Here is a 54,161-nt window from a genome sequence, read left to right on the forward strand (position 1 = left end):
GAGCGGCTGTTCCTGAGTCCCCGTACGGTCGAATGGCATCTGCGCAAGGTCTTCGGCAAGCTCGGCATCGAGTCCCGCCGCCAGCTGCGCGACGTCCTGCCCCACACCGGTGACGAGGTCCCCGCATGATCAACCGGACCGCCGAGCGCGGCGCTCTCGACGACATGCTCTCCGCCGTGCGGGAGGGCGAAAGCCGCGTGCTCGTCCTGCGCGGAGCGGCGGGCATCGGCAAGACCGCGATTCTCCAGTACGCCGAGACGGCCGCGACCGGATTCCAGGTGCTCCGCGCCGTCGGCATCGAGTCGGAGATGGAGCTCGCCTTCGCCGCCCTGCACCAACTGCTGCTGCCCCTGCTCGACCGGCTCCCGCACCTGCCGGCGCCACGGCGCGAGGCCCTCGAGACCGTCTTCCGCATGCGCGACGGCGCCCCGCCCGACCCCTTCCTGGTCGGCCTGGCGACCCTCGACCTGCTCTCCGGCGCCTCCGAACAGCAGCCCCTGCTCGGCCTGGTAGACGACGCCCACTGGCTCGACCGCGCCTCGGCCCAAGTCCTCGGCTTCGTCGCCCGCCGGCTGCTGGCCGAGTCGATCGCCGTCCTGTTCGCGGCCCGGCGGCCGGTGGCGGAGCTGCGCGGCCTGCCCGAGCGGGAGGTGACCGGCCTGACCGACAGCGACGCCCACGAGCTGCTCGCCTCGGTCGCGCACGCGCCGCTCGACCGGGGCGTCCGTGAGCGGATCGTGGCCGAGACCCACGGCAACCCGCTCGCCCTGATCGAGCTGCCGCGCGGGCTGGACACGACCCGGACGGCCGGCGGTTTCGGCCTGCTCGATCCCGGGACGCTGCCCGGGCAGATCGAGGAAAGCTTCCTGGAACGGGTCCGTGCGCTCTCCGGCCCGGCCCGGACGCTGCTGCTGGTGGCCGCGGCCGAGCCGGCCGGCGACCCGGACCTGGTGCGGGCCGCGGCGGACCGGCTCGGCGCCGGGCTCGACGTCACCATCGACGGCACGGACGGGCTGCTGTCGGTCGATCACCGCGTGACCTTCCGGCATCCGCTGGTGCGCTCGGCGGTCTACCGGGCGGCGACCCCGGCCGAGCGCCGGGCCGTGCATCTGGCCCTGGCCGAGGTGACCGACCCGGCGACCGACCCCGACCGGCGCGCCTGGCACCGCGCGTCCGCCGCCGCCGGGCCCGACGAGGCCGTCGCGGCCGAGCTGGAGCGGTCCGCCGGCCGGGCGCAGGCCCGCGGCGGGATCGTGGCGGCGGCCGCCTTCCTCAAGCGCTCGGTGGCGCTGACCGCCGATCCGGCCCGCCGCACCGACCGAATGCTGGCCGCGGCCGAGGCGAGCTTGCAGGCCGGCGACCTCGAGGACGTCGGCCGGGTGCTGGGGGCGCTGCGCGGCCGGCCGCTCGACGGCCTCCAGCAGGGCCGGGCCGGTGTGCTGCACGGCCAGGTGGCTTTCGCGTCCGGTCAGGGCGGCGACGCCACCGCCAGAACCATGGAGGCGGCCCGGCAGCTGGAGCCGGTCGATCCGCGGCTCGCCCGGGAGACCTATCTGACCGCGTACGGCATCGCCGTCAGCGTCACCGATCCGGCGGCGCTGCTCGCGGTGTCACGGGCGGCCCGGCGCCTTCCGCCGCCGGCCGATCCGGGCCCGCTCGACCTGCTGCTGGACGGCTACACGCTGATCGTGACCGACGGCCGGGCGGCCGCGGCCGGCGTGCTGCGCCGGGCCGCGGCCGCGCTCACCGAGCTGCCACCGGCCGACGTGCTGCGCTGGGGCTGGGTCGCGACCGGGGTCAACGCGGCCGTCTGGGACGACGTAGCGATGCGGGAGACGTCCCAGCGCTGGACCGGGATCGTGCGGGACGCCTACGCGCTGCGGGAGCTGCCCTATCTGCTGACCGTCGTCGGCTACGCCAGCTCGTGGACGGGTGACTTCGAGGCCACGTCCGCCTTCATCGCCGAGGCGGCCGCCGTGGCCGCGGCCAGCGGGATCCCGCTGCCGCCGTACGCGGAGCTGCGCCTGCTGTCGCTGCGCGGCCGTGAGCCGGAGACCGCGGCGCTGGTCGCGGCCACCGTGGAGAGCTCGGCCGCGGCCGGCCTGGGCATGGGCGTCACCGCCGGGCAGTGGGCGGCCGCCGTCCTCTACAACGGCCTGGCCCGCTATCCGGAGGCGATGCGGGCCGCGCAGTCCACCACCTGGCTGGCCGAGCCGGGCCTGTCGACCTGGCTGCTGCCGGAGCTCGTCGAGGCGGCCTCCCGCTCCGGGGAGCCGGGTGTCGCCCTGGAGGCCCTCGACCGGCTGGTCGAGGCGACCGAGCCGTTCTCCACCGACTTCGCCGGCGGCGTCGAGGCCCGCAGCCGGGCGCTGGTGGCCGACGGGCCGGAGGCCGGGGCGCTCTACCGTGAGGCGGTCGAGCGGCTGAGCCGCACCCCGCTGCGCACCGAGCTGGCCCGCGCCCATCTGGTGTTCGGCGAGTGGCTGCGCCGGCGCCGGCAGCGACTGGAGGCCCGCGAACAGCTGCGCACCGCGTACGACATGTTCGTGGCCATCGGCATGGAGGCCTTCGCCGAGCGCGCCCGCCGCGAGCTGCTGGCCACCGGCGAGACCGTCCGCCGCCGGCCAGCCGAGGCCGCGGCCGGCGAGGAGCTGACCGCCCAGGAGCGCCAGATCGCCCTGTTGGCCCGCGACGGCTTCTCCAACCCGGAGGTCGGTGAACGGCTGTTCCTGAGTCCCCGTACGGTCGAATGGCATCTGCGCAAGGTCTTCGGCAAGCTCGGCATCGAGTCCCGCCGGCAGCTCCGCGACGTCCTGCCCACTGCGGATGAGACGGGCGCCGGGTGAGCGGGACGGGTCTGGTCAACCGGGTCGCCGAGCGCGCCGATCTCGACGACATGATGGCGGCCCTGCGCCGGGGCGAGAGCCGCGTGCTCGTGCTGCACGGCGCCGCCGGCATCGGCAAATCGGCGCTGATCGGGTACGCCGGCCGCGCCGCGTCCGGCATCCGGGTGCTGCGCGCCGCCGGCTACGAGTCGGAGATGGAGCTGGCGTTCGCGGCTCTGCACCAGCTGTGCCTGCCGCTGCTCGACCGTCTCCCCCTCGTCCCGGCGCCACGGCGCGAAGCGCTCGAGACCGTCTTCCGCATGCGCGACGGCGCCCCGCCCGACCCCTTCCTGGTCGGCCTGGCCACCCTCGACCTGCTCTCCGGCGCCTCCGAACAGCAGCCCCTGCTCGGCCTGGTCGACGACGCCCAGTGGCTCGACCGCGCCTCGGCCCAGGTCCTCGGCTTCGTCGCCCGCCGGCTGCTGGCCGAGTCGGTCGGCGTGCTGTTCGCGGCCCGCGAGCCGGTGCCGGAGCTGCGCGGCCTGCCCGAGCGGGAGGTCACCGGCCTCACCGGCGCCGACGCGCACCTGCTGCTCGGATCGGTCGCGCCGGGGCCGCTCGACCCGCACATCCGCGACCGGATCGTGGCCGAGACCCACGGCAACCCGCTCGCCCTGATCGAGCTGCCGCGCGGCCTGACCGCCCTGCAGATGGCCGGCGGGCTGGGCCTGCTGCACGCCGAGGCCCTGCCCGGCCGCCTCGATCGCAGCTTCGCCGAGCGGGTCCGTGACCTCACCGGGCCGGCCCGGCTCCTGCTGCTGGTGGCCGCGGCCGAGCCGGTCGGCGACCCCCATCTCGTGCGGCGGGCGGCCGAATCGCTCGGCGTCCCGTTCGACGCCGACGGCACCGGCGGCCTGCTCGTGATCGGCACCCGGGTCACCTTCCGGCACCCGCTGGCCCGGACGGCCGTCTACCGCTCGGCGAGCGCCGAGGACCGCCGAACCGTCCACCGGGCGCTGGCCGAGGTGACCGACCCGCACGACGCCGCCGACCGCCGCGCCTGGCATCTGTCCGCCGCCGCCGACTGGCCGGACGAGCCGGTCGCGGCCGAGCTCGAACGCTCGGCCGGCCGGGCCCGGGCCCGCGGCGGGCTGGCCGCGGCGGCCGCCTTCCTCCAGCGGTCGGTCGCGCTGACCGGCGACCGGTCGCGGCACGCGGACCGCGTGCTGGCGGCCGCGGAGACCAGCTTCCAGGCCGGCGAGGCCGAGCAGGCGAACGCGTTGCTGGGCGCGCTGGACGGCCCGCTCGACGATTTCCAGCGCGGCCGGTCCGGCGTCCTGTCCGGTCAGATCGCCTTCGCCGGCGGCGCCGGCACGGCGGCGATACCGATGCTGCTCGGTGCGGCCCGCTCGTTCGCCGCCGTCGATCCGCGGCGGGCCCGGGAGGCCTGTCTCCAGGCGTGGGTGATGGCCAACCTGGCCGCCGACCGCGACAGTTTCGTGGCGGTCGCCCGCACGGTACGGGCCATCCCGGTCGCCGGCCCGACCGGCCCGCTCGACCTGATCGTCGACGGCCTGGCCCTGCTGGTCACCGACGGCTGGGCCGCGGCCGCCACGACGTTGCGGGAGGCCGTCCGGGTCATCGGCGACATCCCGGCCGACGAGATGCTGCGGTGGGGCTGGCTGGCCACAGCCGCCTGCGGCGCCATCTGGGACGTCGAGGGCATCCGGGCCGAGGGTCTGCGGCAGGTCCGCGTGGCGCGCGAGGCGGGCGCGCTCCAGGTGCTGCCGTACTGCCTGGCGACGCTGGGCTACGCGCTGACCTGGACCGGCGAGTTCGACGCGGCGGGCGCCGCCATCGCCGAGAGCGAGCTCGTCTCGGCCGCGATCGGCTCGCCGGCGCCGCCCTTCACCGATCTGCGGCTGCTCTCGTTGCGCGGCCGCGAGACCGAGACCGCCGGCCTGATCGCCGCCACCCGGCAGAGCGCGGCCGCCTCGGGCTTCGGCTCGGGCGTGACCACGGCCGGGTGGGCCGGCGCCGTGCTCTACAACGGGCTGGCCCGCTATCCGGAGGCGATGCGGGCCGCGCTGGACGCCGAGCGCCACTGGGAGCCGTTCGGCTCGACCTGGCTGCTGCCCGACCTGGTCGAGGCGGCGTCCCGGTCCGGCGAGCCCGAGATCGCCCGCGACGCCCTCGGCCGCCTGGTGGCGGCCACCGAGCCGTTCGGCACCGACGTCGCCGCCGGCCTGCGGGCCCGCACCCGGGCGCTGCTCGCCGACGGCGACGAGGCGGAGAGTCTTTACCGGGAGGCGGTCGAACGGCTGGGCCGCACCCGGTTGCGGCCCGAGCTGGCCCGGGCCCATCTGCTGTACGGCGAGTGGCTGCGCCGCCGCCGGCAGCGGATGGAAGCCCGCGAGCAGCTGCGCCTCGCCTACGAGATGTTCACCGCGATCGGCATGGAGGCGTTCACCGAGCGCGCCCGCCGCGAGCTGCTCGCGACGGGCGAGAACGTCCAGCGGGCCGCGGCGTCCACGCCCGGTGCGACGCTGACGGCGCAGGAGCGCCAGATCGCGATCCTGGTGCGCGACGGATGCTCCAACGCTGAGGTGGGCGAGCGCCTGTTCATCTCGCCGCGCACCGTCGAATGGCATCTGCGCAAGGTGTTCGCGAAGCTGTCGATCGCCTCGCGCCGTCAGCTGCGCGACGTCCTGCCGGCCGGCGGCGTCACCGGATGAGCTGCTGGCCGCCGTCGACGTCGTAGGTGGCGCCGGTCAGGGCGTCGTTCGTCATCAGGTGCAGGATCAGCGCGGCCACGTCGCCCGGTCCGACGACCCGGCCGATCGGCAGGGTCGCCCGCAGCTCGGCCCGGCGCGCCTCGAGCTGGTCGCCGAGCAGGCGGGCCGAGAGCGGTGTGTCGACGAAACCGGCGGCGACCGCGTTGACCCGCAGCGGCGCCAGCTCGAGGGCGGCGTTGGCCGTGATGGCCGACAGCGCCGCCGTGCCGATCGCGGCCAGGATCAGGCCTTTGCCGGGGCGGCGGGCCCCCGTGCCGGTGATGAGGGTCAGGGAGCCGCCCGGCCGGGCCCGGGCCGCGGTCTCGCGGGCGACCCGCAGGGCGCCGACGAGGTGGTCGTCGATCTGCTCGCGGGCGACGTCGAAGTCCATGTCGGCGATCGGCGCGTAGGCCGGGCCGGGGCCGCTGAGCAGCACATGGTCGATCGGCGACGGCAGCCCGTCGAAGAACCCGTCCAGGTCGGCCAGATCGAGCCGGACCGCCGTCACGCCGAGCTCGTCCCCCACCTCCTTGAGGCGGCCCTCGTCGCGCCCGGTGACGATGACGTTCGCGCCGGCCGCGCGGGCCTGCCGGGCGGTCTCCAGGCCGATGCCGGAGGTGCCGCCGATGACGACGACGGTGCTCTGGTCGAGAGTGATCATTGAGTTCTCCTAGACGGTGCAGGCTTGCAGCCTGGGGTTGGGTGCCATCGGCGCCGGCGCGATCCGGCGGCTCGGCACGAAGACGGCGGTGATGACCGCGGCCGCGGCGGTCACCCCGGCCAGCACGAGCATCGCGAACTGGTAGTTGTCGGCCAACGGTTGCGTGAGGTCGGTGGCGCCGCGAGCGCCCAGCAGCAGCGGCACGAGCGCGACCAGCACGACCCCGCCGACCCGGGACGCGGCGTCGTTGACGGCCGAGGCCTCGCCCAGGTCGCTGTCGTCGACCGCGGCCAGCACCCCGGCCGTGAGCGGCGCGACGGCCAGCCCGAGGCCGAGGCCGAACAGCAGCGCGCCGGGCAGGATCGACCGCACGTAGGGCTCTCCGGGACTCGCGCCGGACAACCAGGCGAAGCCGGCCGCCACGATGAGGATGCCGCCGGCCATCGGCCATCGGGTGCCGACCCGGGCCACCAGGCCGCCGACGAACGGCGACACCAGCAGGAAGACGGCCGACTCCGGGATGAGGGCCGCGCCGGCCTCGGTCGCGCTGTAGCCGAGCTGGAGCTGGCACTGCAGGATCACCAGGTAGCTCACCGCGCCCAAGGCGCCGTAGAAGAGCACGGTGGCCGCGTTGATGGCGTCGAACGGCCGCGACCGGAACAGCTCGGGCCGCAGCATCGGCCGGCTCAGCCGCCGCTCGACCGGCACCAGGGCGGCCAGGCAGGCCACGCCGAGCACGGCCGAGGCCAGCACCGGCCCGCTCGCCCAGCCCTTGTCGGCGCCGGCGGTCAGGGCGTAGATGACGCCGCCGAGGCCCACCACCGCGAGCAGCGCGCCGGCGACGTCCACGCTGAGCGGCCGCCGCGCGGTGTCCACATCGGGCACGGAGCGCAGCAGCACGAGCGCGGCCAGGATGAGCGGCACGTTGAGCAGGAAGACGTAGCGCCACGACGCGTGGTCGACGAGCCAGCCACCGCCGTACGGCCCGAGGGTCGTGCCGAGGGTGGAGATGCCGGCCCAGATGCCGATGCCGCGGGCCCGGTCGGGGCCGCGCAGGGTGCCGTTGAGCAGGGCCAGGCTGCTCGGCACGACCAGCGCCCCGCCCGCGCCCTGCACGACCCGGGCCGCGATCAGCGTGCCCACGTCCGGGGCGGCGGCGCAGGCGAGCGAGGCGGCCAGCATCACGAGCAGCCCGGTCGCGAGCACCCGCCGCCGGCCGAAATGGTCGGCCAGCGCCCCGGACAGCAGCAGCAACGAGGCCACCGTGACCAGATAGCCGGTCAGGACCCATTGGAGCTCGCTCACGCCGGCGCCCAGGTCCTCGCCGATCGCCGGAACGGCGACATTGATCATGTACGCGTCGATGAAGCCGACCGCCGACGCGAGCACCGTCGCCGCGATCAGGGCCCGGCCGACCGGGCTGCGCAGCGCGATCATCGCGCCGCGGCCAGGGTCGCCGGGTCGCTCGGGTGCGGGGTGAGCGGCACCGTTTCGATGGTCAGCCGGCCCTCGATCGGCCGGTCGTCGCCGGTGGTCTGCCACAGTCCCACGCCCCGCCCACCGGGAACCGTCCAGAGCCGCACGAGCCGCCCCTCGTGCCCGAAGCGCTCCCCGGCCGCCTCACGGCGCGTACCCCCGGGAACCTCGACCTTGAATTTGACCAGGAACTCCTTGGCTCCCGGCTCGAACTCCACCCGGCCCGGTCCCGGATCGCCGGGGAAGGCGCCCAGCGGCGTCACCTCGTCCGTGCGCCACGCCCGCAGCGGCATCGTGGCCAGCACGGCCTCCAGCTCGTCCGGGTCACCGGCCGCGAACAGGCCGATCGAACGCCACTCCCCCGGGCCGAGCGGCGGCCGCCACAGCCGCAGCACCTTTCCCTGGTCCGCCAGCCTGCTGGTGTTCAGCGCCTCCCGGGCGCGCATGTCGGCCACCTCGTCCGCGGTCGTGCCGGCGGGCACCGTGGTGGTCATCGTGACCAGATATTCCATGTGTTCCACCCTCCGGCAGGCAAGCGGTCCGTGGGACCCGTGGCACTCCCTGGCCCGGGGTGCCCAGGGAGTCTCACCGGTGTGCGCCGGTGCCGGCGGGCGGGAGGCTCGGTGCAACCAACGCAGGAGGAGTGGGCCATGGACATGAAGCTGGAAGTCGTCGTGATCCCCGTGTCGGACGTCGACCGGGCCAAGGCGTTCTACACCGGCCTGGGCTGGCGTCTCGACGCCGACCTGGCCACGAGCGAGACCTTCCGGGTGATCCAGGTGACGCCGCCCGGCTCGCCGGCCTCGGTCATCTTCGGCACCTCGCTGACGGCTCAGGAGCCGGGCACCGCGCAGGGCCTGCACCTGATCGTCGACGACATCGCGGCCGCGCACGACGAGCTCAAGCGGGCCGGGGCCGATCCGAGCGAGGTGTTCCACGACGCCGGTGGCATCTTCCACCACGGCGGCACCGACGAGCGGGTGGCCGGCCCGGCCGAGGGAAACGCCAGCTACGGCTCGTTCCTGTCGTTCAGCGACCCGGACGGCAACGGCTGGCTCCTCCAGGAGATCACGACCCGGCTGCCGGGCCGCCTCGACCCGTCGGTCACCGCGTTCTCCTCCACCGCCGACCTGGCCGCCGCGCTGCGCCGGGCCGCCGCCGCGCACGGCGAGCACGAGGCCCGCACCGGCGCCGAGGACCCGGACTGGCCGTCCTGGTACGCCGACTACATCGTCAAGGAGCAGTCCGGGCAGGAGCTCCCCCGGTGAGCGACTCCTACCGCGCGGTCGTCGCCACCGGCCACCGCCGTTTCGAGCTGGTGGAGCGCGAGCGCCACGATCCGCCGCCGGGCCAGGTGCTCATCGAGGTGCAGGCGTGCGGGGTCTGCCACACCGACGCCCTCGCCGTCGAGGGCGACCGGGACCGCCCGATCGTGCCCGGCCACGAGATCATCGGCCGGATCGGCGCGGTCGGCGAGGGCGTGGACGCGTCGTGGAAGGTGGGCGACCGGGTCGGCGTCGGCTTCCTCGGCGGCACCGACACCACCTGCGAGGCCTGCCGCTGGGGCGACTTCCTCAATTGCGCGGACCAGCCGCTGACCGGCACGACGATCGACGGCGGCTACGCCGAGGTGACGTACGCCCGGTCGACCGGCCTGGTCCGGATCCCGCCCGGCACCGAGACGGTGAACGACGCGCCGCTGCTGTGCGCCGGCCTGACCATGTACAGCGCGCTGCTGGCGGGCCGGGCCCGTCCCGGCTCGCTGGTCGCGGTGCAAGGCATCGGCGGCCTGGGCCATCTGGGCATCCAGTACGCCCGGGCGCTCGGTCACCGGGTCGCCGCGATCGGCCGGGGCACGGCCAAGCGGGAGCTCGCGGCCGAGCTCGGCGCCGACGAGTACATCGACAGCCTGGCCGAGGACCCCGGCGAAGCACTGCGACGACTCGGCGGCGCCGCCGTCGTCGTCGCCACCGCGGCCGCCGGTGCGGCCATGTCGGGGCTGGTGTCCGGGCTCGGCCGCAACGGCGAACTGGTCGTGGTCGGTGCCGATCCGGAACCGATCCAGGTGCGGCCGGAGCAGCTGATCTTCGGCGGTCACCGGATCCGCGGCAGCCTGACCGGCACGGCCATCGAGAACGAGGACAACCTGCGGTTCACGCTGCGCCACGCGATCCGGTCGTACAACGAGGTGTTCCCGCTCAGCGAGGCGGCCAAGGCGTACGAGCGGATGATCTCCGGCGACGTGCGTTTCCGCGCCGTCCTCGATATGAGGGGATGACATGCAGGACCCACCCTTGAGCGGGACGGTCGCGCTGGTCACGGGGGCGAGCAGCGGCATCGGCGCCGCGACCGCGTGCCGTCTCGCCCTCCAGGGCGCGGCGGTGGCCGCCGTCGCCCGCCGCCCCGGCCGGCTCGGCGCCGTCGTCGAGGACGTGGCGGCGACGGGCGGTCACGCGGTCGCGGTGCGGGCCGACCTGACCGACCCGGCGCAGGCCGAGCGGGCCGTGCAGGACGTGCTCGACCGGTTCGGGCGCATCGACATCCTGGTCAACAACGCCGGCGTGATGCTGCTGGGCACGGCGCTGCACACCACGATCGAGGAGTGGGACCGGATGGTCGCGCTCAACGTGTCGGCGCTGCTGCACGTCACCCACGCCGCGGTGCCGCACCTGATCGACGCGGCGGCCACCTCGCCGCGGGAGGTGGCCGACATCGTCAACGTGAGCTCCACGGCCGGGCGGGTGGCCCGGCCGGGCAGCAGCGTCTACAACCTCACCAGATTCGGCCTGAACGGCTTCACCGAGTCGCTGCGGCAGGAACTGGTCGAGGAGCGGGTGCGGGTCGGCGTGGTCGAGCCCGGCATCGAGCCGCTGCCCGCCGACGACATCGCCGACGCGATCCTCTACATCGTGAGCCGCGACCGCCGGGTGGCCGTCAACGAGATGCTGGTCCGGGCGGCCGAGCGGACCTGGTAGCGGCCGCGTCTCAGGCGAACTCGGCCGCGACCTGGCGCAGGTTGGCGCCGGCGACCTCGAGCACGTCGTCGCCGGCGCCACCGAGGACCGAGCGGGTCGCCCACAGCGCGAAGCCGGAGGCCTGGGCCGCGCTGACCTTGGGCGGGACGGCCAGTTCGTGCCGCACGGTGCGGACGTCGACGACGGCGGGGCCGTCGTGCGCGAACGCCTTCCGCAGCGCGCCGTCGAGCTCGCCGGCGGTCTCGACCCGTACGCCGAAGAGACCGACCGACCGCGCGACCTCGGCGAAGTCGGGGTTGTCGAGATCGGTGCCGTAGTTGACGATGCCGTCGGCCTTCATCTCCAGCTCGACGAAGGCGAGCGCCGCGTTGTTGAGCACCACCACCTTGACCGGCAGTCGCTGCTGGCGCAGGGTGAGCAGCTCGCCGAGCAGCATGGCGAGCCCACCGTCGCCGGAGAACGTGACGACCTGCCGTCCCGGCTGCGCGGCCTGCACGCCGATGGCCTGCGGCAGCGCGTTGGCCATGGTGCCGTGGTTGAACGAGCCGATCAGCCGGCGCCGGCCGTTCATCCGCAGGTAGCGCGCCGACCAGAGCGTCGGCGTGCCCACGTCGGCCAGGAAGACGGCGTCGTCGGCGGCGATCCGGTCGACCGCGGCCACGAGGGCCTGCGGGTGCAGCGCGCGGCCGTCGCGGCCCTCGCGGGCGAGGGCGTCGAACCGGCGCCGGGTCCGCCGGTAGTGCTCGACCATCCGGTCCAGGTGGGCGCCGTCGCGGCCGTCCTTCAGGCGCGGCAGCAGCGCGGCCACGGTGTCCTTGACCGTGCCGGCCAGCGGCACGTCGACCGGCACCCGGCGGCCGATGCGCTCGCCACGCACGTCGACCTGCACGACCTTGGCGTGCGCCGGGTAGAAGGGCCGGTACGGGAAATCGGTGCCCAGCATGAGGAGCGCGTCGCAGTGCTCCATCGCGCGGTAGCCGGACGGGAAGCCGAGCAGGCCGGTCATGCCGACGTCGTACGGGTTGTCGTACTCGACGAACTCCTTGCCCCGCAACGCGTGCACGACGGGCGCCTGGAGCCGCCCGGCGATCGCGGTCAGCTCGTCGTGCGCGCCCTCGCAGCCGGCGCCGGCCAGGATGGTGACCCGCTCGGCGCCGTTGAGCAGCTCGGCCGCGGCGGCCAGGTCGTCCTCGGCCGGCCGGTGCACCGACCGGGTGGGCCGCACGGCGGTCGCCTCGGCCGTGACCGCCGCCCCGAAGACCTCGCCGGGCACCACGATCACGGCGACGCCGCGGCGCTCGATCGCCGCCCGCATGGCGATGCGCAGGACGCCCGGCAGCTGCTCGGGCACGCTGACCATCTCGCTGTAGACGCTGCACTCGCGGAACAGGTCCTGCGGGTGGGTCTCCTGGAAGTAGCCGGTGCCGATCTCCGCCCGCGGAATGTGTGCGGCGATGGCGAGCACCGGCACGCCGCTGCGCTGAGCGTCGAACAGCCCGTTGATCAGATGCAGGTTGCCGGGCCCGCAACTGGCCGCGCAGACCGCGAGCTCGCCGGTGACGGCCGCCTCGCCGGCCGCGGCGAACGCGGCGGCCTCCTCATGGCGTACATGCTGCCAGCTGATGCCGTCGTCGCGGCGCAGCGCGTCGGTCAGGCCGTTGAGCGAGTCGCCGGGCAGGCCGTAGATCCGGCGGACGCCGGACGCCTTCAGCGTGGCGACGATGTGGTCGGCGATGGTCATCGCGTCTCTCCTGTGGTGCGGTTGAAGATGCCCCGGGGGAAGGTCATGGAGACCAGCCAGTTCGGGAGGTCCACGGTTTCGCTGATCTTGAGATCGCCGACGACGCTGCACAGCGCGTACGCCTCGTGCAGGCTCAGCCCCTCGTCGGTGGCGAGCCAGTCGATCATGTCGCGGATGGCGGTCTTGGCGTTCTCCATCAGGTCGGGCCCGGTGCCGGTGGTGATGTAGTAGCCCTGCCCGCGCATCTCGGCGGTCATCGCGAGCTGGGTCGGGTCGGCGGCCGGGACGATGGCCCGCGGCCCGGCGATGGTCCGGTTCTTGACGACCGAGAAGCGCAGCGTGGCCGCCATCAGCGTCTCGATCGCGGTGCCGGTGATCTCGCCGTCGCCCTGGGCCATGTGCCCGTCGCCGGCCGAGAACTTGGCGCCCTCGGCGTAGACCGGCAGCTGCAGCCGGGTGCCCTTGATCATCTGCCGGACGTCGGTGTTGCCGCCGTTGCCGCCGCTCACGCTGGGCGGGAAGGTGCGGTACATGCCCTTGCGCATCGGGGCGTTGCCCATGATGCCGAGGAACGGCGAGATCGGGATGCGGGCCCGCGTGCCGGTGTCCTTGCCGACAAAGGTGGCGAACCCGGTGTTCTGGCCCCGCTCGAAGGTGAAGAGCTGGACGTACGGGGCTCCGGTCCCGTACGGCTGGTCCTGCGGAAGGGCCGACGGCACCCGGCCCGGCGCCGGGTCGCTGAGCTGAGAGGCCTCGGTGTACGGGGCGAAACCGGCCAGCGCCTCCGGGCGCAGGGTGCCGAAGATGCCCAGGGCCGGGCTGATCGTCACATAGCCGAAGTCGACGATCGGGGCCACATCGAGGATCTCGACCTCGAGGATGTCGCCCGGCTCGGCCCCCTCGACGAACACCGGCCCGGTGAGCGGGTGGATGTGGCCCAGGTCGATGGTCATCGTGCCGTCCGGCGTCATCGTGCGCGCCTGGTCGCCGATGTCGAGCGCGTCCCGGCAGAGCAGCTGGATCTCCTCGCCGGGTCGAACCACGACGGCGGCCTCGAGGTCGCGGTTCCAGCGGTTGTGGTTGACGGACGTGTAGCCGTCGAGGACCCGCTCGGGCGTTCCCTGACCCGGCAGACCGACGGGCACGTCGGCCTGCGCTCGGATACTGCGGAAAGCGGCGGCGGCATCGGTCGGGATCTCGGCTTGGACATGCAGGGCATCGCTCGCGGTGCCCGAGTGTGCGAAACACATGACTCCACCGTCGCCCGCCCGGCACTGGTCCGGCGCCCGTGTAAACCCCCGGGATGCGCGACACCAGGGTCTTCCACCGGTACCGGGGTCACGGGATGTCGGCCAAGGTGAAGGGCAGCACATCCATCTGGGGAGGCATCGGGGTATGAGCGATTACGACGTCATCGTGGTCGGCGGCGGATCGCCGGGCGAGCACTGCGCCGGGGCGCTGGCCGAGGGCGGGCTGCGCGTGGCGCTGGTCGAGCGGGAGCTGGTCGGCGGTGAGTGCTCGTACTACGCGTGCATCCCGTCGAAGACGCTGCTGCGGCCGGGCGAGGCGGTGCAGGCGGCCCGCGACGCCGAGTCGACCGCGGAGGTCGACGTGAAGCGGGCGCTGGCCTGGCGCGACTTCATGGTCTCCGATTATTCGGACGCGGGGCAGGAGCGCTGGCTGGCCGGAGCGGGCATCGCGCTGATCCGGGGCAGCGCACGGCTGGCCGGCCCGGGTGCGGTCGAGGTGTCCGGGGTCCGCTACACGGCCGAGCACGTCGTGCTGGCCAACGGGGCGTCGCCCATCATCCCGCCGATTCCGGGGCTGCGCGAGCTCGAGGGCGTGTGGACCAATCGCGAGGTGACGGGCATGAAGGAGGTGCCACGAAGGCTGGTGATTCTCGGCGCCGGGCCGGTGGGTGTGGAGATGGCCCAGGCCGTACGCCGTCTCGGCGGCTCCGTCGTTCTCACCTCTCACGGCGATCGCGTGCTGCCTCGTGAGCCTGCGCAGTTGGGCTCCGCCCTGACCGCCGCCTTGCGCTCCGACGGCATCGAGCTCGCCCTCGGGCCCCGCGCCGTGGCCGCCCGCCGGGACAATGCGGACTATGTCCTGACTCTGGATGACGGGCAGGAGCTGCGGGGTGATCGACTTCTGGTTGCCACCGGCCGGGCACCCCGGGTCGAGGGCATCGGACTGGAAACCGTGGGGGTCGTGGCCGACAAAAAGGGCATCCCCGTCGATGAGTACCTGCGGGCCGCACCGAACCTCTGGGTGGTCGGCGACGCCACCGGCCAGTTCATGCTCACGCATGTCGGGAAATATCAGGGTGAAGTGGTCGCGGACAACATCTACGGCCGCCCCCGCAAGGTCGACTACACCGCCGTACCCCGCGTGGTCTTCACCGATCCTCAAGCCGCCGCCGTCGGCGCCACCTCAGGCCCGATCAGCTCCACTGTGGCCCTCAAGGACGTCGCCAAGACCGCCGCCTACACCCGCCGGTACGCCGAGTCGCACGGTTTCCTGACCCTGTTCAGCGACGGCGACGTGCTCACCGGCGCCTGCGCGCTCGGCCCCGAGGCCGGCGAGTGGCTCCAGCAGGCCACCTTGGCCATCCGGGCCAAGGTGCCGCTCGACATCCTGCGCGACACCATCCAGCCGTTCCCCACCTTCTCGGAGATCTACGTGCAGGCCCTGCACGGCCTCCGCAAATGACCGTCTGCTGTTCATCGGCACGTCACCGCGGGTTGGGCGCCACGTGCGGTCGCGACCGGCAGGCTGTGCCGATGTTCGGCTTCGTTCTCGGCGCACTGGCCGTCTCGTGGGGCGTGCTGGCGGCCTTCCTCGACCAGCCCGGCGCCACCGACCACCGGCGCGCCAAGCAGCTGTGCACGGCCCTGCTGACCGCCTGCACGGCCGCGACCGCCGTCGGCGGTGTCGCCGCGCTGTCCGGCGCCTGGTAGGCGGTAACGTTCGCCCATGGCGATGACGTTGGAGCAGGCGTGGGAGCTCAGCCGGGCCGAGAGCGGCCTGGCGGTGGTCTCCACGCTGCGGGCCGACCAGACCATTCAGAGCTCGCTGGTCAACACCGGGATCATCCAGCGGGGTGGTCCGGTCCTGGCTTTCGTGACGTACGGGAAAGTCAAGCTGGCCAACCTCAGGGCGCGGCCGGCCCTGACGGTGACGTTCCGCAGCGGCTGGCAGTGGGCCGCGGTCGAGGGCACCGCCGAGCTGATCGGCCCCGGCTCCGACCCCGAGACGCTCCGGCTCCTGCTGCGCGAGATCTTCACCGCGGCCGGCGGCACCCACGACGACTGGGACGAGTACGACCGCGTCATGCGCGACCAGGGCCGCACGGCGGTCCTGATCGCACCGGCCCGCGTCTACGCCAACTGATCGACTACGCGCCGATCAGCCTGAGCAGCACCGCCCCCTGGTCCGGTCCGTACTTCGCCGCGTACAGGGCGCCCACCCGCTCCCGGGTCGCCGGGCTCGCCTCGGCCAGCACCCACCGCCGCTCGCCGTCGCCGACCACCGCGTGGTCGGGGTGGAACGCCTGCGCCAGCGCCGACGGGTTCACGTTCACCCAGTGCTCGCCCTCGTGCAGCACGTACCGCAGATCGTGCTCGGCCGCCTGCCCGTTCACTTCCAGACGCAGCCGCATGCGGTCGTGCTCGGCCGAGGTCAGCAGCCCCGGCCCTTTCCAGCGGTTCTCGAACGCCTCCAGCGCCAGCTCGCCCAGATCGCCCCGCACCCGCACCTCGCGCTGCGAGCTCTCGCTGACCCTGCGGTCACCGAACACGCCGTACGACAGCCAGTCGTCGACCCGGTAGAGCGCGTGCGCCGGCCCGGACCGGCTGATCCGTACGGTGAAAAGGTCCTGATGCGCGGCCGGGATCCGGTCGAGCAGCGCGCCCACCCGCTCGATGTTCTGCCGCATCAGCCCGAGCGCGTCCGTCGGCGCCACCTGCCGCGCCCGTTCGGCCGCGGCCGGGCTCGACGGATCGGTCAGCACGATGCGGAACCGCACTCCCCGCTCGAGCGCCCGCACGACCGCGTTCGTGAAGTTCCGCTCGTGCCGCCCCTCCAGCAGCCCCGTCCAGTGCTTCCAGATGTCGACCTGCCCGTCGGCGGCCTCGATCCGTTTGATGACCGCCCGGTAGTCGAGCCGGTGGCGCCGCTTCACCGCGTTGCGGCTCAGGAACAGGATCAGCGGTTGCAGCACCAGCGCCGCCAGCACCAGATCGAGCAGGTTGGCCCCGACGTTGATCCGCAGGTCGGTGGCGAACCCCTCGGTGTGCCGCACCGGGTAGAGCAGCACGAACGCGCCCACGAGCAGCAGGACACCGATACCCGCGTACACATAGGACAGCCAGTTGCCGCGCCACATGGCCCCATGGTCGCAGATCGATGGCTTATCCTCCGCCCATGGCACTCGAGGCGATCATCTTCCACGGCACCGGCGGCAACCCGGAGGTCGCATGGTACCCCTGGCTGGCCAAGCGACTGACCGCCCGCGGCTACACCGTCGAGGTCCCGCACTACCCCACCCTCAACGCCGAGCCCATCGACACGTTCCTGCCGAAGGTCCTCGAGGCACACACCTTCACTCCCGAGACCGTGCTGGTCGGCCACTCCGGCGGCGCCGCCCTCCTGCTGGCGATCCTGGAGCGCGTGCCCGCCGCCAAGGCTTTCCTCGTGGCCGGCTACTGCACCCCTCCGAACACCAGCGACGAGCCGGTCCTGCGCCCTTCGTACGACTGGGACGCCATCAGGGCCAACGTGCAGGACCCGTACTTCATCAATTCCCTCAAGGATCCTTACGGCTGCGACGCCGCACAGGGCCGGGCGATGTTCGAGCGCGTCGGCGGCACCCAGATCGTCCGCAACGACGGCCACTTCGGCGACTACAACCAGGTCTACGACGAGTTTCCCCTGCTGGACAGCCTGATCCCGTGACCACGGCCCTGCTGTCCTTCGCCGCCGTGGGCGCGCTGCTCACCATCACTCCCGGCCTCGACACGGCCCTGGTGCTGCGTTCAGCCCTGAACGGCGGCCGCCGCCCCGCCTTCTTCACGGCCACCGGCATCTGCCTGGGCGCCCTGACCTGGGGCGCCCTCACCAACCTGTTGAACCCGAGGGTCGGCGCCTTCTACCTGACCGTCCTTCCGCAGTTCACCCCCGCCGTCGACGCCACCACCGGCACCGCCCTGATCGGCTTCGGCCTCAAGCTGGGCCTCTCCCGCTGACCCGTCCCGCCGCCCTCGGCCGAGGCCGGACAACCCAAGGTCAAGAGCCTGATGTCGTAGCGGGGTGGGGCGTACGGACCGCTGCTCCCGCCGAGGGCCGCGCCGGGGCGAGCAGGGCGCTGCGCGCCCAGAACGCTCACCCCACCACGGCGACGTGCGTGAGTGGTTGCGCTCACGATCGCAGCGGCCGGCCGACCCGCCGTCTCCAGCGGTACCGCCGATCGACCGAGCGGGGCCGCGATATGCGAATCTCGATTAACTTGCCATCGAGCGGGGCGGGCTGGGATGTTGTTGGCGGGACGTCAACAAGGAGGCCGCGGATGGATGCGATCGAGGCTCGGGAGCGGCTGAAGGCCGTGCGGGCGGCGGGTGGCAAGGTGACGATCGACGAGCTTGACGCGATCTGGGGCGCGCTGGCGCCGGTGCGGGTCGAGGAGCTGCTGGGGAGCTGGGCCGGGAGCGAGTTCGTCAGCGGGCACAGCTTCGAGGGGCAGCTGGAGCGGGCCCGGTGGTACGGCAAGACGTTCACTTCCGTCGCCGACGTGGCGCCGCTGGTCTGCTGGACCGGGGACGGGAAGCTCGAAGCCAACGAGGCCATGGCCAAGGGCGGGGCCAGCCTCTGGATGGTCGAGTTCCGGGGTGAGGTGACGGCCACCATGGTGTACGACGGGCGGCCCGTCCTCGACCACTTCAAGCGGGTCGACGACACCACCCTGCTCGGCGTGATGAACGGCAAAGGGGTGCTCGACGAGAACGGGCGGCACTACTACTTCCTGCTGGACAGGGCGTGAGGATCCGGGCCGCCCTGGTCGAGGAGGCCGGCGGGCCGTTCGTGATCCGTGATGTCGAGCTGGAGGAGCCGCGGGCCGACGAGGTTTTGGTGCGGATGACCGCGGCCGGGATCTGCCACACCGACCTGGCCATGCGGCGGCGCTGGAGCCGGCTGCCCATGGTCTTCGGCCACGAGGGCGCCGGTGTGGTCGAGGCCGTCGGCCCGGAGGTCGGCGGGCTCTCGCCCGGCGACACCGTCTGCCTGACGTTTCGCAGCTGCGGCGCCTGCGACCAGTGCCGGGACGGCCATCCGGCGTACTGCGGAAGAAGTGACCTGAACGCCCGCGGGACCCGGGCCGACGGCAGCACACCGCTCGCGACCGAGGGCGGCGGAACGCCCGTTTACGGCAATTTCTTCGGCCAGTCGAGCTTCGCCACCCACGCCCTGGCCTACGAGTCGAACACGATCAAGGTGCCGGCCGACCTGCCGCCGACGCTCGCCGCTCCCCTGGGCTGCAGCGTGCAGACCGGGGCGGGCACGGTCGTCAACGTCCTGCGGCCGCGGCCCGGCGAGACCGTCGCCGTGCTCGGCGCGGGCGCGGTCGGGCTGAGCGCGGTGATGGCCGCCGTCGCCGCCGGCTGCGAGGTGCTGGCGGTCGATCCGGTGCCCGAGCGCCGCGCCCTGGCCCTCGAGCTGGGCGCGGCCGACCGGGAGCTCGCCGGCGTTCACCACGCGATCGACACCACCGGCCGGCCCGACGTCATCGACCGGGCGGTCCACGCCCTGCGCCGCCGCGGCACCCTGGCCCTGGTGGGCCTGGTCGGCCGGGCCGAGCTCGACCTGGCCACCGTTCTGTACAACGGGCTGCGGGTGCGGGGCGTCATCGAGGGCGACGCCAGCCCGGCGGGCTTCATCCCGTGGCTGGTCGATCGGCACCGTGAGGGCCGCCTGCCGGTCGAGCGGCTGGTCGCCGAGTTCGCGTTCGAGCAGATCGAGGCGGCCGCCCGGTCGGGAACTATCAAGCCCGTTCTGACGTTCAGGTGAGCGACATGACAGTGCCCCGGCGGCGCCGAAGGGTAATGCTGGGGGACAAACGACGAATGAGGTGTGCGCCATGGCCACGGAGAAGGCGATTCTCGCCGGAGGCTGTTTCTGGGGGATGCAGGATCTGATCCGCAAGCGCCCCGGAGTGATCTCGACGCGGGTCGGGTACACCGGCGGCGCCGTGCAGAACGCGACGTACTACAACCACGACGGCCACGCCGAGGCGATCGAGATCGAGTTCGACCCGTCCGTCACCTCGTACCGAGATCTGCTGGAGTTCTTCTTCCAGATCCACGACCCGACGACCCTGAACCGTCAGGGCAACGACGTCGGCACCAGCTACCGCTCGGCGATCTTCTTCGAGACCGACGAGCAGAAGCGGGTCGCCGAGGACACCATCGCCGACGTCGAGGCGTCGGGGCTGTGGCCGGGCAAGGTGGTCACCGAGGTGACCGCGGCCGGCCCGTTCTGGGAGGCCGAGCCGGAGCACCAGGACTACCTGGAGCGCATCCCGAACGGCTACACCTGCCACTTCCCGCGCCCCGACTGGAAGCTCCCGCGCCGTAACGGCTAGGCGCGGGCGCCGATGCTGAGGGCCCGCAGCAGGAACCGCGGGCTCGTCAGCGCGCTCGGATGGGCGAGCATGGTCGTCACCTGCCCCAGGCGGTGGTTCACCGCCTGGTCGCGCATCGACGCCTTGAAGATGAGGCCGCTCGCCCATCGAATGACCGCGTAACCCTTGGGATAGGGGCCGTCGACGTGCGGCAGGGCCAGGTCGGCCATCGTGGAGACCTGCCAGGCGGCGTCGACGACCACCTTCACGTCGGCGAAGTAGGAGCGCGCGGGCCGGCTCAGGTCGGGGTCGCCGCGCAGATATTCCGACAGGCACGACGCGTGCAGCATGGCCGAGGTCATCCCCTGCCCGTATACCGGGTTGAACGACGCCACCGCGTCGCCCGCGGCGACCAGCCGGGCCGGGAACCGGCGCAGCTGGTGGAACTCGCGGCGCCGGCTGTCCGCCTGGTGATAGGTGGCGACCTCGCTGACCCTCGGGGCGGTCGTGGCCACGTCACCGAACTCGGCCGGGAAGTCGCGCACGCAGCGGTCGCGGAACTCGTCCGCGTCGCGCCCGGGCCGATCCTCGTCGTAGCCGGAGACCAGCACCGTCCAGCGGTCCCCTTCGATCGGTGTGAAGCCGCCGATCCGCGCCGTCTTTCCCGGCCCGGGGTTGGCGATGGAGATGCACGTCCACACCTCGGCGTCGGCCGGTCGGTGATACAGCGCGGTCGCGTAGTTCAGCTTGATGCCCATGCGCCGCATCGGCGGTTTCGGGAAGTCGTACGCGTCGAGCCAGTCCCCGAGCCGGCTCGACCGCCCGGTGGCGTCGACCACGAAGTCCGCCTTCTGCCCGGTCACCGCACTCTCGCCGTCGGCCACGTACCGCACACCGGTCACCGTGTCGCCCTCCATGAGCAGACCCTCGGCCCGTCCGGCGATCGTGCGCACGTTCGGGACCGCGAGCACCCGGCGGCGGATCAGTGCTTCCAGGAAGGGGCGGCTGGAGATGAGGCCCTGGGCCTCGGTCGGCGAGTCCTCGCGGAGCACACCGTCCATGTAGAAGCGGTTGGTGCCGGCCGGCGGTGTCACCGCGCCCTCGGACAGGGCCTGCTCGACGAAACCGGGGAACCAGCGCTCCAGCTGGTGCTGGCCGGACAGCAGCAACGCGTGCACCTGGCTGCCCTGCGGCACGCCGGGCCGGACGCTCGCGTCCACAGTGGTGAGGTCGTCGCGCTCGACGATGACGACGTCCTCGGCGTGGTCGCTCAGGACCCGGGCCGCCATCAGCCCGGCGACGCTGCCGCCGAGCACCACGGCTCGCTTGAAGAGGGTCTTCTGGCCTTTCGGCGGCTCAGGCGTGGAGATGACGGCGAAGCGGCGCGCGGCAGGCATGCCGATCACGATAGCCGTAAATATTTATAAACATTAGAGCAACTCGTCGTTCGTGCGCCCGCTCAGCACCGAACGCGGGTGGTCCTCGGCGTCCCAGCCCTCGACCGCGTACTCGTCGCGCTTGTGCAGCAGCAGCCATTCCCACTTGCCGTTGGCTCCCTGGCGCGTGCGCACCAGGACGAAGCGGCCGCGCAGCTTCTCGCCGTACACATCGAAATGAATCTCGCCGTCCTTGACCGCCTGCCCCGGATCGCCTTGCGGCTCGAAGGTTCCGGCGTCCCACACTATGACATCGCCGGCGCCGTACCGCCCGGCCGGAAGGACGCCCTCGAAGTCGTAGTAGGACAGTTCGTGGTCCTCGACCTGGAAGGCCGCCCGCCGCACCTGGGGATCGAGCGTCGGCCCCTTGGGCACGGCCCAGCTGGCCAGCACCCCGCCGATCTCGAGGCGGAAGTCGTAGTGCAGCCGCCGGGCACGATGCCGTTGCACAACGAAGCGCATGCCGTTCACCTACCCAGATCGTGGCGCCACGACTCCCAGGCCGACGAGACGGCCTCGTGGAGCGAACGGCTGGGCCCGAGTCCTTTCCGCCGCGCCCGGCTCACGTCGGCGACGGACTCGGCGGCGTCACCCGGCCGGCGCTCGCCGACGCGGAACGGCACCTCGGCCCCGGCCACCTTCCCCGCCAGCCGGACCAGCTCCAGCACGGAGGTGCCCTGACCGCTTCCCACGTTCACCACCGAGTGCCGCCGCATCGGCCTTCGGCCCGACAGGAGCGAGACCCCTTTGACGTACGCCTGGGCGACGTCCTCCACGTGCACGTAGTCGCGGATCGCGCTGCCGTCGCGCGTCGGGTAGTCGTCACCGCGTACGACAAGCTTCGATCCTTCGGTCAGAGCCCGGAAGACGGCCGGCAGCAGGCTCGCGGGGCCGGTGTCCGCGGCCGACGCGTGCGTGCCCGCGCCCACGACGTTGAACTGCCGCAGCGCCATCGTCCGCAGCCGGGACCGGCCCATGATCTGCTCGCCCTCGAGCTTGGTCAGGCCGTACGGGTTCACCGGCTCCGGGCGCCGTTTCTCGGTGGCCCGCCGATGACCCGTGTCGCCGTACACCGCCGCCGAGGAGGCGAAGAGCAACCGGCCCGTACCGGCCTTGGTCATCGCCTCGACCAGCATCCGGACGCCGCCGACGTTGCTCAGCCAGAACGGGTCGCCGTCGGCCATCGACTCCGGCGCCGTCTTCGACGCCGCGAGGTGAATGACCCCGTCGACGGGACCGCGCTCGAACAGCCGGGCGAGGTCGTCCGGGTCGGTCACCGAGCCCTTGACGACGGCGATGTCGCCGGGCAGGCGCTCGGGACGCCCGGTGGAGAAGTCGTCGAAGACCACCACTTCGCACCGGCCGCTCAGCCGGCGGACGACGTGCGCGCCGATGTAGCCGGCGCCACCGGTCACGATCCAGGTCAAGGTCGTCCTATCCAGGGCAGTCGTTCCAGGTGCTTGACGAAGACGAGACAGACGTCGTCGCTACGCTCGGTGCTGTCGTCGTCGAGCACTTCTACATGGAACGTGGGGAGACTCTCCTCTCGCCACGCCGTGAAGGATAGGCCTTTGTACAGGTTGATGGCCCGCTCATTCGAGGGATGGACGCCGAGCGCGACACGGTGGTAACCGCGCAGGGTGAGCTGTCGTTCAGCTTCGCTGAGTAGTCGCCGGGCGACTCCGGAGCGTTGATGTTCCTCGAGCACCCGCAGGTGCTGCAGGAGCGGCACGCCCGGCAGCCCGGCCCGCAGCTCCGGCTCCTCGGCCGGGGCCAGCCGGACGAAGATGTAGCCGGCCAGCACCTCGCCGCGGAAGGCGAAGAGGATGATCCCGTGGTCCTGCCCGAGGTGATCAAGGAAGTAGTGCCGTTCGTTCCGGTTCTCGACGAACTTGCGGACGTCTTCGTCCGACGCCGTCCTGATCGACACCACATCGCTCACCATCGGTCTCCTGATCGGCCGTCCTCTGGTGATCGTGCCCGCCGGGTGGCGCTGCTGTCGATGTTCGACAGCAGCGCGAGCGTCAGCGGTTCAGCAGGCCGATGATGACGAACCCGACGACGAGCACCGTGGTGAGGTAGATGGCGACTGTGGCCTGACGGGCGCAGACGCGGATGATGACGTAGGTCGCGTAGACGGCCACACCGGCGGCGGCGAGGATCGCGGCCAGCGTCGTGGCGGCGGCGATGGCGTTCAGCAGGTCCTGTGTGTAGGTGCTCTCTTCCATCGGGTGAACCTTTCTACACGCGATCGGGACTTCCATCCGGATCTACCTGTAGTACTGGTTCATTGACTGTAAGTTGCTGAACCTCGGACTAGCAATAGCAAGATAAAGCTGAAGCATTCACTCACGATCGTTCCTGGTGGCGCGCCTCTCGCCAGCAACGCCCTCGACTTGCTAAGGTGCCGACCGCCAGCATCCAGTTGTAGTACAGTGAACTTTTCTGGAGGTGCGGGAGTGGCGACTGTCGGCGACCCCGGCCGCGTCCTGGCCAAGCGACTGCGCGAGCTGCGCAAGTCGTGGTGGCCCGATGTCTCGATCACCCAGGCCGATCTGGCCGAGGCCCTGGCCGGCCGCAAGAAGACGAGTGTCCAGCTCGTCTCGTCCTGGGAGCGCCTGGCCGATCCGACGCCGCCTCCGGAGGACCGGCTCAACGCCATCCTGACCTTCTACAGCACGCGCCGGTCGATCGAGTCGCGGCCGTACCGGTTGATCAGCGAGCAGGACCTGACCGCCGACGAGGCCGAGACCCGCGACAAGCTGGCCCGGGAGCTGTTCGCGCTGCGCGAGGCGCCGGCGCCCGCGAGGACCGACTCGACCATCGTCGGCCACGGGCCGTGGTTCTACGACGAGGGCCCGATCATGATCGTCTGCGCCGAGCCCGGCAACGGCGAGCCGCAGACCGACTTCGACCCCGACCGCTCCAAGCTGTCCCGGCTGGCCGACCTCGACTCCCTCTTCGAGCTGCACGGTCACATCCGCGCGGTGAACCCCGATCTCGAGGTTCAGTGGGCGAGCGCGCGGGACATGAAGGAGACTGACTGGACGAAACATCTGGTGCTGCTGGGCGGCATCGACTGGAACAGCGCGACGCAGGACGCCATGCGGCTGACACCCGTTCCGGTGACGCAGCTGTCCGACGACACCGACCCCAGCCGCGGCTGCTTCCGCGTCGTCACCGACGGGCAGGCCCAGTCGTTCACACCAGAGTTCGTGTCCCGGGGCGACGACCGGATCCTGGTCCAGGACGTGGGTCATTTCTTCCGGGCGGCCAATCCGCTGAACCTGGAGAAGACCATCACCGTATGCAACGGCATGTACGGCAAAGGCGTGTACGGAGCGGTGCGCGCGCTTACACATGACGTTTTCCGGGACAAGAACGCCGCGTTCCTGGCCGACCGGTTCCCCGACGAGGACGCGTTCAGCCTGCTGTTCCGCGTGCAGGTGCTCAACGGTGTGGTGACGACGCCCGACTGGACGGCGCCCGACACCGTCCTGCACGGGTGGCCGGAGGCCTGACTATGCTCCGCCGCGTGTCCACGATGGAGAGTCTTCACCACGGCTCACACACCCACCTGCTCGACCGGGTCGACGTGTCGGCGCGGGAGGTCACGGCGCGCCTGGACGCCATCATCGTCCCCACCGCCTGGCCGGCCGACGCGCTGCGGCACGTCATGGAGGTCGGCACGACGATCGGCGCTCCCGTGGTCGCCCTCTGCAGCCGCGCGTCGGCGCCCGAGCAGGCGGTGAAGCTCGCCGACCATCTGGAGTCGGCCACGCTCGCGGTCGGCGTCGACGACACGCTGGCCGGGCTGCTGCCGTCGTTCGAGACCGACAAGCTGTTGCGGGCGCACGGCTTCGGCAGCACCAGCGACCTGAGCCTGAAAAGGAACCTCGGCCTCGTGCTGGCCCGCGACTTCGGCTGGCAGCGGGTGCTCTTCCTCGACGACGACATCCTGATCGACGACCCGGCACAACTGCACCGGGCGGCCGGCCTGGCCGACCACTACCGCGCCGTCGGCCTGGCCAACAGCGGCTACTTCGACAACTCGGTGGTGTGCCACGCCTACCGGGAGGTCGGCGGCCGTCAGGACACGTTCATCGGCGGCGGCGCGATGATCGTCGACGCGCTCCGCACGAAGTCCTTCTACCCCAACATCTACAACGAGGACTGGTTGTTCCTGCTGGGCGACGGGGTGCCCTTCCGGGCCGCGCGCGCGGGCGAGATGCGGCAGCGCACGTACGATCCGTTCGCCAACCCGGCCCGGGCGGCCGGCGAGGAGCTCGGCGACACCCTGGCCGAGGGCCTGTTCTGGCTTCTCGACGCGGGTGAGCGCATCGACACCGCCGGGTCCGGCCATTGGGGCGACGCCCTCTATCGCCGGCGGGCCTTCATCGACCTGGTCATCGCGGAGTTGGGCGAGACGCCCGCGCACCGCAAGATGCGCCGCTCGCTGGAGACGGCCCGGGGCCGCAGCGCCGACATCACCCACCGGCTCTGCCAGGACTTCATGGAGGCGTGGCAGCGCGACCTCGAGGCCTGGCGCGACTACTTGACGCTTCTGTCACCCGGCGATTTTGTACGGCGACTCGACACACCCGAGCGCGTGATGGCGTCGAAGGCGTACAAAATCAATGTTAGCTCTTTGGCGTATCATTGATTGATGCAGAAGGCGGAGGACGGCGCGGTGCGGGCGGCGCTGATCGAGGCGGCCGAGCGGCAGTTGGCGGCCTCGCCCGACGGTGACATCGCGACGCGGGCCGTGTGCGAGCAGGTCGGTGTCACCCAGCCCGTGCTGTACCGGCTGTTCGGCGACAAGCGCGGCCTCCTCGACGCCGTGGCCGACGCGGGTTTCGAGCGGTACGCGCGCCGCAAGGCCGACCTGGAGGTCAGCGACGACCCGGTGGCGGACATGTACGTGGGCTGGGACGACCACATGGCCTTCGCCGCCGAAAACCCGGCCCTCTACCAGCTGATGTTCGCGCCGCGGGCGGGCGCCGCGTCGAGCGCGCACCGCCGCATCCTGGAGCTGCTGGAGGCGACGCTGGTCCGCACGGCGGCGGCGGGCGCGCTGCGGACGACCCCGCGCCTGGCCGCCCAGCTGATCCTGCCGGCGAACATCGGGGTGGCGCTGAGCCGCATCGCGCAGCCCGCACTGTTCGACGACCCGGCCCTGTCCCATCGCGCGCGCGACGCGGTCTTCGCGGCCGTCCTCACCGAAAACCCGGCGCAGATCAAAGGCCCCGATCCCGTACGGGCCGGGGCGCGCCAGTTGCGCTCGAGCCTTTCCCTTGCCGGTACGCCGAACCTGGAGCCCTCGGAGGCGGCATTGCTGGACCGCTGGCTCGAGCGGATCGACGCACCCTAGGCGGCTTGGCGCTGGGCCTTGCGGACGGCCTTCTCGAGGTCGGCACGGCTCATGGTGGTCCGCTTCGGCACGTCGAGGTCGCGTGCGAGCTTGAGCAGGTCACCCTTCGAGATCTCCTTGAGGTCGGCCGCCTTCGACTTCGCGCCCTTCCCACCCGCCTTCCCTCGCGCGGAGCTTCCGGATGAGGCGGACTTGCGCTTGGGTGCGGCGGACTTGCGTACGGACGAAGCGCTCTGGGACTTCGACGTTGCCCGGCCCTTCTTGGCGGCCTCGACGCTGCGGCGCAACGCTTCGAAGAGGTCGGTGGCGGCGGTCGGCTCGGGGGCCTCGGCGGCCGGCGTGATCTCCTTGCCGGCCTTCTTCTCGTCGATGAGCTGGTTGACGCGGTCGGTGTAGGTGTCGCGGAAATCGGCGGGGCGCCACTTGCCGGTCATCGAGTCGATCAGCTGCTGAGCCATGTGGAGCTCGGCCGGTTTGGCGGCGTTGCGGCGCGGCAGCGAGTCGATCTGGTCCTTCGGGTCGCGGACCTCGTCGGCGAAGTACATCGTCTGCAGCATCAGCAGGTCGCCGTCGGCGCGGATCGCGGCCAGATATTCCTTCCCGCGCATCACCAGCGTGCCGATCGCGGCGCGACCCGAGTCGGCCATCGCGTCCCGCAACAGGCCGTAGACCTTCTCGGTCTCCTCGCGGCCGGGCCCGAGGAAGTACGTCTTGTCGTAGTACAGCGGGTCGATGGCGTCGAGCTCGACGAACCGGTCGACGTCGAGGCTGCGCGAACGGCCGGGGGCCACCGAGTCGAGCTCTTCCTGGTCGAGCATGACGTAGTCGCCGCCGCCGACATCAGCGCCCTTGACGATGTTGTCGTAGTCGACTTCCTTGCCGGTGCGCTCGTTCACCCGCTTGTAGCGGATGCGGTCGCCGGTGCCCTTCTCGAACTGGTGGAAGCCGACCTCGTGCTCGTGGGTGGCGGAGTACATCGCCACCGGCACCGACACCAGGCCGAAGGTGATCGCCCCTGTCCAGATAGGTCGCGCCATGCCCGGGTGGTACCCGCCACCGGTCCCCTCACCTCGCCACCTGTATGTGATGCGCGTCACACTCAACCGGATTTCGTCCAGCGGCTGCAGTTGCACCGCGAGACCGGCCGGCCGCTGCCGATGTCCTATGCGTCGGCGGGCCACACCGGCCGCCAGGCGATGATGGCGATCATGGGCCGCCTGGCCGACCGCCCGATCCGCACCGTCAAGCTGGACTATCGGGGCAACCACATCAGCCTCGGGCGGCGGGACGGAATCATCCAACTCGTCGACGGCCAAGCGCAGCCGACGCCGAGACATCTGGGCGGCCGGACGGCCGCGAGGATCAAGGCGAGCATCCTCGGGATGTCGCTGTGGGCCACCTCGCACCCGACCTTCGGCCTGCCCACGCGTACGCGCCGGGTGGCCGCCGGGCCGGCCATGCCCCGCCGGAACCGCAATCGCACAGCGGCGTAGGCCAGCCCGCAGAATCGTCGAGGAGTTCCTCGCCGCCGCCTCCTCGGGCCGCACCGAACGGCTGGTGGCGCTGCTCACCGAGGCGTGGCGGCAGCGGGCTTAATTACCACGGTGTAATTCCTGGTCAAGGGGTATCACCCGGCCGTGGCGAGGGTAGCCCGAGCGCATGAAGATCGATGGGGCGCTCGTCCGGCCGATGCTGGCCGCGCTCGGCCGGCTGCCCACGGGCGCGGGCTGGGCGTTCGAGTTCAAGTACGACGGCGTCCGCGCGGTCACCTATGCCGAGGAGGGCGAGGTGCGGGCGCTGACCCGCAACGACAACGACGTCACGAGCACCTATCCGGAGCTGGCCGAGGTCGCCACGCTGCTCCGGTACGCGGGCCAGGTCGGCACCGGCTTCACCGACGCGATGCTCCACCACCTTCAGGCCTCGCTCGACGCTGCGCGCCGCACCACGGCCCCCGTGCCCGGCGTCCCCCGCGACCACGCCCGTCACGCCCGCTGGGTCGAGCCCACACTCGTCGGCGAGGTGGCTTTCCGCAACTGGACCGTCGACGGCCGCCTCCGCCACGCTTCATGGCGCGGCCTGCGCCCCGACCGCGACCTCTCCTCACTGGTTCCTCCCCCTCCGGCCCGGTCTTCTCCGGCGCTCGTGCCGGAAGAGGTGACGGGCACCGTCATGACCAAGGACGCCGCCTGGCGGGTCGAAGCCGTGCGCCGCGACGGCCGTGAGTGGTACCGGATCGTGCACGGCGACAACGTCGTCGACTCCCTCGCCCTCGACGACGTGCGGCTCGTGCTGGAGAAGGCCGGCATCGACCTGGCCGACCTGACCGAGGCCGCCTGAACCGTTTCGCAACCGGGTCGCTCCTGGGGTGTCCCTTGGTGGGTGGGGTGGCTGCCGACTGTGAGCACATGAAGTCGCTCGTACGTGGTCTCGTCGTGGTCGTGGCAATCTCCGGGGCCGCCTCGCTGGCGGCGCCGGCCGCCTACGGGGTGGACGACGCCGATGGTCTGCTGCCGGCCGAGGTGTCGGTCCGGAAGCCGGCCCGGGTGGTCAGCACCGCTCTGGACGGCGCCGGGCGGCCGGTCGTCGACATCCGCACGGCCACCGACAGGAGCGCCGCGCGGCGCTACGTCCGGGAGGGCCACAACCGGGCCCGGTCCATCGCCGTGGAGCTCGACAAGACGGTTCGCACCGCCGAGGTTCCGGGCGGCACCGACCCGTACCGGGCCGACCAGTGGGACTTCGCCAAGCTCAAGCTGACCACGGCCTGGCAGCGCTCGACCGGGGCCGGGGTGACCGTCGCCGTCATCGACACCGGCGTCGACGCCGCCCACCCCGATCTGGCCGGCAACGTCCTGCCCGGCATCGACTACGTCGCCGGGACGACCGGCGTCAGCACCGACCCGAACGGCCACGGCACCCACGTGGCCGGCACTATCGCCGCCCTGACCGGCAATGGCGTCGGCGTCTCGGCGGTGGCTCCTTCGGCCAGGATTCTGCCGATCCGGGTGCTGGGCGCCGACGGCACCGGCAGCATGGCCGACGCGGCGAGCGGGATCGTCTACGCCGCCGACCACGGCGCCCAGGTCATCAACATGTCGCTCGGCTCGACCGACCAGCTCGCCGCCGTGACCCAGGCCATCGCCTATGCGCGCGGCAAGGGCGTCACCGTGGTCGCCGCGGCCGGCAACGACGCTCAGAAGGGCAGCCCGGTCAGCTATCCGGGCGCCGACCCCGGTGTCATCGCGGCCGCCGCCACCGATTCGGCCGACACGGTCGCCACCTTCTCCAACCGGGGGTCCTACGTCGACGTGGCCGCGCCCGGCGTGGGCATCCTGAGCACCGTGCCGACGGCCAAGGGCGGCTACGGGAGCATGAGCGGCACGTCGATGGCGTCGCCGCATGTCGCCGCAGTCGTGGCGCTGCTGAAGGCGTACCGCCGAGCCTGGCGTCCCGATCAGATCGAGCAGGCGCTGGAGAGCTCCGCGGTGGACCTCGGAACGCCGGGTAAGGACACCAGTTACGGCTGGGGGCGCGTCGATCCGGTTGCGGCGCTGGCCAAGGCGGCGCCGGGGACGGCGATCGCGGTGAGCAGCGGCGGGCGCGACGTCGCCTACGGCACGCGGCTGACCACCCGCTACACCGTCGTCTCGGAGGGCCGCCCGCTGGCCGGGCGAGCCGCACAGGTTTGCGTCGCCTCGGGCAACAAAGCGTTCGGTTGTACGTCGATGACGACCACCGCCAACGGCACGGTGACCGTCGCCGCGACGGCCACGGCGAACCGGCGCGTACGCCTGACGGTCGCGGGTGTCACCACACCGGTGACCTCGTACGTGGTGCGGCCGCGGCTCACCGTGGCCAAGGCCGGCGCCCGCAAGATGCGGATCGCGATGACCGGGGTGGGCGGGCAGCGGCTCAGCGTCCAGCGGTGGACCGGGAAGGGCTGGCGTGCGGTCCGTACGTATCCGGCCGCGAGCAGCCGCCTCGTGACCGGCCTGGTCGCCGGCGCCACCTATCGGGTGGTGGCGCCGGCGAGCGCCATGCTGTCGTCGAAGACGAGCGGCGCCGTCAAGGTCTGACGATGGCCACGCCGTACTGGGGCAGTTCCAGGCCGCGGGCCGGCTTGCCGGTGAGCAGGTCGGTCCCGTCGAGCTCGACGACGTACGGCAGCGGGTTGTGGTTGATGACGTACGTGTCGGACTGGCTGGTGATGTGCTCGACGCCGGGCACCGGGCGGGGCAGGTCGAGGCCGAGCCGGGCCAGGATCGTCTCGACCAGGGCCGCCTTGCCGTCGGCGGCCAGGTCGGCCGCGACGTACCAGGCGGTGCCGTTGCTGGTGATGGCCGGGCCGCCGGCGGCGGGGCCGTCGGTGAACTCGGACTCGACCGTGGCGCCGTTGAGGCGTACGACCTCGCTCCAGGTCGCCGACGACGAGGTGACCGTGCCGGCCAGCGCGGCCGGGCGGACGGCGAGCGGGGTGAACTCCTCGATCCACAAGCCGAGCGTCCGCTGGAGCGGGCCGAGGTAGCCGCCGGGGCGCACGCGCAGGTTCTCGTCGACGATCCCACTCTGGAACGTCACGATGAGCGTGCCGCCGTCACGGGCGTACGCGCCGAGGTTCTCGAGGTCGGCCTCGGAGGCGAGGAAGAGGGTGGGCGCGACGACGACGCGGTAGGAGCCCAGGTCGGCGCCGGGGTGCACGAAGCGGACCCGGAGGCCGGCCTGAGCGAAGGCCTTGTACCAGGCCGAGATCTGCGCGGCGTAGCTCAGCCGGGTGGGGCGGGCCGCCTGTTCGAGGGCCCACCAGCTTTCCCATTCCAGGACGATCGCCGCCTCGACCGGCGGCGCGGCCACTGTGGACGGCAGGACACCGGAGAGCGCCTTCAACTCGGCCCCGAAGTCGACGATCTCGCGCCACACGCGGGTGTCGGTGCCGCTGTGCGGCACCATGCCGGAGTGGAACTGCTCGGCGCCGGCGATGGACTGGCGCCACTGGAAGTACATGATGCCGCGGGCCTCGCGGGCGATGGCCTGGTACGACCAGGCGCGCATCTGGCCGGGGCTCTTGGCCGCGTTCTGCGGGCGCCAGTTGACCGCGCTGGGGGCCTGCTCCATCAGCACCCACGGCTTGTCGCCGGCGAGGGAGCGCATCAGGTCGCGGGTCATCGCCGACTGCAGATAGGCGGTGTCGTCGGCCGGGTCGGGGTAGCTGTCGTCGGAGACGAAGTCGAGCTCCTTCGCCCATTCCCAGTAGTTCGCGGGCTTGAAGAAGCCCATGAAGTTGGTGGTGAGCGGGATGTCCGGGGTGGCCGCGCGCAGGATGGCGGCCTCGGCCCGGAAGCATTCGAGCAGCTCGTGCGAGCCGAACCGGTCGAAGTCGAGCAGCTGGGCCGGGTTTTTGAAGGTCGGCGCGTCCCTGGGCGGGAAGACCTCGTCGAAGGACGAGTAGGTCTGCGACCAGAAAGCGGTGCCCCAGGCGTCGTTCAGGCCGTCGACAGTGCCGTACTTGTCCCGCAGCCACGACCGGAAAGCGCCGGCCGAGACGTCGCAGTAGCAGCGGCTCACGTGGCAGCCGTACTCGTTGTTGATGTGCCACATCTCGAGGGCCGGATGCGAGCCGTAGCGCTCGGCCAGCGCCGTCACGAGGCGGGTCGCGTAGCCACGGTACAGCGGCGAGCTCGGGCAGTACTGCTGCCGGCTGCCGGTCGACAGGCGTACGCCCGAGGCGGTGACCGGCAGGATCTCGGGGTGCTTGAGGGTGAGCCACGGCGGCGGCGAGGCCGTGGCGGTGGCCAGGTCGGCGCGGACGCCGGCGGCGTGCAGCTTCTCCAGCACCACGTCGAGCCACTCGAAGTCGAACTCGCCGTCGCGCGGTTCGAGCCGCGACCACGAGAAGACGCCGACGGTCGCCAGGTTGACGCCCGCGGTCCGCATGAGCGAGGCGTCCTCGTCCCACACCTCGCGCGGCCACTGCTCCGGGTTGTAGTCCCCGCCGTACCAGATCGGCATTCCGGTCCTTTCCTTGCTCTTGCTATGCGCGTCGCGCGGCCGTGGAGCCGCGCACGATCAGGTGGTCCTCGACCGCGGGCAGCGGCTCGCGCGGCACGTCCGGCTCGAGCCGGTCCAGGACGCGGCGGAACGCGTGCGCCCCGTGCAGGGCGAAGTCCTGGCGCACGGTCGTCAGCGGCGGCGAGAAGTACGCCGACTCGGGCATGTCGTCGTAGCCGACCACGCTGACGTCGGCCGGCACGTCGAGGCCGCGCTCGGCCAGGGCCCGGGTCACGCCGAGGGCGATCTGGTCGTTGGCGCAGACGACGGCCGTCGGATCGGTCAGCAGTCTCGCCGCCTCGTATCCGGCCGCGGCCGACCAGCCCGCCGCGAACAGGCGATCGCCGGCGAGGCCGGTCGCGGCCTGTTCGAAGGCGCGCAGGCGGGTCCGGGCGGAGCGCCAGTCGCGCGGCCCGGCGACGTACGTGACCCGGTCGTGCCCGAGGTCGATGAGGTGGCGGGCGATGGCGAGGTGGGCCTCGACGGTGTTGGCGCCGGGCGCGTCCTCGGTGACGGTGACGAGCAGGTCGGGCGACTGCCGGTCGACGGCCTCGCGGAGCTGGTCGGTGTCGGCGATCGCGAGCACCCCGGCGACATCCGGGCGGATGCTGGTGAGCGTCCGCGCGAGTTCGTCCGGGTCGCTCGCGTCGTACGTCATCACGTCGAGCACGTAGCCGGCGGCGCGCGCGGCCCGCCGCACGCCCTCGACCAGCTGGACCGTGCCGACCTCGAGCAGCTCGCCGGTGAGGGCGACGACCGTGCGGGACTCGCCGCGGGCCAGCGCCCGGGCGGTGAGGCTGGGCCGGTAGCCGAGCTCCTGTATCGCCCGCTCGACGCGCTCGCGCGAGGCCGGGCGCAGCGGGGAGACGCCGGACAGATAGCGGCTCACGGTCTGGTGGGAGACCTCGGCCACGCGCGCGACGTCGTAGATCGTCGGCGCCCTCGGCACTCGGTCCTTGCGCACCACCGCTTCGCTCCCCACCCAAAGTTACCGGTAACAGTTCGCTTCCCAGCAGAACTGTTACCGGTAACGTTTGTCAAGGGACGAGGACCAGGCGGATCGGGTCACCCTCCTTGGCGTCGAGCCGGCGGACGGCCTCGGCCGCGTCGGCCAGGTGCAGCGCGCCGCTGACCGAGCGGGAGAACTCGACGCGGCCGCCGGCGAAGTCGAAGGCGTACGAGAGCCCGCGCCCGCGCGTCGCCTCCTTCACCCGCGTCGCGCAGATGGGGTCGGCCGGGTCGAGGGCCAGGTCGGCGCCGAAGGCCGGCCCGCTTCCGAGTTCCGGCTCTCGGGGTACGGGGCACACGGCAGGAAGCCATCGCCGCGCGCCGGATATACGAAGGGCGCGGTCTACTCGGACTTCGGCTCGAAGCGGGAACTCTTCGCCCAGCTGCTGGACGAGCGGATCACGGCCCTCATCGTCATCTCGGCCGAGCAGATCGCGTCGGCCCGGGCCGACGACGTGGCGCTGCGCCTGGCCCGGCTGTCGCTCGACGAGCAGCGCTGGCACGTGCTCATCGCCGAGTTCGCGCTGCAAGCCACGACCGACCCCTCGGTGGCCGCCGTCTACCTGGCCGGCCGCCACCGCCTGATGACCGCCCTGGCCGGCCTGATCCGCGACAACGCCACCCACCTGGGCGTGCACGGCGTCATCGAGCCCGAGGCTCTCCCCCTGGAGCGGCGCGTCGAGCTCTTCTCCGCGGTCCTACGCCTCTAGGGCCGCCTCGGGCAGGGCGCCGGGCAGGCCGCGGCGGGAGGTGATGCCGAGTTTGGCGAGGATCCGGCGGATGTGCCACTCGACCGTGCGGGCGCTCAGGAACAGCTCGGCGCCGATCTCGGCGTTCGAGCGGCCGTCGCGGGCCCGCCGGGCGATCCGCAGCTCCTGCGGGGTCAGCTCGGTCGACATCGGACGGTCCTGCGGGCGTACGACCTCGCCGCTGACGAGCAATTCGTCGCGGGCCCGGGCGGCGAAGCCCTCGGCGCCCATCCGGCTCAGGCTCTCGTACGCGGCCCGCAGCTCGGCGCGCGCCTCCGCGTCCCTTTCGGCGCGGCGCAGCCATTCCCCGTACACCAATCGGGTCCGCGCCCGCATGGCCGAGGCGCGGCAGCGGCCGAGCCGATCGACGGCCTCGCGGAACAGCCGGTCGGCCTCGTTCCCGTTCGCGATCAGCGCCCGCGAACGCGCGACAACACCGAGTCCCCAATCGGATCCGCCCGGAGCGACGATCCGCTCGAGCCGGCTGACCGCCTCGGCCGCGCGGTTCCGGTCGCCGAGGGCGGCCGCCGCCTCGACCAGCTCGGGCAAGGCCCAGGAGGCAAAACCGAGTTCCCCGGTGTACGCGACGGCGCGCTCGGCCGCCACGAGCGCCGGCCGGAATCGCCCGGACCCGTTGTGCAGAACCGCGGCGAGGTACTGGAACCAGGTGACCCCGACGCCCTCACCGAGCGCCTCGGCCAGCTCGGTCGAGTCGGCGATGAGCTTGGACGCCTCGCCGGCCGGCCCGCACCAGGCCGCCACCGCCGCCTCGCCGTATCCCGGCCGCTGCACGCCGAGCACCTCGGCCACCTCCCTGGCCTCATCGACCAGCGCGGCGGCGTCCCGCATCTCGCCCGCGTGCAGATGAACGGCGATGCGCTGGTTGAGCGCCACCGGCAGCACGGCCAGCGCCCCCAGCTCGCGGGCGACCCCGGCGTGCCGCTCGCTGAGCCCGTGCCAGGCGTCGTCGTCCCACAGCACATTCGCCGCGTGCCGCACCGGAAATCCCCACCGGATCGTGGATTCCGGGGGCAGTCGAGGATCACGGAAGGCGCTCACGGCCCGTCGCAGCAACGGAACGTCCCTCTCGTGATCACCGGTGAAGTGCCGGGCCAGCCCATCGAGCAGCAGATCCTGCGGGCGCGCCGGCTCCTGCGGGCAAGGCGCGCCGAGGGCGGCCCGGGCCACCTCGGCCAGCCCCGGCCCGGTCGCAAGCCGCCCCACGAGCATCGCGGACGCGAACGCGTCGAGATACGTTTCGCGGGCCAGCGCCGCGTTCCACGGCGCGAGCCGCCGGGCCGTGTCGAGCAGAAGCGCCGTGGCATCCTCCGGCCCCGTGTGAGGGCGGCGGGCGGAGAACGCCATCTGGCCGCGCAACAGGCCGATCAGGGCCGTTCGCCGGTCGCCGGCCGGGCGGGTGGCGGCGCGTCTCAAGGTTGCCGCGGCGCGGTCGAGGGCGCCGGAATGGTGCAGGGCCCGGGCCGCGGCGAGTTCGCGATCGGCGCGCAAGGCGGGGTCGGCGGTCAAGGCGGCGGCGCGTTCCAGAAAGGCGGCGGCCGCGGCCAGGCCGCCGCGGTACCGGGCCCGGCCGGCGGAGGCGACCAGGGCGGCGGCCACCGATTCGTCCGGGGCGTCGGCGGCTTGGGCCAGGTGCCAGGCCCGGCGGTCGGGATCCGCTCGTTCGTCCGTCACCCGGGCCAGGGCGTGATGGGCCGCACGGCGATCGGCGTCCGGGGCGGCGCGGTAGACGGCCGAGCGCACCAGTGTGTGGCGGAAACGGACGGTGGCTCCGATCGTCAGCAGGCCGGCCGTCCGCACCTCGTCGGCGGCGTCACGGGCGATGCCGAGGCGGCGGGCGGCGCGCCACATCAGCGCGGAATCGCCGACCGGGTCGGCGGCCGCGATGAGCAGGAGCCGGCGCGCGCCGGCCGACAGGCTCCGGCTGCGGGCCAGGAAGCTCTCCTCCAGCCGGCCGGCCAGGGGCAGCGCCGCGGGCAGGCCGAAGCCGCCGGCCAGCGTCCCCGGCGCGCCGGCCAGCGGCAGTTCCAGCAGGGCGAGGGGGTTGCCGCGCGCCTCGGCGAGGATCGCGTCGCGGACCCGCTCGTCCAGCGGCCAGCGGACGACCGTGTTCAGCAGGGCCCGCGAGTCGAAGTCGTCGAGGCCCTCGACGGTCCGCGCCGGCAGGCCGTCGAACTCCCGAACCGGCTCCCGGGCGGCGAAGAGCATCACCACCGACTCGGCTTGCAGCCGCCGTGTCACAAATGCGAGCACTTGAGCCGAAGCCTGGTCGAGCCATTGCGCGTCGTCGACCACGCAGAGCAGCGGCTTCCGCGCGGCCGACTCGGCGAACAGGCTCAGAGTGGCCAGCCCGACGAGGAAGAGGTTGGGCGCGGAAGCCGGGGCCGCAGTGCCGAAGACGGTGGCCAGGGCGTCGCGCTGAGGTGGGGGCAGGCGGTCGAGGTGCTTCAGCATCGGGCGGCAGAGTGCGTGCAGGTCCGCGAACGGCAGCTCACTCTCCGGCTCGGCCGCGGCCACCTGGGACACGCGGAAACCGGCCGCCGTCGTCACGGCGTACGACAGAAGCGAAGTCTTGCCGACGCCGGCCTCACCCAGAAGAACCAGGCCCGCGCTGCCCCCGCCACGGGCGGTGGCCAGCAGCCCGTCCAGCGCCGCCAGCTCCACGGACCGACCGCGTAATTCCATGCGCACCGCCTCCCACAAGAAGCCACGCGGCGCAGCGATGCGGGTTCATGGGCGGCCCTTGTGTCTCCGCCCACGATCTCGGGTCAGGTCGTCATCGAGCGTGCGTCTCCAGCCAGGCGTGCAGGCTTTCGAGCGCCTCGGGGGCGACGCCGTGGCCGACGGGATCGCGGCGGGCCTGGGCCGTGGCGCCGGATTTGCCGGTCACGTAGGTCCAGGTGCGGTCCTGGAGCTCGCGCGGGATGACCGTGTCGTGGTCGCCCTGGGCGACGAGCACCGGCACGCCGGACAGCCTGTCGGGTGTGACCGGCACGCCGGCGTCGAACGGCAGGGTGCCGTACAGGATGGCCGCGCCGGCGAACCGGGCCGGATCGTCGAGCAGGAGCCCGCCGGCGAAGGCCGCTCCCCCGCTGAAGCCGACGAGCAACACCCGGCGGGATTTCTGCGAGCCGTCCAGCCACTCCCGGAACCAGTCGATGCTCGCGCGCAGGGACTCGGCCCGGGGGCGGCCGATCCCCCGGTTGGCGAACCAGGCGTAGCCGGTGCCCTCGGCGATCGGCGCGCGCACGGCCGCGTACGCCAAAGAAGCCGGAAGATGACCGGCCAGCGGGAGAATCTCCTGTTCGTTGGAGCCGCGGCCGTGCAGGAGCACGACCAGCGGCGCCGACGGATCGGGGTTGCCGGCGTGGGCGACGACGTGGTCGCTCATCGGGCGCCCTGCTCGAAGGCCGTGCTCACGCCGCCCCAGCGCTGGATCTCGGCGGCGAGGTCGAGCCGCTCGATCGGCGCGGCGTTCTCGAATTCGCCCCAGTCGGCGCGCGGGAGCATCCACATGATCTCGAACTCGTTGCCGTCGGGGTCGGCGCCGTAGATGCTCTTCGTGGCACCGTGGCTGGACTCACCCGTGTAGGCGCCGGCCTCGGCGAGCAGCTTGCGCGCCGCCTCGAGCTCCTCGATCGTGTCGACCTGCCACGCCAGGTGGTAGAGGCCGATCCCGCCGCGCTGCTTGGGCGGCGCGCCCGCGCCGACGCCGAAAAGGCCGAGGTCGTGGTGGTTGCCCGAGCGCGGCAGGCGCAGGAAGGCCGCGTTGGCCCGCGGTTCACGCGCGGCGACCTCCATGCCGAACACCTGCGTGTAGAACGCCTCCGCCCGCCCCAGATCGGCGACGAACAGTACGGCGTGGTTGAGCCGAACCGGTCCGATGCCCATGACACCCGCCCTCCTTTAGTTGACTACTCAACAATTTAATCCTCAAAACTTTAAGCGTCAACCTTTTCGAGATGAGACGATGGCCCCATGGCCCAGCGCTCCTGGAACGAGCTGCCCCGCTGGCAGCAGACGACGATCGCCGTGCTCACGCCGATCGAGATCGCCCTGACCACGATCGCGGCGATCGACCTGGCCCGCCGCCCCACCCACCGGATCCGCGGCCCGAAGGCGGCCTGGTGGCCGGCCCTCGCGGTCCAGCCCTTCGGCCCGGTGGCCTACCTGCTCTGGGGCAGACGGCGGCAGGCGACCGCCAGCATCGTCGGGACGGTGGCGAACCAGCGCTCGTAATCGGTCCACTCCGCCTCCGGCCGGCCGTGCTGCGGCAGGGTCGGCGGCTCGTGCAGCCCCGTGACCACGAGGCCGTGGCGGGTGAGCAGATCGACGTACCACGAAAGCGGCCGGTGGTAATGGTTGTGGCCGCCGAACGTGGTGATCCAGCGCCGCTCGTGCTCCAGATATCCGGTGACCTTGCGGTAGCGCTCGCCCGTCTCCGGATCGTCGACCGGCGCCTGGTGGAAGAAGCTGGGATGCAGGATCGAGAAGACGAAGACGCCGTCCAGCGAGGCGCTGATGTCGGCGATCAGCGCGTCGAGCTCCGGCAGATCCATCAGGACCATGTGCGCCACGACGGCCCGGAACGGCTGGAGCGGGCGCGGCAGACCCGCGGTCAGATCGTGGGAGACAAAGGCGATTTGGGGGTACGCCTCGGCCGCGCGCCCGAGCAGCGCGGTGCTGCCGTCGACCCCGGTCACGGTCGCGCCGGCCAGGCGCAGCTTGTCGGAGAGCCAGCCGTGGCCGCAGCCGAGGTCCAGCACCGGCTGGCCGGTGACGTCGCCGAGCTGCCGCCAGAGGAAGGGGCTCAGGCGACGGTAGAACGAATCGCCGTCGTGTGCGGCGTACTGGTCGGCCGCGCTGTCCCAGAGCGCGATGTCGTCGCTTCCCGTCACGGCTTCTCCACCTCTTCGAAGACCAGGAGGGTGCGGGTGTTGACGACGCCGGGCATGCCCTGGATCTCGTCGAGGACCAGGCGGCCCAGGGCCGCGTTGTCGGAGGCCCGCACCAGCATGATGACGTCGAACTCGCCGCCGACCAGGGCGATGTGCACCACGCCGGGCAGCGACCGGAGCTGGCCGGCCACGTCGCGCCACTCGGCCTGGTTGAGGTTGACCGTCACGTAGGCCGACGTGCCGAGGCCGGCCGCGACCGGGTCGACGTCGGCCCGGAAGCCGCGGATCACGTTTGTGGAGCGGAGGCGCTCGACCCGCGCGTACGCGTTGGCCCGGGAGATGTGCAGACGCTCGGCGAGGGTACGCATCGACAGGCGCCCGTCCTGGGTGAGCTCGGCCAGGATCTGGCGATCGATGTCGTCGACCACTTGTCTCGTCCCTCCGATCCACTAGGCGCTCGGCGGAGACATTTGGCTCTCGGTAGGCCCGTCCGAGCGTACATCTTCTTGGTTTTCACCCGATAGTGGAAACCAATTGGCAAGGGGCGAAGCATGTCTACATGACAGGTGACGCACACCACCTTCTCCCCTCGGCCTCGCCCGTGACGCTGATCGGCGTCGACGGCCGGGCCGTACGAGACGCATTGCCGGACGACGCGGCGCTGATGAGGGCCCTACAGGGCCTGATCACCGCGCGCCGGCTCAACGAGCAGGCGTACGCCCTGGTCCGTCAGGGCCGGCTGGCGGTCTATCCGTCGTCGCACGGGCAGGAGGCCTGCCAGGTCGCGGCGGCCCAGGTGCTCGACGACGGCGACTGGCTGTTCCCGACCTACCGGGACACGGCGGCCATCGCCGAGCGCGGTGTCGACCCGGTCGAGGCGCTCAGCCTGCTCAAGGGCGACTGGCACTGCGGCTACGACCCGTACGAGCACAAGGTCGCCCCGCACACGACGCCGCTCGCCACCCAGCTGCCGCACGCGGTCGGGGTCGCGCACGCCGCCCGCCTCAAGGGCGAGCCGACCGTCGTGATGGCCCTCTGCGGCGACGGCGGCACGAGCGAGGGCGACTTCCACGAGGCGCTCAACTTCGCGGCCGTCCTCAAGGCGCCGGTGGTCTTCTTCCTGCAGAACAACGAGTACGCCATCAGCGTGCCCCTGTCCCGCCAGACCGCCGCGCCTTCGCTGGCCCACAAGGGCATCGGCTACGGCATCAAGGGCGAGCGCGTCGACGGCAACGACGTCGCCGCCGTCCTGGCCGTGCTGAAGGACGCGGTGGACCGGGCGCGGGCCGGCGAGGGGCCGCAGCTCGTGGAGGCGCACACCTACCGGATGCAGGCGCACACCAACGCGGACGACGCGACGCGCTACCGCACCGACGACGAGGTGGCCGCGTGGGTCGACCGCGACCCGATCGTCCGCCTGGAGAAGCACCTGCGGGACCGCGATCTGCTGACCGACTCTCTGCTTTCCGAGATGCGCGAGGCGGCGGAGAAGAAGGCGGCGAGCATGCGCGACGGCATCAACCGCGACATCGCGCCGAACCCTTCGGACCTTTTCGCTTACGTGTACGCCACCCCGACCACCCAACTGCAGGAGCAGGGGGCCCAGGCATGACCGTCCACGAGAAGCTCTCGATGGGGCAGGCGCTCAACCGGGCGCTGCGCGACGCGATGGCCGCCGACCCGTCCGTGGTCGTCTTCGGCGAGGACGTGGGCCCGCTCGGCGGTGTCTTCCGCATCACCGACGGCCTGACCGCCGAGTTCGGCGAGGACCGCTGCTTCGACACCCCGCTGGCCGAGTCGGGCATCGTCGGCGTCGCCGTCGGCATGGCGATGAACGGGATGCGCCCGGTCGTCGAGATGCAGTTCGACGCGTTCGCCTACCCGGCGTTCGAGCAGATCGTCAGCCACGTCGCGAAGATGCGCAACCGCACCCGCGGCAAGGTCTCGCTTCCGATGGTGATCCGCGTGCCGTACGCGGGCGGCATCGGCGGTGTGGAGCACCACTGCGATTCGTCGGAGGCGTACTACGCGCACACGCCGGGTCTGCACGTGGTCGCCCCGGCCACCCCGTCCGACGCGTACGACCTCCTGCGGGAGGCGATCGCCTCGCCCGACCCGGTCGTCTTCCTGGAGCCCAAGAAGCTCTATTGGAGCAAGGAGGAGGTCGAGCTCTCCGGTCGCCCGCGGGCGTCGGCGATCGGCCGCGCGGTCGTACGCCGGGAGGGCACCGACGCGACCCTGATCGCCTACGGGCCGTCGGTGCCGGTCGCGCTGGAGGCGGCCGAGGTGGCCGACCGCGAGGGCCGCAGCCTCCAGGTGGTGGACCTGCGGTCGATCGTGCCGTTCGACGACGAGACGGTGTGCGCGGCGGTCCGCTCGACCGGGCGCGCGGTGGTGGTGGCCGAGGCGAGCGGCTTCGCCAGCGTCTCCTCCGAGATCGCGGCCCGGGTGACGGAGCGCTGCTTCCATTCGCTGGCCGCGCCGATCCGCCGGGTCACCGGATACGACATCCCCTATCCGCCGCCGAAGCTGGAGCACATCCACCTGCCCAATGTGGAGCGTGTGCTGGAAGCGGTGGACGACCTGCAGTGGGAGGACTCGTGACCGACCAGGTGTTCCTGCTGCCCGATCTCGGTGAGGGCCTCACCGAGGCCGAGGTGGTGCGCTGGCTGGTGAACGAGGGCGACACGGTCACCGTCGACCAGCCGGTGGTCGAGGTGGAGACGGCCAAGTCGCTGGTCGAGGTGCCGACGCCGTTCGCGGGCCGGGTCGCGGTGCGGCACGCGCCCGAGGGCTCCGTGCTGGAGGTCGGCAAACCGCTGCTGACGGTGGGTGCGGTCGCCGCACCGTCGCCGGCCGAGACCTACCGCGAGGAGGAGCGCGCGGGCTCCGGAGCTGTACTCATCGGCTACGGGACGAGCGCCGCACCGGCCGCTTCGACCCGCCGCCGCCGTCCCCCGCGCACGGCCGCGGTCGCCCACCCGCCGGCGCCGGCCGCTCCCCCGAAGGTGCCGCTCGTGGTGTCGCCCTTGGTGCGCCGTCTCGCCCGCGAGGGCGGTCTCGACCTGCGCACGGTCGCCGGCAGCGGGCCGGGCGGCCTGATCGTCCGGGCCGACGTGGAGAAGGCACTGACCAAGGCGACGGTTGCCGAATCGGTCGCTACGCCCGGCGAGCAGCGGATTCCGCTGAGCGGCTTCCGCAAGGCGGTGTCGGCGGCACTGACCCGCAGCCGGTCCGAGATCCCCGAGGCGACGGTGTGGGTCGACGTCGACGCCACCCCGCTCTGGGAGTTGAGGGAGAGCGTGCGGCCCGGTCCGGGCATCCTCGCCTACATCGCCCGGTTCGTGGTGGCCGCGCTGAAGCAGTACCCGGTGCTCAACTCGCGGCTCGACACCGAACGGCAGGAGATCGTCCAGTACGACCGGATCGACCTCGGCATCGCCGTTCAAGGCTCACGCGGGCTCGTCGTGCCGGCGGTGACCGACGCCGGGGCGCTGACCACCACGCGGCTCGACGAGGAGATCCGCAAGGTCACGGCAAGCGCCCGGGAAGGCAACGCCGGATCCCCGGCCGGGACGTTCACGCTGAACAACTACGGCGGCTTCAACGTGGACGGCAGCGCCGCCATCATCAACCACCCGCAGGTCGCGATCCTCGGCTTCGGCCGCATCATCGACCGCCCGTGGGTGGTCGGCGGCGAGCTGTGCGTCCGGAAGATCACGCAGATGAGCTTCGTCTTCGACCACCGCGTCTGCGACGGCGGCACCGCCGCCGGCTTCATGCGCGCGGTCGCCGACGCCATCGAGAACCCGGCCGCCGCGATCGCCCGGCTCTGACCGGCCGCCGAGCGGGGGCGGGCCGAGTGACCCGCCCCTCTTCGCGGTTGATCGCCACCCGGCGGCCCTGTGAGGATGGCTTCCATGGCTTATGTATCGGGGGGACCGGACGTTCGCGTGACCGGCCGGCGGGTGGTCGCGACCATCATCGACGGCATCGTGCTCAGCGTGATCGGCAACATTCTGGCGGCGCTGTTCGACTTCGACGTCGTCGTCAACGACCGTGATCTGACCCGCCTCGCGACCGGCGGGAATCTGCTGCTCTTCCTGGTCGCGGCGCTCTACTACGTGCTGATGGAGGGCTATCTCGGCCGTACCGTCGGCAAGATGGCGACCGGGATCCGGGTGATCGACGGGGAGAGCGGCCGCACCCCGCCGGGCGCGGGCAAGGCGATCCTGCGCACGATCTTCCGCATCATCGACGGCCTCTTCGGCTACCTGGTCGCCTTCATCGTCGTGCTGTCGTCCCCGCGCCGCCGCCGCATCGGTGACATCGTGGCCCGCACCCAGGTCGTCCGCGGCTAGTTTTCGTCTGTCAAGAACTGAGTCGCGGTTTCGAGTCGTTCGCTGATCCGGGCCATCGCGGACCGCAGCTCGGCCGGCTCGACGTCGCTCAGGTCGCTGTCGAAGGTGATGAGCAGGCCCGCGATCCCGGCCCAGGACCAGCCGCCGATGGTGAGCCGGCTGCGGTGGTCGCCGACGGGCTCGACGACCGAGCCGCCCGGGGCCCAGCGAGCGGCCACCCGGGCGGGCAGGTCGAGGACGGCCGAGCCGACGCACTGCCACCGGCCGGGAGTGTCACCGCGGTCCGGGTTCTGCACGACCAGGCGGGTCAGGTCGTCGCGGGTGAGTGGCTGCGGCGTGAACACCGCCCCGCCGCCGGGGGTGTGCGGGCGGACGCGGTCGACCCGGTAGGTGCGCCAGTCCCGGTCGCGGTGGTCGCGGGCGATCAGGTACCAGCGCCCGGCCCAGACGACCAGGTGATGCGGCTCGACGTCCCTGGGCGGGCGGAAATCGGGCCGGCCGGGGCCGCTGAGGGAGCCGTCGGGGTCGAGGTAGTCGAAACGCAACACCCGGGCGGTACGGATCGCGGCGCCGACCGTCCGCAGCGTGACCACGTCGACCGGCGGGGCGGAGAACTCCCAGTAGTTGCGCAGCGAGGTGACCTCGAAGGCCTCGCTCGCCGCGCGCAGCCGGGCCGGCATGACCTGGCGCAGCGTGGTGAGCGCCCGGGCCACGGCGTCGTCGATGCCGGCCACCGTCGCCGGTGCGGTCTGCAACGCCAGCGCGATCGCGATCGCCTGGTCGTCGTCGAGCACGAGAGCGGGCAACCGGCCGCCGGCGCCCAGCCGGTAACCGCCGCCCGCCCCCATCACGGCGTTCACCGGATAGCCCAGCTCGCGCAGGGTGTCGACATCACGCCGCAGGGTCCGGGCCGACACGTCGAGCCGGGCGGCGAGCTCGGCGCCGCGCCACTCGACGCGTGCCTCGAGCAGGGACAGCAGGCGCAGGATCCGCGCGGAGGTGTCGGCCATGGAATCCACAATTTCAGACGTGGCGGTCAGTCGGTGACCGCCATGGTTGCCACGCTGCCCGTCATGAGCACTCACACTTCCCCGGCCGGGACGGCCGTGTCCGGTCCGCCGTCCGTCGACGGCCGGCGGGCTTCGATCGCCCTGCTGGTCGTCCTGTTCGCCTCCTTCATGGACCTGCTCGACGTCACCATCGTCACCGTCGCCGCCTCCGGCATCGCCGCCGACCTGGGCGCCGGCGAGGCACAACTGCAGTGGACGGTGGCCGCGTACACCCTGGCCCTCGGATCCGGCCTGATCACCGGCGGGCGCGTCGGCGACGCGTACGGTCGCCGCCGGGTCTTCCTGGTCGCACTGGCCTGCTTCGCTGTCGCCTCCGCGGCCTGCGCGCTGGCCCCGACGGCCGGGGCGCTGATCGTTCTGCGAGCGGTGCAGGGCCTGGCCGGCGGGTTCATGGTTCCCCAGGTCTTCGGGATCATCCGGTCCTCGTTCGCGCCGGCCGCCATGGCCAAGGCGTTCGGGGCCTACGGCGCGGTGCAGGGCCTGGCCGCCGTCGCCGGCCCGCTGCTCGGGGGCGCCCTGGTCGACGCGGACCTGTGGGGCCTCGGCTGGCGCACGGTCTTCTGGATCAACATCCCCGTCGCGGTGGCCGCCCTGGTCCTGGGAATCCGGGTGCTGCCCGAGTCGACCGCGCCGGAGCGGGCGCGCCTGGACGTCGCCGGCGCGGCGCTGTCCGCGGGCGCGGTGGTGCTGGTGCTGCTGCCGCTGGTCCAGGGGCGGGACTGGGGCTGGCCCTGGTGGGGGTGGGTTCTGCTGGTGGCCGGTCTGAGTCTGCTCGCCGGCTTCGTGGCGTACGAGCGGCGCGTGGCGAACCGGGGCGGGCAGCCGATCCTGGATCCGGCGCTGCTGACCGTACGCCCGTTCACCGCCGGGCTGGCCGCGTCGGTGCTCTTCTTCGGCGCGCTGGCGTCGTTCTTCCTGGTCCTGTCGATCTATCTGCAGTCGGAGACCGGCCGCTCGGCGTGGCAGACCGGGCTGGTGATCCTGCCGTACGCGATCGGTTCGATGCTCACCTCCGGCGCCGGGGTGGCCCTCGCGGCCAAGGCCGGCCGGGCTCTGCTGGTCACCGGCTCTCTGATGCTCGCCGCTTCTCAGGGTTTGTTGTGGCTGCTGGTCCGCGACGGCGGCACACCCGGCTACTGGCCTCTGGCCGGGGCACTGTTCCTCGGCGGGCTGGGGCTCGGGCTGGCCGCCCCGATCCTCGTCACCGTCGTGCTCGCCGGCGTGCCCGGTCGCCAGGCCGGCGCCGCCGGCGGGGTGCTGTCCACCGTCACCCAGATCGGCGGGGCAGCCGGTGTCGCGGTGCTCGGCGCCGTCTTCTTCAGCGCCCCGGACGGTCTCGCTCGGGTCATGCCCTGGCAGGTGGCCGCCTACCTGCTGGCCGCTCTCGTGATGCTCGCCCTGCCCCGCACCGCCGCCGCTCCCGGCCCGGGCTGACCCCGCCGGGAGCGGACGGCAGTCAGCTCTTGCGGGTGGCGGCGAGGGCCCAGGCGACCAGCGCCGGCTGGCCGAGCAGGCGCAGCGCCCGTTTGCGGTCGGTGTCGAGGCCGAAGCCGTCCTTGTGCTCGGTGTACTGGGCGATGTTGCCGGGGAAGACGCCCACGAAGAAGGCCGCGGCCAGCCGGCCCAGCCGGGAGCGGGCCGGCTGCTTCCAGGTGGACAGCAGCGCGGCCCCCAGCCCGAGCTCGACCAGGCCGGAGGCCAGCACGACGAAGTCGGGGTCCAGGGGCACCCAGGACGGCACCTGGGCCTGGAACTCCTCGCGCTGGGTCGTCAGATGGCCGGTGCCGGCGGTCAGCAGCACCAGGCCGAGGGCGGCCTGGCCGAGATTGCGTGTCTTCGACATGCGGGCTCTCTTACCCGTTGAAGCTCGCGGGATGCGGTCCGGTGCGGCCGTCGTCCTCGAGGGCGTCGATGGCGGCCAGCTCGGTGGGCGTCAGGTCGAAGCCGAACACGTCGAGGTTGGCGGCGATGCGGGCCGGCGTGACCGACTTCGGGATGACCACGCGGCCCTGCTGGAGGTGCCAGCGGAGAACGACCTGGGCCGGGGTGACGCCGTGCTCGCGGGCGGCCGCCACGACGGGGCCGGCGCCGAGCACGGCGCCCTGGGCGAGCGGGCTCCAGGCCTCGGTGACGATGCCGTGGGCGGTGTTCGCGGCGACCGTTTCCCGGTTCTGCAGGGCCGGGTGGAGCTCGATCTGGTTGACCGACGGCGCGGCGCCGCCGAGGGCGGCGACGCGGTCGAGGTGCTCGGGCAGGAAGTTGGAGACGCCGATGGAGCGGGTCAGCTTCTCCGCGCGCAGCTCCTGAAGGGTCTCCCACGTCTGCAGGTAGGCGTCGGTGGCGGGGGCCGGCCAGTGGATGAGGTAGAGGTCGACCTGGTCGAGACCCAGGGCGTCGAGGCTCCGGCGCAGGGCATCGCGTGTGGGCGTACGGCCGAAATCGGAGATCCACAGCTTGGTCGTGACGAAAAGGTCGTCGCGGAGCAGGCCGGAGGCCGCGATCGCGCGGCCGACGCCGTCCTCGTTACCGTAGGCCGAGGCCGTGTCGATGCTGCGGTAGCCCGCCTCGAGGGCGGTGGAGACCGCGGCCTGCGTCTCGGCGCCGGGCACCTGGAAGACGCCGAAGCCGAGCTGCGGGATGGTCACGCCGTCGTTGAGCGTGACGGCGGGGATGGCGGTCATTGTTTCTCCCTGCAATATGCGGCGTATGCAACTAACCGATAGTTGCACGCGCGTTCTACCGGCGCAAGGCGGTGTAAGGTTGGTCGCCATGGGGATCAGCAACGACGCGGTCGAGATCCGCGCGCAGGGGTGGCGGCGGCTGGCGGCCCTGCACGGCCTCATCGAGACGGCTCTCGAAAAGGCGCTGCAGAGCGAGCACAAGCTCTCGGTCGTCGAATACACGGTCCTCGACGCGCTCAGCCGCCAGGACGGCTGGCACATGCGCATGCAGCAGCTGGCCCGCGCGGCCGCCCTGTCCAGCAGCGCCACCACCCGGTTGGTGACGCGCCTGGAGGACCGCGGCCTGCTGACCCGCATCCTGTGCGCCGACGACCGGCGCGGCATCTACACCGAGCTCACCGCGGCCGGGCAGCGGCTGCTGTCCGAGGCGCGCCCCACGCACGACCGCGTGCTGGAGCAGTCGCTGGCCGAGGCCGGAAAGATTCCCGAGCTGGAGAGCCTGGCCGCGAGCCTGCACCAGGTTTGAGCGGCGGCCGGCGGGTATCCGATGGCCATGAGCGATCAGAGGAACGAACGGGACGCGGTGGAACAGGGTGACGGCGCTCCGGCGAAGAAGGAGTCGCCCGAGCGCGCCGGCACCGAGGACCGGCCCGACCTGAAGGAGCACGGCAAGGCCGACGCGGCCAAGGGCACCGACGCCTGACGGCCCCTCACGAGGATGATTTTGACGAGGCCAGGCCCCGGATCAGCTCGATCGTGCGGCTGAGATGGGGCTCGGCCCGGTCGGCCCGGTGGGCCAGCGCGAGGTCGACGGCGGCGGCCGGGCGAACCAGCGGGCGATAGACGACACCGTCGAGGGCCAGGGCCGTCACCGGCTCGGGCACGACGGCCAGGCCGAGGCCACCCGCCACCAGCGTGATGAGGGTGGAGGTCTCACCGACCTCGTGGCGGACCCGGGGCTCGATGCCGGCGGCGCGGAACAGGGCCAGCACCACGCCGTACATCACCGAGCGGCGATCGGCGGAATGGACGATCAGCGGCGCCTCGCGCAGATCGGTGACGCGCACCTGCTTGCGCTGGGTCAGCGCGTGCGTGGCCGGCAGCGCGACGACGAGACGATCGCGGCGCAGCGGGGTGACGGACAGGGACTCCCCGGCCACCGGCGGGCGCAGCAGCGCCAGGTCGATCTCGCCCGAGCGCAGCGCCTCGACCTGATCGGGCGCGAGCATCTCGCCCCGGAACGAGAAGTCGACGCCGGGCAGCTCGACCGCGAGGTGGCGGGAGAGCGCGGGCAGCAGGCTGTACGTCACCGAGCCGACGCAGCCGATGGTCAGATGGCCGACCGCACCCGCGGCGACCCGGCGCGCCTCCTGCCCGGCCTCCTCGACATCGGACAGGATTGCTTTCGTACGCGTCAGATAGGCCCGCCCGGCCTCGGTGAGCTCGACGCGGCGGGTCGTCCGGTGCAGCAACTCGACGCCGAGCTCGGCCTCGAGGCGGCGGATCGCCTGTGACAGCGGGGGTTGCGCTATGTGCAGCCGCGCGGCGGCGCGCCCGAAGTGGCGTTCCTCGGCCACGACCAGGAAGTACCGCAGGTGCCGCAGCTCCACGTTTGAGACCTCACGCATATCAATCGTGAAAGAGCTTGATACTTCAAGGTATCAACTCGCCGAAATACCGTGGCCTCATGGACACCGACGAGGCTGTGGCCGCCTTGATCCGGCAGGGCGCGAGCGACCGTGAGCAACGCGCCTGACCTCACGGCAGCTCGGCCTCGTCGAGCACGTCGTCGTCCGCGGCCACCGGATAACGAGGCACCAGGGCCAGCGCCTCCTCGTCCCGTCCGGCCACCGCGTACGCCACGATGAGGTGGCCACGCAGGAACGCCACGTCGCGGTCGTCCGGGCCGAGCACGGCATAGGCGCGCGCCAGCAGGCTCTCGTCGGGCGGAGAGTCACTGGCAAGACCGACCAGAGTGCGCAGGGTGTCGGGATGGTCGGCGCCCAGCAGCCGCTCCTGGTCGGCCGCGAGCTCCCAGGTCAGGCGCGCCGCCTCGGCCGGCCCGTCCAGCCGCCGGACACAACGAGCGTGCCTCTCCCGGGCGGCGACGGTGTCCGGGTGCACCGCCCCCAGCTCGCGGGTCCGCGCGGCGACGATGCGCTCGCAGGAGGCAGCGGCCAGTTCGTACTGGGCCCGGGACTCCTCCTCGCGCCCGTAGCTGTGGCTCACCGCGCCCAGTCGCATCCGGGCGTGCACGGTCGGCCGCGAGGCGACCACCTCGCGCCAGCCGTGCAGAATCCGCTCCCGCAGCTCGGCCCGCCGGGCCCCGGACGCCCAGAATTCGAGGCGGGACAACGTCTCCAGGGTGGACGGGTCGGCCCGGCCGAGGATCCTCTCCCGTGCCGCCGCGATGGCCTCCAGTTCGGCGATGAGACGCGGCGAACCCTCGGCGCCCCAGCGCACCAGGGCCAGTTCCTCACGGACTTCGAGCGTCTCGGGGCTCTCCGGTCCGAGCGTGCGGGTCCTGCTCTCGACCGCCTTGGCCAGCTCGGCCGCGGCCGCCTCCTCCCACGGCGTCTGCTCCGCGTCCGCGTACTCCGGCGTCGACCGGTAGGCCTCGGCCAGCGTGATGCGGCCTTCGATCGTACGAGGGTGGTCCGGCCCGAGGGCCCGCTCCCACTCGGCGACGGCGGCTTGGAGCTCTCGCACGCGAGTGACCTGGCTGCGGCGCACGGACCGGAGAATACACACGATCCGCCCCGGTGCGACCGGGGCGGATCGTCGAGGGTGACTGTTACGGGGCCAGGAGCGAGTCGCTGACCGTGGTGACCCGGCCGAGCTCGAGGGTGGCCACGTCGGCCTCCTCGTAGGACGCGGCCTGGTGGGCCCACTGCTGCCGGCCGTCGGCCGCGTGGAACTGCACCTTGACCGAGCCGGGAGCCAGCTTGTCGAAGCGGTAGTAGCCGTTGGCGTCGGTCGTCACGCGCAGCCCGAACGCGTTCTCGGTGTTGACGAAGTCGACCGACGCGCCGGCCACGGCGGCGCCGTTCTCGTCGGTCAGGCGGCCGGTCAGGGTGGCCGGCTTGAAGAGGCGCTCGCTGACGCGCAGCGTGCGGCCCTCACGAACCGTGTAGACCTTGGCCTGCTCGTAGCTCAGCGCCCGCGGCGAGTACTGCTGGAGGTGGCCGTTGGTGAAGCTGACGACGTACGAGTCGCCGGCCGGCACCTCGATGGAGTAGCGGCCGTCGGCGGCCGTCGTGGTCGTGAACGGGCGGGCGATGGAGACGTCGTCGACGGTGACCTTGATGCCGGCGGCCGGGCGGCCGACCGGGGTGACGACGCGGCCGGTGATGGTGCCGTTGTCCACATCGGCCTCGGCGGCCTGGGCCGGCGCGGCGAGGGCGGTGGTGGCGACGAAGGCGGCGGCGAGGGTGGCGGTGATGACTTTACGACGGTGCATTTTTCTGTTCTCCCCGTGAAGAAGTGGTGTGCGGAGAACGCTATGCGGCGAGATCAGCGAGCGGGATCGATCTCTCCCGCGGGTGGCACGAATCCGGTAGCTGCGAGCATCCGGGTGGCCACCAAGTGACATCTGGCCGACAGTTCCGGCGGTCCCAGCACCTCGAATTCATGTCCCAGCAGGACTACGTGCATCAGAATGAAATCCAGGTTGTCGGCCCCGGTGACCACTTCGGACTTTCCGTCGTCGCGGTCGTGGACGATGGCCGCCGAGGGCGGGACCGCCGCCCGGACAACGGATGCCGGGGCGTGCACCAGGAACCGCCCTTGGTATTTGTAGACCCGGCTTGTCACTCCTTCTTGGACATACGTGGCCGCGTCCGGCGCGGGGCGGGGCTGGAAGCGCCAGGTGCGCGCGGCCACCTCGCTCATCCGGTCGACGCGGAAGGTGCGCCAGTCGTCGCGGTCGAGGTCGTACGCGAACAGGTACCACCGCTTGTCCGAGGCGACCAGGCGGTAGGGCTCGACGCGCCGCGGCCCGGAGGAGTACGTGAAGTCGACCAGCACCTGGTCGCGGCAGGCGCGGGCCAGCGTCATCAGCTCGGCCGGGTCGCCGAAGGACCGCTCGCGCCCGAACGACGAGACCGAGCCGGACAGCGCCTTCACCGACTGGCGCAGCCGGGCCGGCAGCACCTGGTCGAGCTTCGACAGCGCCCGCAGCCCGGCCTCCCCGCCCACCCCGGCCAGCAGCGAGACCGCGGTCGCGATGGCCTCCTCGTCGTCGAGCAGCAGCGGCGGCAGCGCCTGCCCGGGGCCGAGCTGGTAGCCGCCGCCGACGCCCTGGCCGGCGTTCACCGGATAGCCGAGGGTGCGCAGCCGGTCGACGTCGCGCCGGACCGTGCGGGGCGTGACGCCGAGCCGCTCGGCCAGCTCGGGACCGGTCCAGACGCGGCGCTGCTGCAGCAGGCCCAGGAGCGTGAGCACCCGCTCGGTCGTGTCCATGTCCTTCAGCTTGTCAGAGATAGCGGACCGATCCTGTCCGCCTTCGATGGCAGGGTGAGGACATGGACCTCAACCAGGCACTTCGCGAGCAATGGGAATGGCACTGGAAGCACCAGGTCGGGCCGCGCCTGGACGGGCTCACCGACGACGAGTACTTCTGGGAGCCGGTGAAGGACTGCTGGAACGTGCGGCCGCGCGGCACCTCGACCGCGCCGATGGCGGCCGGCGGAAACGACTTCACCATCGACTTCGCGTTTCCCGAGCCGTCGCCGCCGCCCGTCACGACCATCTCCTGGCAGCTCGGGCACGTGATCGTCGGGGTGCTGGCGATGCGCAACGCGTCCCATTTCGGTGCGCCGGCCGCCGCGTACGAGACCTGGAGTTATGCCGGAAACGCGGCCGACGCTCGCCGGCAGCTGGACGAGCAGCTGGCGGTCTGGCTGGACGGTGTTGCCAAGGCCGACCTGGAAATCCCCGTGGGCGAGAAAGAGCCGTTCCCGGAAGCGACGATGGCCGAGCTGGTCCTGCACATCAACCGTGAGCTGATCCATCATCTGTCCGAGGTCTGCCTGCTGCGCGACCTGTACCTGCACTCGAACGGAGCGAAGCTGTGAGCAAGGAATTCCAGGTCACCTTCGACGCGCGCGACCCGAAGGCGCTGTCCACCTTCTGGCGGGACGTGCTGGGATACGTACACCCTGGTCCGCCCGGTGTTGATCTGCCTGAGGGGTCCGATCCCCTCGCGGCCTGGGACGAGTTCCTGGAGAAGAACAACGTGCCGGTCGAGCGGCGCAACGCGGCGTCGGCGATCGAGGATCCCGAGGGGAAGCGTCCGCGCGTGTTCTTCCAGCAGGTGCCCGAGGACAAGGTGGCCAAGAACCGCGTTCACCTGGACGTTCGCACTGCGCCCGGTCTTCAGGGCGACGAGCGGATGGCGGCGCTGGAGGCCGAGCACGACCGGCTGGTGGCGCTCGGGGCCAAGCGGCTGCGGCGCGAGGAGCCCGCTCCCCCGCTGAGCTTCGGGTTCATCGTGATGGCCGACCCCGAGGGCAACGAGTTCTGCCTGGACTGACCCGTCTTGTGCGGTTGTGCGTAAAGAGCCTCCCAAGTTGCGAACCTCGTTACGCGGGGATTACGTGAATGGAGCACCTGACGGGAGGCTCCTGATGACGGTCGACGACGCCGAGCGGCTGAGCGTGGACGAACTGCGCGATCTACAGCTGAAACGGCTCCAGTGGACGCTGCGGCACGCGTACGAGAACGTGCCGCACTACCGGCGGGCGTTCGACGCGGCCGGCGTCCACCCGGACGACTGCCGCGCCCTGGCCGACCTGGCGAGGTTTCCCACCACGAGCAAGGCCGACCTGCGCGACAACTATCCGTTCGGCATGTTCGCCGTCCCCGGCGACCAGGTGCGGCGCATCCACGCGTCGTCGGGGACGACGGGCAAGCCCACGGTGGTCGGCTACACCGAGCGCGACCTCGAGACCTGGTCGACGGTGATGGCCCGCTCGTTGCGGGCGGCCGGCGCTCGCCCCGGCGATCGGCTCCACAACGCGTACGGCTACGGGCTTTTCACCGGCGGCCTGGGCGCGCATTACGGCGCCGAGAAGCTGGGCTGCACGGTCATCCCGGTGTCGGGCGGCATGACGCCGCGGCAGGTGCAGCTCATCACCGACTTCCAGCCGCGGGTCATCATGGTGACGCCGTCGTACATGCTCACCGTCATCGACGAATTCGAGAAGCAGGGCCTCGACCCGCGCAAGTCCAGCCTCGAGATCGGCATCTTCGGTGCCGAGCCGTGGACCGAGCAGATGCGCCTCGAGATGGAGGAGCGGGCCGGCATCCACGCCGTCGACATCTACGGCCTGTCCGAGGTCATCGGGCCCGGCGTCGCCCAGGAATGCGTGGAGACCAAGGACGGCCTGCACATCTGGGAGGACCACTTCTACCCCGAGATCCTCGACCCGGTGACCGGCGAGCCGGCCGAGGA

Annotated in this window: 58 protein-coding genes (1 of these 58 running past the window's edge); 32 read left to right on the top strand and 26 right to left on the bottom strand. The window is 72.2% G+C overall.

Features of this window, described 5'->3' with window-relative positions:
* From CRP55_RS56560 to CRP55_RS37285, 3 genes are all read left to right on the top strand, one after another.
* Positions 1-129, top strand: a 129-nt coding sequence (locus CRP55_RS56560) for a LuxR C-terminal-related transcriptional regulator (RefSeq protein WP_438865842.1), incomplete at its 5' end; no start/stop codon positions are given.
* Positions 126-2,846 (top strand): helix-turn-helix transcriptional regulator, encoded by a 2,721-nt coding sequence (locus CRP55_RS37280; protein WP_097326709.1) that lies wholly within the window; start codon positions 126-128, stop codon positions 2,844-2,846. The genes CRP55_RS56560 and CRP55_RS37280, both read left to right, overlap by 4 nt.
* Positions 2,843-5,560, top strand: a complete 2,718-nt coding sequence (locus CRP55_RS37285; protein ID WP_245923623.1) for a helix-turn-helix transcriptional regulator — start codon at positions 2,843-2,845, stop codon at positions 5,558-5,560. Before CRP55_RS37280 ends, CRP55_RS37285 begins: the two co-directional genes overlap by 4 nt.
* Here the strand turns inward: CRP55_RS37285 and CRP55_RS37290 are convergent.
* Genes CRP55_RS37290 through CRP55_RS37300 form a run of 3 tightly spaced genes read right to left on the bottom strand, consistent with a single transcriptional unit; the run spans position 5,550 to position 8,248 of the window.
* Positions 5,550-6,260 carry an SDR family oxidoreductase gene (locus tag CRP55_RS37290; protein ID WP_097326710.1) on the bottom strand — a complete coding sequence of 237 codons (711 nt, stop codon included), beginning with the start codon at positions 6,258-6,260 and terminating at the stop codon, positions 5,550-5,552. The genes CRP55_RS37285 and CRP55_RS37290 overlap by 11 nt on opposite strands.
* Before the next feature lie 9 nt (positions 6,261-6,269).
* Positions 6,270-7,697: a DHA2 family efflux MFS transporter permease subunit gene (locus CRP55_RS37295; RefSeq protein WP_097326711.1), complete on the bottom strand. Its 1,428-nt coding sequence runs from the start codon at positions 7,695-7,697 to the stop codon at positions 6,270-6,272.
* Positions 7,694-8,248 (bottom strand): muconolactone Delta-isomerase family protein, encoded by a 555-nt coding sequence (locus CRP55_RS37300; RefSeq protein WP_097326712.1) that lies wholly within the window; start codon positions 8,246-8,248, stop codon positions 7,694-7,696. The genes CRP55_RS37295 and CRP55_RS37300 overlap by 4 nt, the downstream gene beginning before the upstream one ends.
* Positions 8,249-8,386: 138 nt before the next feature.
* Between CRP55_RS37300 and CRP55_RS37305 the strand changes: the two genes are divergently transcribed.
* The 3 genes from CRP55_RS37305 to CRP55_RS37315 are packed head-to-tail and all read left to right on the top strand — an operon-like array spanning position 8,387 to position 10,711.
* Complete coding sequence (locus tag CRP55_RS37305; RefSeq protein ID WP_097326713.1) at positions 8,387-9,004, top strand: VOC family protein; 618 nt, start codon at positions 8,387-8,389, stop codon at positions 9,002-9,004.
* The gene (locus tag CRP55_RS37310; protein ID WP_097326714.1) at positions 9,001-10,014 is read left to right on the top strand and encodes an alcohol dehydrogenase catalytic domain-containing protein; all 1,014 of its coding nucleotides are present in this window, start codon (positions 9,001-9,003) and stop codon (positions 10,012-10,014) included. Before CRP55_RS37305 ends, CRP55_RS37310 begins: the two co-directional genes overlap by 4 nt.
* A gap of 1 nt (position 10,015) precedes the next feature.
* Complete coding sequence (locus CRP55_RS37315) at positions 10,016-10,711, top strand: SDR family NAD(P)-dependent oxidoreductase (protein WP_097326715.1); 696 nt, start codon at positions 10,016-10,018, stop codon at positions 10,709-10,711.
* Between the two features lie 10 nt (positions 10,712-10,721).
* Here the strand turns inward: CRP55_RS37315 and poxB are convergent, their stop codons facing one another.
* Positions 10,722-12,452, bottom strand: a complete 1,731-nt coding sequence (poxB, locus tag CRP55_RS37320; protein WP_097326716.1) for a ubiquinone-dependent pyruvate dehydrogenase — start codon at positions 12,450-12,452, stop codon at positions 10,722-10,724.
* The gene (locus CRP55_RS37325) at positions 12,449-13,702 is read right to left on the bottom strand and encodes an acetamidase/formamidase family protein (RefSeq protein ID WP_097326717.1); all 1,254 of its coding nucleotides are present in this window, start codon (positions 13,700-13,702) and stop codon (positions 12,449-12,451) included. The genes poxB and CRP55_RS37325 overlap by 4 nt, the downstream gene beginning before the upstream one ends.
* A gap of 145 nt (positions 13,703-13,847) precedes the next feature.
* On the opposite strand from CRP55_RS37325, the gene CRP55_RS37330 reads away from it, so the two are divergent.
* The 3 genes from CRP55_RS37330 to CRP55_RS37335 all read left to right on the top strand — a co-directional run bounded on the left by CRP55_RS37330 (position 13,848) and on the right by CRP55_RS37335 (position 15,845).
* Entirely contained in the window at positions 13,848-15,164 is a 1,317-nt protein-coding gene (locus CRP55_RS37330; RefSeq protein ID WP_097326718.1) for a dihydrolipoyl dehydrogenase family protein, read from the top strand.
* Positions 15,165-15,235: 71 nt separating this feature from the next.
* Positions 15,236-15,412 carry a hypothetical protein gene (locus CRP55_RS53495; protein WP_179855489.1) on the top strand — a complete coding sequence of 59 codons (177 nt, stop codon included), beginning with the start codon at positions 15,236-15,238 and terminating at the stop codon, positions 15,410-15,412.
* 16 nt (positions 15,413-15,428) lie between these two features.
* Positions 15,429-15,845: a TIGR03618 family F420-dependent PPOX class oxidoreductase gene (locus tag CRP55_RS37335; RefSeq protein WP_097326719.1), complete on the top strand. Its 417-nt coding sequence runs from the start codon at positions 15,429-15,431 to the stop codon at positions 15,843-15,845.
* Positions 15,846-15,849: 4 nt separating this feature from the next.
* On the opposite strand, the gene CRP55_RS37340 is transcribed toward CRP55_RS37335, so the two are convergent.
* Positions 15,850-16,839, bottom strand: coding sequence for a hypothetical protein (locus CRP55_RS37340; protein ID WP_097326720.1), 990 nt, complete (start codon positions 16,837-16,839; stop codon positions 15,850-15,852).
* A 38-nt stretch (positions 16,840-16,877) separates the two neighbouring features.
* Here CRP55_RS37340 and CRP55_RS37345 point away from each other — a divergent pair, with 38 nt between their 5' ends.
* From CRP55_RS37345 to msrA, 5 genes are all read left to right on the top strand, one after another.
* A complete protein-coding gene (locus CRP55_RS37345; RefSeq protein WP_097326721.1) occupies positions 16,878-17,408 on the top strand; it encodes an RBBP9/YdeN family alpha/beta hydrolase in 531 nt (176 codons plus the stop codon).
* Entirely contained in the window at positions 17,405-17,698 is a 294-nt protein-coding gene (locus tag CRP55_RS37350; RefSeq protein ID WP_097326722.1) for a hypothetical protein, read from the top strand. Before CRP55_RS37345 ends, CRP55_RS37350 begins: the two co-directional genes overlap by 4 nt.
* Positions 17,699-18,018: 320 nt before the next feature.
* Positions 18,019-18,489, top strand: a complete 471-nt coding sequence (locus CRP55_RS37355; RefSeq protein WP_097326723.1) for a DUF4334 domain-containing protein — start codon at positions 18,019-18,021, stop codon at positions 18,487-18,489.
* Positions 18,486-19,514 carry an NAD(P)-dependent alcohol dehydrogenase gene (locus CRP55_RS37360; protein WP_097326724.1) on the top strand — a complete coding sequence of 343 codons (1,029 nt, stop codon included), beginning with the start codon at positions 18,486-18,488 and terminating at the stop codon, positions 19,512-19,514. The genes CRP55_RS37355 and CRP55_RS37360 overlap by 4 nt, the downstream gene beginning before the upstream one ends.
* 70 nt (positions 19,515-19,584) lie before the next feature.
* Positions 19,585-20,088 (top strand): peptide-methionine (S)-S-oxide reductase MsrA, encoded by a 504-nt coding sequence (gene msrA, locus CRP55_RS37365; RefSeq protein WP_097326725.1) that lies wholly within the window; start codon positions 19,585-19,587, stop codon positions 20,086-20,088.
* Here msrA and CRP55_RS37370 read toward each other — a convergent pair.
* The 5 genes from CRP55_RS37370 to CRP55_RS37390 form a co-directional block, all read right to left on the bottom strand.
* Complete coding sequence (locus CRP55_RS37370; RefSeq protein WP_143235193.1) at positions 20,085-21,464, bottom strand: FAD-dependent oxidoreductase; 1,380 nt, start codon at positions 21,462-21,464, stop codon at positions 20,085-20,087. The two genes, msrA and CRP55_RS37370, sit on opposite strands and share 4 nt — an antisense overlap.
* A 33-nt stretch (positions 21,465-21,497) precedes the next feature.
* Positions 21,498-21,965, bottom strand: a complete 468-nt coding sequence (locus tag CRP55_RS37375) for a DNA polymerase ligase N-terminal domain-containing protein (RefSeq protein WP_097326844.1) — start codon at positions 21,963-21,965, stop codon at positions 21,498-21,500.
* Positions 21,966-21,970: 5 nt separating this feature from the next.
* A complete protein-coding gene (locus CRP55_RS37380; RefSeq protein ID WP_179855490.1) occupies positions 21,971-22,930 on the bottom strand; it encodes an NAD-dependent epimerase/dehydratase family protein in 960 nt (319 codons plus the stop codon).
* Positions 22,927-23,445 carry a GNAT family N-acetyltransferase gene (locus CRP55_RS37385; protein ID WP_179855491.1) on the bottom strand — a complete coding sequence of 173 codons (519 nt, stop codon included), beginning with the start codon at positions 23,443-23,445 and terminating at the stop codon, positions 22,927-22,929. The genes CRP55_RS37380 and CRP55_RS37385 overlap by 4 nt, the downstream gene beginning before the upstream one ends.
* Positions 23,446-23,527: 82 nt before the next feature.
* On the bottom strand, positions 23,528-23,731 hold the full coding sequence (locus tag CRP55_RS37390) for a hypothetical protein (protein ID WP_097326729.1): 204 nt from the start codon (positions 23,729-23,731) through the stop codon (positions 23,528-23,530).
* A 231-nt stretch (positions 23,732-23,962) separates the two neighbouring features.
* Between CRP55_RS37390 and CRP55_RS37395 the strand changes: the two genes are divergently transcribed.
* From CRP55_RS37395 to CRP55_RS37405, 3 genes are read left to right on the top strand one after another with little or no spacing between them, the layout of a single operon-like run.
* Positions 23,963-25,024 carry a helix-turn-helix domain-containing protein gene (locus CRP55_RS37395; protein ID WP_245923624.1) on the top strand — a complete coding sequence of 354 codons (1,062 nt, stop codon included), beginning with the start codon at positions 23,963-23,965 and terminating at the stop codon, positions 25,022-25,024.
* Between the two features lie 14 nt (positions 25,025-25,038).
* Complete coding sequence (locus CRP55_RS37400) at positions 25,039-26,166, top strand: hypothetical protein (RefSeq protein WP_143235194.1); 1,128 nt, start codon at positions 25,039-25,041, stop codon at positions 26,164-26,166.
* Between the two features lie 3 nt (positions 26,167-26,169).
* Positions 26,170-26,874, top strand: coding sequence for a TetR/AcrR family transcriptional regulator (locus CRP55_RS37405; RefSeq protein WP_097326846.1), 705 nt, complete (start codon positions 26,170-26,172; stop codon positions 26,872-26,874).
* Here the strand turns inward: CRP55_RS37405 and ku are convergent.
* Positions 26,871-27,911 (bottom strand): non-homologous end joining protein Ku, encoded by a 1,041-nt coding sequence (ku, locus tag CRP55_RS37410; RefSeq protein ID WP_097326731.1) that lies wholly within the window; start codon positions 27,909-27,911, stop codon positions 26,871-26,873. The genes CRP55_RS37405 and ku overlap by 4 nt on opposite strands.
* Positions 27,912-28,001: 90 nt before the next feature.
* On the opposite strand from ku, the gene CRP55_RS37415 reads away from it, so the two are divergent.
* The 3 genes from CRP55_RS37415 (at position 28,002) to CRP55_RS37425 (ending at position 30,953) form a co-directional block, all read left to right on the top strand.
* Positions 28,002-28,367, top strand: a complete 366-nt coding sequence (locus CRP55_RS37415) for a hypothetical protein (protein WP_097326732.1) — start codon at positions 28,002-28,004, stop codon at positions 28,365-28,367.
* A 166-nt stretch (positions 28,368-28,533) separates the two neighbouring features.
* The gene (locus tag CRP55_RS37420) at positions 28,534-29,214 is read left to right on the top strand and encodes an ATP dependent DNA ligase (RefSeq protein ID WP_218854804.1); all 681 of its coding nucleotides are present in this window, start codon (positions 28,534-28,536) and stop codon (positions 29,212-29,214) included.
* 68 nt (positions 29,215-29,282) lie between these two features.
* Entirely contained in the window at positions 29,283-30,953 is a 1,671-nt protein-coding gene (locus tag CRP55_RS37425; protein WP_097326733.1) for a S8 family peptidase, read from the top strand.
* Here the strand turns inward: CRP55_RS37425 and CRP55_RS37430 are convergent.
* Together CRP55_RS37430 and CRP55_RS37435 are read right to left on the bottom strand one after the other, a co-directional pair.
* Positions 30,943-32,883: a beta-galactosidase gene (locus tag CRP55_RS37430; RefSeq protein ID WP_097326734.1), complete on the bottom strand. Its 1,941-nt coding sequence runs from the start codon at positions 32,881-32,883 to the stop codon at positions 30,943-30,945. The two genes, CRP55_RS37425 and CRP55_RS37430, sit on opposite strands and share 11 nt — an antisense overlap.
* Before the next feature lie 22 nt (positions 32,884-32,905).
* Positions 32,906-33,886 carry a LacI family DNA-binding transcriptional regulator gene (locus CRP55_RS37435; RefSeq protein WP_179855492.1) on the bottom strand — a complete coding sequence of 327 codons (981 nt, stop codon included), beginning with the start codon at positions 33,884-33,886 and terminating at the stop codon, positions 32,906-32,908.
* Positions 33,887-33,956: 70 nt separating this feature from the next.
* On the opposite strand from CRP55_RS37435, the gene CRP55_RS52440 reads away from it, so the two are divergent.
* Positions 33,957-34,640, top strand: a complete 684-nt coding sequence (locus tag CRP55_RS52440) for a TetR/AcrR family transcriptional regulator (protein ID WP_143235196.1) — start codon at positions 33,957-33,959, stop codon at positions 34,638-34,640.
* Here the strand turns inward: CRP55_RS52440 and CRP55_RS37450 are convergent.
* From CRP55_RS37450 to CRP55_RS37460, 3 genes are all read right to left on the bottom strand, one after another.
* Positions 34,629-37,382: an AAA family ATPase gene (locus CRP55_RS37450; protein ID WP_097326848.1), complete on the bottom strand. Its 2,754-nt coding sequence runs from the start codon at positions 37,380-37,382 to the stop codon at positions 34,629-34,631. The two genes, CRP55_RS52440 and CRP55_RS37450, sit on opposite strands and share 12 nt — an antisense overlap.
* 91 nt (positions 37,383-37,473) lie before the next feature.
* Positions 37,474-38,088 (bottom strand): alpha/beta hydrolase, encoded by a 615-nt coding sequence (locus tag CRP55_RS37455; protein WP_097326737.1) that lies wholly within the window; start codon positions 38,086-38,088, stop codon positions 37,474-37,476.
* Positions 38,085-38,588, bottom strand: coding sequence for a VOC family protein (locus CRP55_RS37460; protein WP_097326738.1), 504 nt, complete (start codon positions 38,586-38,588; stop codon positions 38,085-38,087). Before CRP55_RS37460 ends, CRP55_RS37455 begins: the two co-directional genes overlap by 4 nt.
* Positions 38,589-38,675: 87 nt before the next feature.
* Between CRP55_RS37460 and CRP55_RS37465 the strand changes: the two genes are divergently transcribed.
* Positions 38,676-38,936 carry a PLD nuclease N-terminal domain-containing protein gene (locus tag CRP55_RS37465; RefSeq protein ID WP_097326739.1) on the top strand — a complete coding sequence of 87 codons (261 nt, stop codon included), beginning with the start codon at positions 38,676-38,678 and terminating at the stop codon, positions 38,934-38,936.
* On the opposite strand, the gene CRP55_RS37470 is transcribed toward CRP55_RS37465, so the two are convergent.
* Together CRP55_RS37470 and CRP55_RS37475 are read right to left on the bottom strand one after the other, a co-directional pair.
* Positions 38,864-39,595 carry a class I SAM-dependent DNA methyltransferase gene (locus CRP55_RS37470; RefSeq protein WP_097326740.1) on the bottom strand — a complete coding sequence of 244 codons (732 nt, stop codon included), beginning with the start codon at positions 39,593-39,595 and terminating at the stop codon, positions 38,864-38,866. The genes CRP55_RS37465 and CRP55_RS37470 overlap by 73 nt on opposite strands.
* Entirely contained in the window at positions 39,592-40,023 is a 432-nt protein-coding gene (locus CRP55_RS37475; protein ID WP_245923625.1) for an Lrp/AsnC family transcriptional regulator, read from the bottom strand. Before CRP55_RS37475 ends, CRP55_RS37470 begins: the two co-directional genes overlap by 4 nt.
* Before the next feature lie 131 nt (positions 40,024-40,154).
* Here CRP55_RS37475 and pdhA point away from each other — a divergent pair, with 131 nt between their 5' ends.
* The 4 genes from pdhA to CRP55_RS37495 all read left to right on the top strand — a co-directional run bounded on the left by pdhA (position 40,155) and on the right by CRP55_RS37495 (position 43,956).
* On the top strand, positions 40,155-41,207 hold the full coding sequence (pdhA, locus tag CRP55_RS37480) for a pyruvate dehydrogenase (acetyl-transferring) E1 component subunit alpha (RefSeq protein WP_097326742.1): 1,053 nt from the start codon (positions 40,155-40,157) through the stop codon (positions 41,205-41,207).
* Positions 41,204-42,199 carry an alpha-ketoacid dehydrogenase subunit beta gene (locus CRP55_RS37485; RefSeq protein ID WP_097326743.1) on the top strand — a complete coding sequence of 332 codons (996 nt, stop codon included), beginning with the start codon at positions 41,204-41,206 and terminating at the stop codon, positions 42,197-42,199. The genes pdhA and CRP55_RS37485 overlap by 4 nt, the downstream gene beginning before the upstream one ends.
* Complete coding sequence (locus CRP55_RS37490) at positions 42,196-43,431, top strand: dihydrolipoamide acetyltransferase family protein (protein ID WP_097326744.1); 1,236 nt, start codon at positions 42,196-42,198, stop codon at positions 43,429-43,431. The genes CRP55_RS37485 and CRP55_RS37490 overlap by 4 nt, the downstream gene beginning before the upstream one ends.
* An 84-nt stretch (positions 43,432-43,515) precedes the next feature.
* A complete protein-coding gene (locus CRP55_RS37495) occupies positions 43,516-43,956 on the top strand; it encodes an RDD family protein (protein WP_179855493.1) in 441 nt (146 codons plus the stop codon).
* Here the strand turns inward: CRP55_RS37495 and CRP55_RS37500 are convergent.
* On the bottom strand, positions 43,953-44,966 hold the full coding sequence (locus CRP55_RS37500) for a helix-turn-helix transcriptional regulator (protein ID WP_097326746.1): 1,014 nt from the start codon (positions 44,964-44,966) through the stop codon (positions 43,953-43,955). The genes CRP55_RS37495 and CRP55_RS37500 overlap by 4 nt on opposite strands.
* Positions 44,967-45,029: 63 nt before the next feature.
* Between CRP55_RS37500 and CRP55_RS37505 the strand changes: the two genes are divergently transcribed.
* Positions 45,030-46,460, top strand: coding sequence for an MFS transporter (locus tag CRP55_RS37505; RefSeq protein WP_097326849.1), 1,431 nt, complete (start codon positions 45,030-45,032; stop codon positions 46,458-46,460).
* 22 nt (positions 46,461-46,482) lie between these two features.
* On the opposite strand, the gene CRP55_RS37510 is transcribed toward CRP55_RS37505, so the two are convergent.
* Both CRP55_RS37510 and CRP55_RS37515 read right to left on the bottom strand, forming a co-directional pair.
* Positions 46,483-46,869 carry a DoxX family protein gene (locus tag CRP55_RS37510; protein ID WP_097326747.1) on the bottom strand — a complete coding sequence of 129 codons (387 nt, stop codon included), beginning with the start codon at positions 46,867-46,869 and terminating at the stop codon, positions 46,483-46,485.
* A 10-nt stretch (positions 46,870-46,879) separates the two neighbouring features.
* Complete coding sequence (locus CRP55_RS37515; RefSeq protein ID WP_097326748.1) at positions 46,880-47,707, bottom strand: aldo/keto reductase; 828 nt, start codon at positions 47,705-47,707, stop codon at positions 46,880-46,882.
* An 88-nt stretch (positions 47,708-47,795) separates the two neighbouring features.
* Between CRP55_RS37515 and CRP55_RS37520 the strand changes: the two genes are divergently transcribed.
* Positions 47,796-48,233, top strand: a complete 438-nt coding sequence (locus CRP55_RS37520) for a MarR family winged helix-turn-helix transcriptional regulator (RefSeq protein ID WP_097326749.1) — start codon at positions 47,796-47,798, stop codon at positions 48,231-48,233.
* A 27-nt stretch (positions 48,234-48,260) separates the two neighbouring features.
* Positions 48,261-48,410, top strand: coding sequence for a hypothetical protein (locus CRP55_RS53500; protein ID WP_179855494.1), 150 nt, complete (start codon positions 48,261-48,263; stop codon positions 48,408-48,410).
* Positions 48,411-48,417: 7 nt separating this feature from the next.
* Here the strand turns inward: CRP55_RS53500 and CRP55_RS37525 are convergent, their stop codons facing one another.
* The 4 genes from CRP55_RS37525 to CRP55_RS37540 all read right to left on the bottom strand — a co-directional run bounded on the left by CRP55_RS37525 (position 48,418) and on the right by CRP55_RS37540 (position 52,168).
* Positions 48,418-49,317 (bottom strand): LysR family transcriptional regulator, encoded by a 900-nt coding sequence (locus CRP55_RS37525; protein WP_097326850.1) that lies wholly within the window; start codon positions 49,315-49,317, stop codon positions 48,418-48,420.
* Between the two features lie 148 nt (positions 49,318-49,465).
* Positions 49,466-50,416 carry a tetratricopeptide repeat-containing protein gene (locus CRP55_RS55865; RefSeq protein ID WP_143235198.1) on the bottom strand — a complete coding sequence of 317 codons (951 nt, stop codon included), beginning with the start codon at positions 50,414-50,416 and terminating at the stop codon, positions 49,466-49,468.
* Between the two features lie 85 nt (positions 50,417-50,501).
* Positions 50,502-51,167: a carboxypeptidase-like regulatory domain-containing protein gene (locus CRP55_RS37535; RefSeq protein ID WP_179855496.1), complete on the bottom strand. Its 666-nt coding sequence runs from the start codon at positions 51,165-51,167 to the stop codon at positions 50,502-50,504.
* Positions 51,168-51,220: 53 nt separating this feature from the next.
* A complete protein-coding gene (locus tag CRP55_RS37540) occupies positions 51,221-52,168 on the bottom strand; it encodes a helix-turn-helix transcriptional regulator (protein ID WP_097326752.1) in 948 nt (315 codons plus the stop codon).
* A gap of 62 nt (positions 52,169-52,230) precedes the next feature.
* On the opposite strand from CRP55_RS37540, the gene CRP55_RS37545 reads away from it, so the two are divergent.
* From CRP55_RS37545 to paaK, 3 genes are all read left to right on the top strand, one after another.
* The gene (locus CRP55_RS37545; RefSeq protein ID WP_097326753.1) at positions 52,231-52,782 is read left to right on the top strand and encodes a DinB family protein; all 552 of its coding nucleotides are present in this window, start codon (positions 52,231-52,233) and stop codon (positions 52,780-52,782) included.
* Complete coding sequence (locus CRP55_RS37550) at positions 52,779-53,240, top strand: VOC family protein (protein ID WP_097326754.1); 462 nt, start codon at positions 52,779-52,781, stop codon at positions 53,238-53,240. The genes CRP55_RS37545 and CRP55_RS37550 overlap by 4 nt, the downstream gene beginning before the upstream one ends.
* Positions 53,241-53,334: 94 nt before the next feature.
* Positions 53,335-54,161: the 5' portion of a phenylacetate--CoA ligase PaaK gene (gene paaK, locus CRP55_RS37555; RefSeq protein ID WP_097326755.1), read on the top strand. It continues 448 nt past the right edge of the window; 827 of the gene's 1,275 nt are visible here — the first part of the coding sequence; it begins with the start codon at positions 53,335-53,337; the stop codon falls past the right edge of the window.

The sequence above is a fragment of the Paractinoplanes atraurantiacus genome (genome assembly GCF_900215205.1).
Lineage (GTDB): Bacteria > Actinomycetota > Actinomycetes > Mycobacteriales > Micromonosporaceae > Actinoplanes > Actinoplanes atraurantiacus.

Coding starts and splice junctions, on each gene's coding strand:
- poxB (WP_097326716.1), bottom strand. CDS start 12,452: ATGACCATCGCCGACCACATCGTCGCCACGCTGAAGGCGTCCGGCGTC.
- CRP55_RS37305 (WP_097326713.1), top strand. CDS start 8,387: ATGGACATGAAGCTGGAAGTCGTCGTGATCCCCGTGTCGGACGTCGAC.
- CRP55_RS37500 (WP_097326746.1), bottom strand. CDS start 44,966: ATGGCCGACACCTCCGCGCGGATCCTGCGCCTGCTGTCCCTGCTCGAG.
- CRP55_RS37465 (WP_097326739.1), top strand. CDS start 38,676: ATGGCCCAGCGCTCCTGGAACGAGCTGCCCCGCTGGCAGCAGACGACG.
- CRP55_RS37295 (WP_097326711.1), bottom strand. CDS start 7,697: ATGATCGCGCTGCGCAGCCCGGTCGGCCGGGCCCTGATCGCGGCGACG.
- CRP55_RS37340 (WP_097326720.1), bottom strand. CDS start 16,839: ATGTGGCGCGGCAACTGGCTGTCCTATGTGTACGCGGGTATCGGTGTC.
- CRP55_RS37375 (WP_097326844.1), bottom strand. CDS start 21,965: ATGCGCTTCGTTGTGCAACGGCATCGTGCCCGGCGGCTGCACTACGAC.
- CRP55_RS37355 (WP_097326723.1), top strand. CDS start 18,019: ATGGATGCGATCGAGGCTCGGGAGCGGCTGAAGGCCGTGCGGGCGGCG.
- CRP55_RS37515 (WP_097326748.1), bottom strand. CDS start 47,707: ATGACCGCCATCCCCGCCGTCACGCTCAACGACGGCGTGACCATCCCG.
- CRP55_RS53495 (WP_179855489.1), top strand. CDS start 15,236: ATGTTCGGCTTCGTTCTCGGCGCACTGGCCGTCTCGTGGGGCGTGCTG.
- CRP55_RS37325 (WP_097326717.1), bottom strand. CDS start 13,702: ATGTGTTTCGCACACTCGGGCACCGCGAGCGATGCCCTGCATGTCCAA.
- CRP55_RS37405 (WP_097326846.1), top strand. CDS start 26,170: ATGCAGAAGGCGGAGGACGGCGCGGTGCGGGCGGCGCTGATCGAGGCG.
- CRP55_RS37545 (WP_097326753.1), top strand. CDS start 52,231: ATGGACCTCAACCAGGCACTTCGCGAGCAATGGGAATGGCACTGGAAG.
- CRP55_RS37455 (WP_097326737.1), bottom strand. CDS start 38,088: ATGAGCGACCACGTCGTCGCCCACGCCGGCAACCCCGATCCGTCGGCG.
- CRP55_RS37485 (WP_097326743.1), top strand. CDS start 41,204: ATGACCGTCCACGAGAAGCTCTCGATGGGGCAGGCGCTCAACCGGGCG.
- CRP55_RS37425 (WP_097326733.1), top strand. CDS start 29,283: ATGAAGTCGCTCGTACGTGGTCTCGTCGTGGTCGTGGCAATCTCCGGG.
- CRP55_RS37505 (WP_097326849.1), top strand. CDS start 45,030: ATGAGCACTCACACTTCCCCGGCCGGGACGGCCGTGTCCGGTCCGCCG.
- CRP55_RS37510 (WP_097326747.1), bottom strand. CDS start 46,869: ATGTCGAAGACACGCAATCTCGGCCAGGCCGCCCTCGGCCTGGTGCTG.
- CRP55_RS37280 (WP_097326709.1), top strand. CDS start 126: ATGATCAACCGGACCGCCGAGCGCGGCGCTCTCGACGACATGCTCTCC.
- CRP55_RS37330 (WP_097326718.1), top strand. CDS start 13,848: ATGAGCGATTACGACGTCATCGTGGTCGGCGGCGGATCGCCGGGCGAG.
- CRP55_RS37290 (WP_097326710.1), bottom strand. CDS start 6,260: ATGATCACTCTCGACCAGAGCACCGTCGTCGTCATCGGCGGCACCTCC.
- CRP55_RS37345 (WP_097326721.1), top strand. CDS start 16,878: ATGGCACTCGAGGCGATCATCTTCCACGGCACCGGCGGCAACCCGGAG.
- CRP55_RS37450 (WP_097326848.1), bottom strand. CDS start 37,382: ATGGAATTACGCGGTCGGTCCGTGGAGCTGGCGGCGCTGGACGGGCTG.
- CRP55_RS37495 (WP_179855493.1), top strand. CDS start 43,516: ATGGCTTATGTATCGGGGGGACCGGACGTTCGCGTGACCGGCCGGCGG.
- CRP55_RS37370 (WP_143235193.1), bottom strand. CDS start 21,464: ATGCCTGCCGCGCGCCGCTTCGCCGTCATCTCCACGCCTGAGCCGCCG.
- CRP55_RS37520 (WP_097326749.1), top strand. CDS start 47,796: ATGGGGATCAGCAACGACGCGGTCGAGATCCGCGCGCAGGGGTGGCGG.
- CRP55_RS37460 (WP_097326738.1), bottom strand. CDS start 38,588: ATGGGCATCGGACCGGTTCGGCTCAACCACGCCGTACTGTTCGTCGCC.
- CRP55_RS37390 (WP_097326729.1), bottom strand. CDS start 23,731: ATGGAAGAGAGCACCTACACACAGGACCTGCTGAACGCCATCGCCGCC.
- CRP55_RS37430 (WP_097326734.1), bottom strand. CDS start 32,883: ATGCCGATCTGGTACGGCGGGGACTACAACCCGGAGCAGTGGCCGCGC.
- CRP55_RS37535 (WP_179855496.1), bottom strand. CDS start 51,167: ATGCACCGTCGTAAAGTCATCACCGCCACCCTCGCCGCCGCCTTCGTC.
- CRP55_RS37335 (WP_097326719.1), top strand. CDS start 15,429: ATGGCGATGACGTTGGAGCAGGCGTGGGAGCTCAGCCGGGCCGAGAGC.
- msrA (WP_097326725.1), top strand. CDS start 19,585: ATGGCCACGGAGAAGGCGATTCTCGCCGGAGGCTGTTTCTGGGGGATG.
- CRP55_RS37540 (WP_097326752.1), bottom strand. CDS start 52,168: ATGGACACGACCGAGCGGGTGCTCACGCTCCTGGGCCTGCTGCAGCAG.
- CRP55_RS53500 (WP_179855494.1), top strand. CDS start 48,261: ATGAGCGATCAGAGGAACGAACGGGACGCGGTGGAACAGGGTGACGGC.
- CRP55_RS37300 (WP_097326712.1), bottom strand. CDS start 8,248: ATGGAATATCTGGTCACGATGACCACCACGGTGCCCGCCGGCACGACC.
- CRP55_RS37420 (WP_218854804.1), top strand. CDS start 28,534: ATGAAGATCGATGGGGCGCTCGTCCGGCCGATGCTGGCCGCGCTCGGC.
- pdhA (WP_097326742.1), top strand. CDS start 40,155: ATGACAGGTGACGCACACCACCTTCTCCCCTCGGCCTCGCCCGTGACG.
- ku (WP_097326731.1), bottom strand. CDS start 27,911: ATGGCGCGACCTATCTGGACAGGGGCGATCACCTTCGGCCTGGTGTCG.
- CRP55_RS37315 (WP_097326715.1), top strand. CDS start 10,016: ATGCAGGACCCACCCTTGAGCGGGACGGTCGCGCTGGTCACGGGGGCG.